Raw genomic sequence first — 41,259 nt, 5'->3', positions numbered from 1 at the left:
CAGCGAACGGCCCGGACGCCGAAGATGGGTCATCGAACGCACCATGTCGTGGCTGACCGGCTACCGCCGACTCAACCACCGCTACGAACGCCACCCCCGCAACTACCCGGCCTTCCTCGGACTCGCCGCCGCCCTCTGCTGCTACAAGCGACTCCTTCGACTCACCACATAGGACACGGTCTTATCGAGCGTATGGCCGCGTGCGATGACTGCCGGAATTTCGCCGTCGACTACGGCATGACCCTGATCGGCCCGCTTCGAGACCGACGTGCCGTCAGGGTTCGTCCGCGCATGGGTAACTGCACCCCGACCAGGAACAGGCGCTGAACACCGCTGTCGCCGGGCATCAGGAGCACGGCCACCGGCCAGCGCGACGTTCGGCCGCCGAGGCGCCGGGCTGTCGCCCGGACGGCCGGGCCGCACCGCTAGGAATCGGTCCGCCCCCTTCCGTGATCGTGAAGGGGGCGGAGAAGTTACCGGAGTCGCCGAAGAGGACGATCCTGTAGTCGTTCCCGGGAGGAACGTCCGGCACGACCACTTCCTGTCTCCCCTTCAGGATGTCGAAGCCCTCGTCAAGCATGGGGCCGGTCATGTCGCCTTTCCTCAAGTAGATCGCGCCCTTGGGGTTGGTGATGTGCTGTGGCGGGTCGGTAGTGTCCCAGGTGACCTCAACCGTCTGGCCGGCCGTCCAGACCGACTCCGCGGTGGGAGAGGTCAAAGGCGGTACGAACACGTCCAGCAGAGAGGTTCGAGAGGCGGTGTGAGCCGCGGCCGGATTCGTCGCCTGCACCTGCGTCGAAGCGAGCAGGCTCGGCGCAGCCACGAGGGACCATGCCGCCATGCCCACGGCTGCCCTCTTCCAGATCTTCATGATCGCAAGTCTGTCGGCATCATCCAGGACGTGCGGACAGAGTGGTGGTCTTCCCCTCGAAAGAGGGTGCCGGACCGCACTGGGGACGGGACCGATCCTGCCGGACGCCGAATCGGTCGAAGGCCGGATCTGACGCCGGCAGGTCTCCGGAACCACGATCTACGAGTATCACCGAGCCGGGTGATCCAGCCACTTGAAGCCCCGGTCGACAACGGGGGGCTCGCCATCGAGCGCTACGCCGTCCCACGCTGCGACGACAGAGAGTCCGGCCGGCCACCTCAGGCACGTTGACAGACCACTGATGCGGTTCGAGGCAGCTTTGATGCCGTCCTGACCATCGCCGTCAAGAACTCGGGAAGAGACCGGCATGTGATGCCAAGAATGCGCCAGCACCCGACCCGGCCAGCCGAGAGCAGGCGCATTCCGAGTAAACCCTTGTAGGAGGAGCGCTCCAACCGGCTTTGTCACGTTGTTGGGTGCGTGGGTGTCTGACGGTGCGTCGAGGTGTGGCGGGGCCGGGTGCCGACCTGGGATCAGGCCGCGGTAGGTCGGCCGGTGACGCCGGTGATCTGCTCCCAGCGGACTGTACGCATGGCCGGCCGCCAACGCCGCCCGGGAGGGCCTCGGATACGTTCCGGGGCCGGGCGGAGAGTTCATCGCTATGGCCTCCTTGTACAACCCGGGCGCCTGAGACCAGTCCGGAATCTCCCAATCCCTTTCTGACGCCTGCTGCCGTCCGCCTCGTCGTGGAGCGATCGACGATGAAGGGGATGGCAGCAGGTATGCCGGGTGAAGCCCTCTCCAGCCCCGATCCCGTTTCCCGCGCAGAGGAGCCCAGCCGCAACCCATCACAAATCTGAACGGGTGAGGGCGCCCAGTCGCACGTATCACCGCCGGCCATACGTGGTCCGGGAACGCCCGCGGAGCGGGCCATCGGGGCCATGCTGATCACGAACGACGGCACGTACGGGGCCGGCGGCCGCTCTCGCCCTTCGCTCCCATTGACGTATCCCTCACCTGCGGGTTCATAAGTGATCGCGCGGATAGGTGCTCTGCGACGACGAGATCCCCGTGCCCAGGAAGCTCTGGCGAACGGGCCTACAAGTGGGGGCATGAGGCATCAGGCGGATGCCTGACCCGGGTGCCTCCTCCCTGGTAGCGTTCACGGCATGTCTGCTGCTTCGTGCGCGGCCGCTTGTGCCGCAGTGACCAGGACGTCCCGCTAGCGGCGGGGCGTTCGACTCACACACTCTTCCTGGACGTCCAGCCGCTTCGTGATCAGACCGGAGCGGCACGTTCGTGCTGCTCAGAACTTCTTCTGAGCGACGGAGCACCTGATGCTCTCAGGCATCCTTTCTTCACGCGGGCACAGCCCGTCCCCCGCACGCGCATGGCTGATGCTGTGCGCGGTGTCCATGCTGCAGTTCTTCATTGCGGTCGACGTGACCGTGGTCAACATCGCCCTGCCCTCGATCGGCGCCGACTTCGACGTTGACGGGCACGTTCTGACCTGGGTCGTGGTCGGGTACACGGTCGCCGGTGGTGGGCTGCTGATGCTCGGTGGCCGGCTGGGCGACCTGCTCGGGCGGCGGCGCGTGCTGCTGCTCGGCACCGGGCTGTTCGGCGCCGCGTCGCTGCTGGCAGGCCTGACCCCGACCTTCTCCCTGCTGGTGGTCGCGCGCCTGCTGCAAGGCGCCGGTGAGGCTATCGCGCTGCCTGCCGCGATGGCCACCATCGTCCTGATGTTCCCCGAAGGTCCGCGCCGGTCGCGGGCCCTGAGCGTGTGGGCGGCGGTGGCCAGCTGCGGTCTCGTGCTCGGATTCGTCCTGTCCGGAATCATCACCGCCCACCTGGGGTGGCGGTGGGTCTTCCTGGTCTCGGTCCCGTTCATCCTGGTCGTGCTGTCGGCAGCCGTCTTCCTGGTCGAGGGGGACCGGCCCGTGGCCAAGGACGCCGCGCCGTTGGACCTTCCCGGCGCGCTGCTGCTGACCGCCTGCCCGCTGCTGTTCATCTTCGGTGTGGTCAAGGCCGGTGAACCCGGAACGCCCGCATGGGTGGTGCCGGGGACGCTGACCGGGGCGGTGGCCGCCGGGGCCGGGTACGTGCGGGTCGAGGCACGCTCGCGCAACCCGCTGCTACCGGTGCGCTTCTTCGCCAACCGCACGCGGGTGGCGGCCAACCTGGCCACGATGTTGCTGAGCGGGGCGTTGTCGACCTCGTTCCTGCTGTTCACCTTCTATCTGCAGAACCGGTTGGGTATCGGCCCGCTGGGTGCGGGCCTGACGATGCTGCCTCTGGCGGTCTCGCTGATCGTGTTCTCCATGCTCGTGCCCCGTCTGCTGGGCCGCTGGGGAGCACGCGCGTGTGTACTTGCCGGCATCGGGTTCACCGCGGCCGCGATGGCCTCGATCGCAGCCATCGCGGCCCTGCGGGCAGGCGGCATGACGATGATCCCGCCCATGCTCCTGATCGCGGCCGGGATGGGGTTCGGCATCGTGGGGCTCCAGTACCTCGCGGTCAGCGGCGTCACCGAGGACGACGCCGGGACCGCCTCGGGCGTCCAGCGCGCGGCTGACCAACTGGGCGGTGCGACCGGGGTGGCGGTCTGTGTTGGGATCGGGTTCGCCCCGTCCTTGCACTCCTTCGATCCGTTCCTGGTGGCCATCCTGCCGGCCGTCATGGGGCTCGCGATCGGCGCGGTTGTGGCTTGGCGCATGCCCGCACCCGTTTCCGCAGCGGACCTGCAGGAACAGGCCGGGTGACCTTCGCCCCGCCGGGGTGTGCCGCCCCGATTGCCAGGGCGGCGCACCCCGGCGGGACTTCCTGGTCAACGCGCTCTAGGGCCGAGCGAAGGTCACGTGCCCATCCTGCCCTCATCCATAACCGAGCCGTTGTGGGACCAGTTCCAAGCCCTCCTGCCCGGACGGGAGGCGGCCGCCCATCCGTTGGGCTGCCGCCGTCCCCGCATCCCCGAACGGGTCGTGTTCGAAAAGCTCCTGGCCCGCCTCGTGCTCGGAGGCACCTACCAGCAGCATGCCGACCACACTTGCTCGGCAACCACGATGAGAGCCCGGCGGGATGAGTGAATCGCCGCCGGCCTCTTCGAGCGGCTGCACCGGCTGGCGCTGGAGGCCTACGACGAGGCCATTGGCCTCGACCTTGAGAACCTCGTGGTGGACGGTTGCATCGTGAAAGCCCCTGGCGGCGGCCAGAACACCGGGCGCAGCCCGGTGGACCGAGGCAAGAGCGGTCTGAAACGCTCGGTACTGGTCGACGGTGGGGGCTTGCCGCTGGGGTGGGTCCTGGCCGGCGCGAACCGCAACGACTCGCCGCTGCTGCGTCCCACCCTGGAGGCCCTGCGACTGTTCGGGTTCCGTCTGCCACCGGCGATCACGGTGCACCTGGACGCCGGCTACGACGCACAGTCAAACCGGGCGTTGCTGGAAGAGCTGGGCTGCGCTGGGCGGATCACCCCGAAGGCGCAGTTCGTGCCGGTCAACCACACCCACCGGTGGGTGATCGAGCGGACCAACTCCTGGCACAACCGGGGGTTCAAGGCGTTAGCGATCATGACCGACCGGCGCGTGGTGGTGCAGGACGCGTGGGTGGCGCCGGCCAGCGCGGTCATCGTGATCCGCAGGCTGCTACGCCGGGCCTGGACGGCCTACCGGTGGGATGCCCGCCCAGGCCGACGGCCCTGGCCTACCCGCGCGACCTCTTAAGACCGCCTTTTCTGGCGCCTCACACTAGGTGGGTAGGGCGGGGCGCGGGCAGAGAGGAGCTGACTGGGCGGCGGGGAGCAAGCCGGTCAGGGAGTTCGTCCATCAGGGGTGCGAAGGGAGCGCGGTGTCACCGCGTCCTGTTCCGTGAGGTGGCTGTCCATGGTGGTGTTCAGGTCGGCCATGAACGCTTCGACCTGTTCCAGGAACTGGGGCGGGTAGTGCGACATCGCGGCGTCGAGGCGGTGGGCGAGCGGGCCGAAGAACTCGTCCGCCCGTTCCTGGATGTGTGCTCCGCTGCGCAGCGTGACGATGCGCCGGTCGGAGTGCTCGCGGGCCCGCGTGATGTGCCCCGCTGCTTCGAGACGGTTCAGGAGCGCGGTGGTGGCGCCGGTGGAGAGGGAGATCCGCTCGCTCAGCCGCGCCGGTGACAGGGGGGTGCCGCGCTCCTCGGCGGCTGCGATCTCCAGGACCGCGGTCGCATCCGTGGAGTGCAGGCCCAGCCAGGCGGCGAAGCGCCGGCTGAGCTCGGCGTAGTGGCCGCCGTAGATCCTCAGCGACTCCATCAGCCGCTCACGCTGCTCAGCGACACCGTCGCGCACTGCTTCCTCCATGCCTGCGCCCTTCGCTCCTGTCACGCGGTCCGCACGGTCATCCCACTTTGACAACCTACCGCCACCACCTTACCTTCACGATGGAATTACTTCACCATGGAGGTATCTAACGTGCGCGACCCGTCCCCCACCCCTGGCGAGACGACCGAGCCCTACCGATGGCGGTGGCTGATCCTGGCGGTGATGATCGTCGCGGAGATCATGGATCTCCTGGACGCCTCGATCGTCAACGTCGCCGGACCGGACCTGGAGAGATCCCTCGGTGCCGGTTCCGTCGGACTGCAATGGGTGATCGGCGGCTACGCCCTCACCCTGGGCGCCGGGCTCGTGCTCGGCGGCCGGCTCGGCGACCGCTACGGACGGCGCCGGATGTTCCTGATCGGCCTGGCGGCCTTCACCGCGAGCTCGCTGCTGTGCGCGGTCGCGCCGAACATCGAGTCGCTGATCGCCTTCCGTCTGCTGCAGGGCACCGCCGGAGCGATGCTGCTGCCCCAGGGCCTGGGCCTGCTGCGGGAGAACTTCTCCGGTCCCGAGCTCACCAAGGTCTTCGCGATCTTCGGTCCCGTCCTGGGCCTGGGCGGCATCATCGGCCCAGTCCTGGGCGGCTTCCTCATCGAGGGCGACTTCTTCGGCCTGGGCTGGCGGTCGGTGTTCCTGATCAACCTGCCCGTCGGAATCGCGGCCCTGATCGTCGCCGCGAAGTTCGTGCCCAAGAAGGCGGGAGACCGCACGGTGCGGGTCGACATGACCGGCGCCGCCCTGGTCGTGATCTCCTGCGCCCTGCTGGTGCTGCCGCTCAACCAGGGGCAGGAGAACGGCTGGCCGCTGTGGACGTGGCTGTCCATGGCCGCCTCGGTGATCGGTTTCGCCTTCTTCGCCCTTCAGCAGCGCCGCACGGCAGCCGCGGGCCGCGAGCCGCTGGTGACCCCGGGCCTGCTGCGCAAGCCGGCCTTCACCGTCGGCCTCGGCGGCATCGCCCTGTTCTTCGGCGGACTGATCGGCACCCAGCTCGTGCTGACCCTGTTCCTCCAGATCGGCCAGCACTTCACCGCCGGTGAGGCGGGACTGGGCAATCTGCCCCTCGCGGTGGGAACCGCGATAGGCGGCGCCATCAGCGGCGCCTTCCTCGCGGACAGGATCGGCCGCAAGGTGCTGCAGATCGGACCGCTGGCCCAGCTGGCCGGCGCGGCCGTGCTGTGGTTCGAGCTCGACGGCCTCGATGCCGCCTCGTTCTCGATCTGGGACATCGCTCCCGGCGTGGCGGTGGCGGGCATCGGCGCCGGCATGGTGATCGCCGCCCTGTTCAGCTTCATCCTGGCCGCGGTCGACGACGACGAGATCGGATCCGCCTCCGGTGTCCTGTCGGCGGTCCAGGCGATCGGCGGCTCCATCGGCGTCGCGGTCTTCGGCTCGGTGTTCTTCGCCCAGGCCAAGGCCGGTGACTTCACGGGCGGCTTCCACCGCGCGCTGATCGTCCAGGCATGTCTGCTGGTGGTCTTCTTCGCGATCACCTTCCTACTGCCCAAGAAGGGTCGCCCCGAAGAAGAGCAGCACGGCATCACCCCCGACACGGCTGCCGACGGCTCCGGCACCAAGCAGCACCTCACCGTCTGAGACCCGGCCAGGGCCCGTGCGCCGCCAGCGGTCCCGGCAGGCCCGGACGAGTCCCGCGCCGGTCTGTCGCCCGGTACGAGAGAAGACGAGGAAGCCGAAAGGGAGCGTCATGACACACCGGAACGTGCTGATCGCGGGAGCCGGCCCCCACCAGTTGTCTGCCGCCGGTAGTCGAGCTACGCCACGAGTGGCAGGCCAGGGCACTCTCTGACCTGCCAATTGCCCTACGAAGCCGTCGGCGCCTGTTCGTGGCTGTCATAGGGCCGCGTGATGATCTCCATGCCGTGGCCGGCCGGATCAATGAAGTACAGGCCGCGCCCGCCATAGTGGTGGTTGATCTCTCCAGGCCGCTTCAGCCGCGGATCAGCGTAGTACGTGACCCCGGCCTGCTGGATTCGCGCGAAGGCCGCGTGGAACTCCTCGTCGGAAACGAGGAACGCGTAGTGCTGCGTGACGTTCGACTCCGCCGGGATGGCGGCGAAGTCCCGGGTGATCCCGTTGTTGGTGTCGACCGGAATGAACGGCCCCACTCGGTCCCGACCTCGAGCCCCAGGATGTGTGCCAGGAACTCGGCCGACTCCCGGTTGGCCCGGGCATGAATGATCGTGTGATTCAACTCGGCTGACATGTGTGGAATGCCTCCGCAAGGCAATCTCACGGGCACCTCCATGCCTCACCCAACCGGTGACCGACACGCGATGCCGTGCCCGTGGTCTTAAGCAACACCGCTCAGGGTGTCGAGGGCCACACGCAATAACCGCCGATGACGACTACACGCCGTCACCAACACTCAGGACGGAACCGAGAACTGGCGACAGTTGATTACGCGAGCCCACCAGTACCAAGCCCGAAAACTGCCTGTTCCAGGCAACTATGACGCAAAAGGCGCCATCTGACTGTGCCGCCGGACGGCCGTCGAACCCGCCGATGAGGCGGAGCGGCCGGTGAAACGGTCACAGGACGACATGTGGGCCCTCAACTCGAACGCGCCGGAAAGCTCACTGGGCGGTGTGGTCCGGGAGGGTGGTGAGGAGATCGTGCGCGCCGACGAGAGGCTCCCCCGCTGTCGCCGCCTGGCTCGGGTGCCTCACCCCGCCAGCGCTGACCCGCCTTTTCCTGTAAGTGCCTGACTGCAAGCCCGTGACTACGCGGATGGAGAGCGCCATTCGCCGACGGTGAAGTCTGGGAGTGTCCAGGGAACTCCATCCCGTTGTACGGTCGGGCGGGTACTGCAGCCATCGACACGGGAGCCGAAATGGGACCGGATCATGTTCCTGATTGGTTCTGGGAAGTCCTGGAAGCGACACGACCGCGCCTGTCTGCCCTTGAATTGTGGTTGGAGTCCCAGCCGCGGGAAGTCCTCGAAGCCTTCGCGCTCGCGTACGAGTCCGCGGCTGATTCGCTGGCCGACTTCTCGGAAGGCGTGAGCGTGGAGGGGGACGTCTGGTCCGAAGACAGCACCGAAGATCTGTGCATGTGGGTGGTCGGGCAGGGCTGCGGGCTATGGAGCTCGGTGATCGCAGGAGAAGTGCGGTTGGAAGAGGCCGCGCAGATGTATCTGGGTCGTGCGCGGCTGCTTCCGGACTGCGTAGCGCCGTGGGACGAGGATGTCTTGGACCCGGAGCACAGGGGCTACCAGTCTCCCTGGGCCATCGTCCAGGGCATCTACCGGACGCGTTTTGCCGAAGAACTCCATGAACGGATTGGGGTACCTGAGGAGGTTGCCCGGCCGGGCGGATAACGCGGCGGGGCTCGCGGCATAGACGTCGCTCGTCTCCCGCCCGCCCGCTGTCAGCATGCTCGAAGCCAAGGTGGGCCGGACGAGATGCGTCTGCCCCGGCCGCCCCGGGACGGCGAGATCTGGACACCGGCGTGGGCCGTCGTTCCGGTCCGCCGCGATAGCCGATTGGTGAATTCCCTCGCTGTCAGTACCGGGGCCGCTGTGCGGTAGGCGGTTCGGCCAGAGCCACGAGGGCTGCTCCCAGCACCGCGCCGAGCACCGGAGCGAGCAGGTAGATCCACAGGTGGGTGGTGTCCTGGGCCAGGAGCGCCGGACCGAACTGTCGTGCCGGGTTGGCCGATCCGCCGCTGAGGGGACCGAACGTCGCGATGATGACCGCGGTGACGAGCCCCACCGTGCAGGGGAGCAGTCTGCGGCCGGCCGGGTGTGCCAGGAGCACGGAGAGCATCATGGTCAGCAGGACGAGGACTCCGGTCTCCGCCGTGAGGATCGCGGTGGCGTCCCATGCCGGGCCGGCGTGGACAGCCGCGTAGTCGACGGGGACGCGGGAGACTGCCGGTCCCCAGACGAGTCGGCCGAGCGCCGTTCCCGCGACGGAACCGGCCAGTTGGGCCGTGACGTACGGGACGACGAAGCGGGCGGGGAAGGCGCCGAGCCGCCACAGCGCGATGGTGACGGCGGGGTTGAGGTGTCCGCCGGACCGCCGGCCGGGTGGAGACGTCATGAACACCATGAGAAGCACCCCGATGGTGATGCCAAGGATGGCGAGAGCGTAGTGGATGTCATGGACGGAGATCGGTGAGTCGGGTGCGACAAGCCAGCGCACGCCGGTGACGACGAAGAACAGCAGAAGGCCGGTGAGGCCGAATTCGCAGGCTGCGTGACGCAGGATGCCGGATTCTGCGGTGATGGGCGGGTCGGCCTGCGCCGGCGCGGCCGGAGTTGCGGTTGTCATGAACATGGTCCTCAAGATCGCTGTTCGCCGCGCCGAGGAGAGCCCGGGGCGCGGGATCCCTCCTGGCAGGCGGGGATCCCCTGATCGCCAGGGGATCCCCGCCTGCTTGCGGGAGGAGCTCACGCCTGGTCGTGCGCGCCTTCCAGCCAGTTGGTGAACTCGCAGGCGAAGTGCCACTGATGTCCGACGAAGACGTGCTCAGGGGCGTTGGCCGGGAACTGGATGGTCAGACGGATGCGCAAGCCGTCGGGGCCGTCGCCGAACTCATGCATGACGCGGGCGATCTCCGTGCCGTCACCGAGGCGTCCGGTGGCGCCGATGCGTACGGGGTATTCCTCGTGGCCTTCGTCCGCGATTTCGACGCCGTCGTGGAAGGTGAGGAAGAACCGGAGGGGGCCGGATCCTATGGTCTCGATGATCTCGACCACTCCGCCGCTGGAGCCGGCGAGGTAGTGCTCGGGGTTGGCGGAGAGCAGCGCGGACCGGTCACCGCCCGCGAGCCGGCCCTGCCACCAGGTGAGGAACCGGTCCACGTCGATCCCGGCGACTGTCATTTCGGTGACGGCCGACCGCCAGGCTCCCCCGGACCCGTTCGGAAGCGGTGCCATCGCCGCGTCTGACGCGGCGAGATCGGGGGCGAGGAGTTCCCGCATCCGCTCGTCCCCGATCCGCTGCTTCAGCAGGGTGAGCGCCGCACGTGAACGGTCCAGCTCCCACTGCCGAACGGCCTCGTCCCCGTACTCGACACCGTCGATGACAGTGCGGACATCCAGCGCGCCAGTGTTCATGGCGAAGCCCCTTTCAGGCGAAGCGGAGAATTTTTCTCCGCCTACGGCACGCTAGCATAGACGGAGAGAAGTTCTCCGTTTCATTGATGGAAGGTGGGTCTCATGCGGGCGGACGCCGAACGCAGCAGACGACGGATCCTGGATGCCGCCCGCGATGTGTTCCTGGAGCGGGGCCTGGACGCCCCGCTGGACCTGATCGTGCGCCGGGCGGGTGTGGGGCCGGCCACGCTCTACCGGCGCTACGCCGACCGCGAGGCACTTGTGCGTGACCTCACCGGTGACCTGCTCTCACGCCTTGAGGCCGCGGCCCACCAGGCGGCGCGGGAGGAGGGTGACGCGTACGACGCGGTGCGGCGCTTCGTCCACGCGGCAGCCGACCTCCGGATGGGCGCGGTGATCCCGGTGCTGCTCGAACGGCTCGTTGTCGACCAGGAGTTGATCGAAAGCCGGACCCGCACATCGGGGGCGCTCGACGACCTGATCCACGCGGCGCACGAATCCGGCAGGCTGCGCCCCGAGGTGGGGGCGGGGGACCTGATCCTCCTGTCGATCCGGCTGTCCCGCCCCCTGCCCGGTGGTCTTTCCCGGCTCGACGCGGACGGCACTCTGCTGCACCGTCATCTCGACCTTGCCCTCGACGGCCTGACCACGCAGGCCGCACCGGCTCCCGCTCCTACCCCTGCCCCCGCCCCGGGCGAACCGCTCACCTTCGCCGACCTCGTCACCGCCGCCGACCGCCCGAACACGACCGACTGAGCCCGCCGGCACGGCCCGGAGCACGAGAGCCTCCCCCACCAGGCGGCCCCTTTCGTCGCGGTGCACCGGGACAGTGCCGAGTCCGCCGGCGGGCGGGCACACCCGACCACCGCACCGGGCACCACCCGGAACGACCTGGACGCGGTCGATCCGGGTGGTGCCCGGATGGGACACCGGGTGGCAGCGCTGCTACCGCCTCGTCCAGGCCGGCCGCACGCTCCCGGAAGCTGCGGGTGACGTCGTCGTCCAGGGCCAGGACCTCGGACGCTGGGTGAACGCGCAGTGGTTCGGGTAGGACCAGCTCCTGTCCGTACAGCAGAGGATCCTGTAGAACACTCTCAAGATCACACCGGCCCAGGACAACGAACGGCCGGCGAAGCAGACGCAGGACATCAATTGGCCGGTAGACCTGGCGGCGGCACGGCAGTTCCATGCCCGCGAGGGGCACGCGAGTACCCCGCAAACACGTCGAGCTGCCGGAGACGGAAGACGGCCCGACAGGCCGTCGGGGCGGCGCTGACGGGGGCGTGGCGGTCAAGCTCGGCACGTGGCTCGACGACGTCCGCAAACGCGCCGCGAAACTCCCCGAACAACGCCGGACAGACCTCGATGAACTCGGCATGCGCTGGTGGTCGGGCGCGGCAGACGAACGCGCAAGGGGCGGGCATGTGGTGCCCGCCCCTGTCGGAGAGCGGGCTGTGGAGGGCTCGGCTGTCCGGGCTGAGGGCGTAGCAGCGGGTGGCGAGGCCGCACTGTGAGTTTCGCCCCGGCGCCCACGGCCCGCCGGCGAGGCCGCGAGATGGGCCCTGTCTGATGCCGCTCATGCCGCAATGGGCCTACATCGGCAACGAGTTCAGCGAACACTTCGGGCGCCGGCCCGGTGATCCGCCGGCTACGGATGATTGCTGCACGAGCCCGGTTCCCCACCAACCAACCATGATCAACAACGTCGGCGTCGATCCAGTGGAGGGGACCATCCTGTTCCGGGTGAACGGGGTGGGCAATGAGTTCCGCCGCATCCTCGGCCGCGAGATGGACGTGTTCTCTGCCGCGCTGCTCACGCGAGCCGCTGATCGCGAGCCCCAGCCCAGCAGGCCATGCTCCTCGGAAAGAAGCACGGCTGGATCCAGTTCTTGCTCCCACAGAATCGTGGCCGAACGACCCCACACGGCCTGTTTCCCTGCGCCTTCCGATAGCCTTGAGGGACATGACTTCGAACGGTTCCTCCCACCGGATGCCGCTGGACGCTCTGGAATCACTGTGCGAATCTGCCATCCGGTCCGCAGGCGGATCCCCAGAGACGGCTGCAGTTCTCGCGTCAGCGACCGTTGCCGCCGAGCGACGAGGCAGGCGTGAAGTGGGAGCGGCGCATCTGCTCGACTACCTAGCCGCTCTGCGATACGGACGTCTGAACGGTGTGGCCCGACCCCGCGTTTCCTCGGCTCGGGCCGCCGTCGTCACCGTCGACGCCGACTGCGGCACCGCGCAGCTCGCGTTCGACCACGCCCTCGGAGCCCTTGTCGAGCGGGCTCGCACCAGCGGTGTGGCCGTTCTCGCCATGTATAACTCCTTCAGCGCCGGAGAGCTCGGTCACTACACATCGCGCGTCGCCGAAGAAGGGTTGATCGCCCTGGCATGCGCCAACTCGTCGGCGCTCATGGCCGTGTACGGCGCGCGCGTGGCAATCACGGGCACCAATCCGCTCTCCTGCGCGCTGCCTCACCCGTCGGGTCCGCGGATGTTCGACCAGGCGACGAGCGCGACCGCCTGGGTGACCGTCCGCGACGCGGCGATGCGAGGCGAGACCATTCCGGACGGCTGGGCGCTCGACGCCGACGGCAACCCGACCTCCGGCGCACGCGCCGCCCTGAGCGGCGCGCTCCTGCCGTTCGGAGGCGTCAAGGGTGCCAACATCGCACTCATGGTCGAGATGCTGGCCGCCGTGGCCGGCGGATCGTTCTCACAGGATGCGGCGCCCTTCGACTCCGGAACCCGGTCCCCACGCCTAGGCCTGTTCGTCGCGGCGATCGACCCGACCGCATTCGACACATCGTACGCACAGCGAGCGGAGGATCATCTGAGTCGACTCGCCTCCGAGCACGGCGCGGACTTCGGCCGGCGGAAGACGCCCATCACCGAGGTCGAAATCCCCGACGACGTCTACCGAGCGCTCATGACGCCCTGACCGAGGATCGCGAAGATGCCCGCTCCCACCCGACCGAATCACTGCCGGCTCACCGGCGACGAACTCGCCGTTCTGATCGGCCTACAGAACTCGTCCCCAGCCGGATAGCCAAATCTGGTGCGGCAACCGGACTGTTCGCTCGTCGACGGTCCGATCAAGTCGATATGACGGAAGCCCATCGGCTTTCAAGATCACTTGGTAAACGGTCGAGATCACCTGTCGGAGGACACCCGGGTGGCTGCCGCATCGGACGGCGGTGACAGGGCCGGAGGCGCGCAGACCCTTCTGCAGGTCAGTAGTCGGCGCGCGGCCCGCTCGTGGCGGACCCTGCGACCTGTGGTTCTCCCCCGATCACGACGGATCCCGGCGCGGCGGGCGGTGCCGTTGCGCAGCCAGGCGTGGATGAGCGGGACAGACACGAGGGGAACACGCCCGTCGGCGAGGACCCTGCCCGCGGGGTATGGCCGGTGACCACCCGACAGGGATGGCAGCACTTCGCCACCACGCCTCCCCCGGTACCGCCCGGATCCGGTGCCCCGGCGCGCAGCAACGAGGAGCGCCTCGCCTGCCACTCCGCGTTCATCACCGTAAGCACCCTGGCCATCGACACCCTCACCACCAGCGTGTGGACCCTGATGGTCCTGGGGCGCTACCAGGAGGCCACGACCCGCCGCTCGGGGGCGAGTGCGGTCATGTGACGAACCGCCCTCTGAGAGTCCCCCGCAAGGAAATCGAGCACCTGGAAGACGGAGGACGCACTGTCAGGCCGACAGGGCGGCGCTGACAGGGGTGTGGTGGTCAAGCTCGGCATGTGGCTCGACAACATCCGCAAACGCGCCGCGAAACTCCCCGGACAACGCCGCGCGGACCTCGATCAACTCGGCATGCGCTGGTGGACGGGCGAGGCAAGGCCGTGGGCCGGGCCTTCGAGAATTCGAAAGTGACAGGGTGCAGGTGACTCGTATGATTGCGAGCGGGGTGGGGCTTGTAGCGCAGTGGTCGTCGCGCCTTCGCCGCGTGTGGGAGGACACCGGTTCGAATCCGGTCAGCCCCATCCCGTCTCCCGTGGTGGATGCGTCGCACCGAGAGGAAGGGTGCCGGTACGTCGACGGGGTGTGCGGCAGCACGCTCTCGGAGACGAGCCGGTACATGACCTGGCGCAGCGTGACGGCGCCCTCGTAGCCCTCCACGATCTGGTGGGTCCGGTCCACGACGGTCGGCCACCGAATCCGTTCACGTGCCATACGGGTACATGTACCCGTTGCCGTGCCGCTGGCCGCGAAAGACGGGCCGGCCCGGCCGGCCCGGTGGCCGGCGCCTGCTCCGGGCGGCGGTCCGGGGCGCCCCGCCCGCCGGATCGGGATCGCGCCTCCGGGCGGCCGGACGTCATCACGTTTCCGCCGGCCGGGGAGGGTGCGCTGGCTGATCTCGTTCAGTCCAGGTCGGCACTGGCCAGGGTGGCCGCGAGCGCGATGTGAGGGACGGCGCTCGGGCAGAGGGGCCGCTGAGCCGTTTCATCGATGAGCCCCGGCCCTTGCGGTCCGGGGCTTTGTTGCGCCTGGAGTCAGAGTTCGATGACGGCCCAGACGCGGCGCCCGTCGGGCCCGGCATCGGTCCCGCACCCGGTGACGGCCCGGTGTGCGGTGATCTGGCGCAGGACTTCCCCGCCCACGTCGTCGGCCCGGGTGGTGAGGTCGGTGTGGTGCGAGAGGGCGAGAATGCACACCTGCCCGTCCTGATCCGACAGGTGCACCGACACCGTCGTCCCGCCGTCAGCAACCGCGGCCTCGACGAGGAGGGTCGTCACCGCCTCGACCACCGTGACCGTGTCCTGGGCCGGCCGGTACTTCCACTTCCCCAGCTGACACACCACCGCGCCCCGGGCCTTCCCGGCCGCCCACGGGGCCGACTCCAGGACCCGGTTCATGCCGCGCCGGTTCACCATGCCAACCTCGCGCCGCGCAGTCGGCATCAGGCTGGTAGGCGGCTTCGGGGCTGGCGGGTCCTGCGGGTTCGGCCGGGGAGGGTTCGGCGGCTTCTTCGGCGGAGGCGGGGTCTTCGGCGGGTACGACGGCGGCGTCGGGCCGGCTTCCAGTGGCTGTCCCACGCGGTCTCCCAGGGTGTGCGGGGCAGTGGGGTGTGCCCGTGCTCAGCGTAGAGGTGCCGCGGCTGGCGGGGACCGGTTCGGGCCGGCGAACTTCTCGGACCCGGCCTTCTGGTAAGCGGCGGCAGAACGCGCGACCGGGACGAAACTGACGGCTGCCGACGGCGAGGTCGTCGACGACGCGGCGCAGCGCGGGGAGCGTGGGCTCCACCGGCGAATCGACTGGCGGCGGGGCGGGGCACGTATGCCACGCGTGGCTTGCGCAGCATGTTCACCGCGAGCTGAGCTTGTCATTTATGGTCCGGCGTCGAACGCGGCTCGAACCTGATCGGCGTTTTCGCAGTTCAGCGGACATGAAGGCGGCCTTCGTCCGATCCTGTGCTCCGCCACAGCGGGATGGGAACGGCGCGAAGGCGGTGGTCGTGAGTTTGGTGCATCAGGGCGTCCTGAGGGATGCGTTCGCGGAAGTGTCACTCTTCCGGTCGGAGTTGTACGCCTGCATGACCGCGCGGGGCGACGCGTTGTTCGAGTTGTGCGACGCGCTGTTGTGTACGGACGGGCCGGTTCGGACGCTGGTCGATCTCGCGCTCGCGCCCGAGCACGTTCGCGGTCACGGAGCTCTGTGTGGCGGGCTCAACCTGGGCAGATCGACATCGGCCGACTGCGTCGAACTCTGGCCGGGGTGGCGCTTCCGAGGGCGGCGAACGGTCGGCTGGTGCTGGCGGTGGACGTCTCGCCGTGGCTGCGGCCGGACGCCAACACGTGTGCTGACCGGTCCCCTTGCCACACGTTCGGCCGGGGTGAGGGCAAGCATCAGATGGTGCCCGGCTGGCCGTACTCGGTCGTGGCCGCGCCGGAGACCGGCCGCACGTCATGGACGGCGGTGCTGGACGCGGTCCGCCTGGAGCCGGGCGCCGACATCGCCGCAGTGACCGCGGTGCAGATCCGCGAGGTCGTCGAGCGGCTCGTCACCGCCCATCAGTGGCAGCCGGGTGACCCGGAGGTCCTGGTCGTGCTGGACGCCGGATACGACGCGCCCCGCATCGCCCATCTGCCGGCGGGGCTGCCCGTGGAAATCCTCGGCCGGCTCCGTTTCGACCGCGTGATGCGACGACCCGCACCCTCGCGCGAAGAGTTCTTCCTGGCCAACCCCAAGGGCGGGCGGCTGCCCAAGCACGGAGGCGAGTTCGTCTTCGGCGACCCCAGCACCTGGGGCACCGAGCAGGCCATGACGATCACGGACACCCGGCTCTATGGGAAGGCGACCGCGCAGGCATGGGACCGGCTGCACCCACGGCGGGAGGAGTTCCTCTGCCGCTTCGAGCGCCGCCGGGTCGCCTTGGGCAACTGCGGCCGAGCCTACGGGACCGGTTGCGTCCATGAACACAGCTGCCTTCGATGCAGTCTCCTGCGGCCTGGCCCCGCCCAGCGCGACCGCATCGTGCAGATCCGCGACAACCTGCTCGACCGCATCTCTGAAGCCGAACGCGAGGGCTGGCACGGCGAGGTCGAGTGCCTCAAGGACAGCCTCGCCGGCGCCGAGCGAAAGCTCGCCCAGCTCGACGAGCGGGCCCGCCGGACCACCACCGTCAACCTCGGTATCCCCGCCTTCCGCGACATCGCCAGACGCACCGATACCGCCACCCGTGACCGCTCATGACCTTCCACAATGGACAGCTTCCTGACGAAGAGGTCCGAGCAGATCCGCCGTTGAAGGCCAGGGCCACGTGCAATGCTGACGGGTATGGATATCTGGCTACCTGCCGTCTTCGGTCTTGTCGGAACACTTCTCGGGGCCTTCGTTTCAGGAGCCGCTGCCTACTTTGTTCAGAGGCATCAGGCGCAGGCCGCACTAGACCTGCGCCGCACCGAGACCGAAGCGACAGCCATCGAACGCCTTGAGAAAGGCCTGTGGGAGATCCGTCAGTACGCGCAGAAAGCCCCTGACGCGAATGTCAAGCACTGGAGCGAGGACCAGCGCGCCAAGTGGGGCCGCCCGATCGACGAACTGACCGGCCCCTTGTCCATTGCCGCGCGCGGCATTCGGGACAGCGCCGTTCGTGCTCGGCTCGTGGACGTCTTGGCCATGGTCGATGACTGGAGCACCATGACCCGTCACGCCCACCCCGTCCGCTACATTCGCCCGCTCGTGGAGCACGCGTTGGACTGTCTGGGTGCGCTCCGACGAGGCGAGGGCGCTCCACCTCCTGATGAAGCCTTCGCCCAACTCAAGGAGCTACGTGAAGCGCAGTACGTTTCAAGCATCGCTTGAGGCTTCATTCACGACTGGTCACCTACTGCGGCAGTGGACCGCGCGGGACTCCCTCAACGAGAAAGTCGGGAGAACACATAGACCAGGGCGGACTGGAGGATGTGCAGGCACAGGACGAACATCTCCTGCTCGTCGCGCCGATTCGAGGCGATCTCCCCGCCCTTGCCGTAGCCGTCCTCAACGGCGGCCGGGTCGCCGGAACCGCGATGGCCGTCCGAGATCGACATGACGCCTGCAAAGGACTTCACCGAGCAACGGCGGACCCGCTTGGCGGCTGTGGCCTGTCAGGCGACGCGGTCGGCGAGGGCCTGGCGCAGCGCAGCAAGCCGCGCCACCCCCGTGGCTGGTATCCAAGCGGGTCCAGACTTGGCCGAGCACCCGCGGCAGGTGACGGACAACCACGTGCGCACACCGGGCAGATCAGGAACAGCGCACGGTCACATGCAACCGCGCCTGCGGTCCAGCTTCGTCACCACCGGGCATCAGACCGTCCCCTGCCGGGGACCAACCTCAACGCCCGGTGCTGGACCGCGGGGCCTACTCCGACACAGCCATCACAGCGTTGACCAAGTCCCCACCGTTGTCCCGCAGGGCCTTCACCGCCCTCCCCTGGAACAGCCGGTCTGAGCCATGACCAGATCGATGCCCTCGGGGTCGGGACCGGTCTCGTCGAGCAGGCCTTCTTCGTCGTACGCGTCATTGTCTTCCGGCACGGGATTCTTCCTTGCGAAGCGGGACAAATCCCTGGCACTCTTCGACGCCAACGGCCTGGCCCAGTAGCGGGGTTGAAGTACAGGAGCGCCTCCGGACGGCCCGCACCAGGCGGGCCGCACACCATGCCAGATGCCGTATCAGGCAACGTTCGCCCCGTTGTGAGGCCCTGCCTGTCGACGGATTCGGCCGCTGGTGATAATCGACCGATGGCCATCATCGAACGACCTATGCCGCCCCTGAACGCCGACGAGCGCATCACGCTCGAAAGCTGGCTCGACTTTCATCGCACCACCCTCGCCATGAAGTGCGAGGGCCTGGACGATGAGAAGTCCGCCGTCGCATCCGTGCCGCCATCCGCCTTCACACTGACCGGCCTCGTCCAGCACATGGCGGAGGTGGAGCGGAACTGGTTCCGCCGAGTGTTCGCCGGAGAACAGGCCCCGCCCATCTACGACCCGCAGGCCAACCCCGATGGCCCCGACGGCGGCTTCGAGCTGGCCGAGGGAGCCACCCTGCGCGACGCTCTGGCCACCTGGCACGCGGAGATCGCCCGCGCCCGCGAGCACTGCGCCGACCGCGCTCTGACCGACACCGGCCGCTTCATGGAGCAGGACGTCAGCCTCCGCTGGATCTACGTCCACATGATCGAGGAGTACGCCCGCCACAACGGCCACGCCGACCTGCTCCGGGAGCGCATCGACGGCACCACCGGCGTATAGCGCATTCCGGATCAGGCAGTGTTGGCCCGGCCGACGACGGCGCGTAGGCGCCGGTCGTCGGCGTGGCGGTTTCGCCGGACGACGCAGCGGCGGATCGTTTCCAACGAAAAGAAGCGAAAGCAGCGGCCTCCGGGGCGAGCGGAGGCCGATCACGACGAGATACTGAAGTACCTGGGCCTGCCGGAGCGGGTCTCGATACAGCAGCCCCTCCGGGGAGGGGGAACCGGACTGGTGAACGACGGCCGGGGCGCCATGGGGTGCAATGCCGGAAAGTCCACTGGGGAATCTTCGCCGACAACGCCAGGTGCAACTTCTAGCAGTCCACCCCGCGCGGACCACGGAACCGGGCAGCACCGGCACACCCGGCCTGCGGTCCGCGCACAACCAGCCCCTCCGGCACGCCGGTAGGCGTACCCCGGCCGGCGACGGCATCCGAACCGGTCTGTTCGGCCGGCCTGCCCGATGCCCGGTACCGGGCCGCGGTCGATGCCATCAACAACCTCGCCACGGCCCTCCCCCAGCCCCCGGTCCCCCTGCCGCCGACCTCGGAGTCACTTCCGACGCAGTGTTCCACCGGGCGGTGCCCGCATGGGAGACCGAGGCCCTGTGGCAGGTCCACATCGCCCTGCAGCAGGCACAGGACGGGAAACCGGATGCCTCCGGGCTCGGCGGTCTGCTTCAGGAAGTGGGCGAGGACTGCCACCCGCCCCAGGCCGCCGCCGACATCGTCGGCCGGCTCAACCGCGTGCTCGCCGTGCTGCTGCTCGACATTCCCGCTGTCCGCACGCTCGCCACCGCCCTCGCTCTCAGCACGCCGCAGGACACCCATGTCCAGACCGCCTACGAACAGATCCACACAGCCTGGGCCACGGCCGGCATCCACTGACCGTCACTTGTGCCCCGCCGACCGTTCCCGACGCTGCCCCAAGGGGCGGGTGTCGGTGCTGGGCAGGTGTGACAGCCGGGCCGGGCCGCAGGTGGCCCCGCCGACAGGGGACGCGGCGGGGCCAAGGCCGAAAAACGGCGCACTGGTACGAGGCAGCGTGACGAATTCCGTCAGTCCGCAACGCCCGTCCACGACCGGTGGCCGGGAAGTCCTCGCCGGGCGGGCGGTGGCCGACGGGTCCGGAATACGAAGATCGCGGCCCGAATTGGTGCGCCTATCGGAATTGCACGCCGATTTCCCGTCTGATGCCGCCGAAACCGTCCGATCGGACCAGGCCTCTAAAGGGAATGGGAGCACTTGCCCGAATGGCATTGGGCAAGCCGGGGCCGTCGTGGGCGCCGGAGCAGCCGTGGGCGCCGGAGCAGCCGTAGGCGCCGGAGCAGCCGTAGGCGCTGGAGGCGTCCGCATGGCGGCGGTGCGCGCGGCCTTCCCCGGCCGGGGCGGCGGCGGTGAATGGCTGCCGGCGCTCAGTCGGTGTCGATGCCGGAGGTGGCGAAGACCTCCGCCGCATCCGGAACCGCCAGGACGCCGTCCTCCACGAAGGTGACCTCCCGCAGGTTGGGCAGCAGCGCAAGGTCGTCGAGCGAGCGGACGTCGAACAGGTCGTCCTCGCCGTCCCAGGCGGGGGCGCAGTGCCGGAAGACGTCCGCCCCGGCGTCGAAGCACAGCTCCTCAACGCGGGCGAGCAACTCGGCCGGGATCTCCAGGGCCTCGAAATGGGCCCGGGACTCCGGCAGCACCTCCGCGTGGAGGCCGTTCTCCAGGACGTAGGACGCGGGGTCGCCGATCCCCCGCCCGGCCAGCCGCGCGGGCAGGTCGTAGACCGGGAGGAGCGGCTCGGGGCCGTACATGAGCTCCTCGATGACGAGCAGCTTGAGGTTGAAGTCGCGGAACTGGCTCATGGGACATGAGTACCACGGAGGTACGACACGGGTCCTCCGCCCGGCCCCCGGCCGGGCCCGGCCCCGCTCAGGCCGCCGTGGCGGTCAGCCCGCGGAAGCGCATGCCGTGGCAGACGTGGAGAACGACAAGCTCAGCGCTCCGGTGAAGGCCGCGAACAGACAGACGGGCGACGGCCGTGTCAGGCGGGCGGGAGCATGAACTCGTACAGGGACCGCCGCACCTTGTCCAGGGACTCCTCGAGTTCCTCGGGGTCGTCGTGGCGTAAGGACCAGGTGACGCCCCGCAGTTCACGTCGGACTCCGGCGAGCCTGGTCTCTTGGTGCAAGACTTCGTAGTCACAGGAGTTCCGGGCCGCATAGGCACTCATCATCTCCTCGGCGAAGTCGCGGCCCAGGCACCGGACGCCGCACAGATCGACGGCCCGGGGGCCGATCCTCGCCTCGTCCCAGTCCAGGACGCCGGACAGCCTCCCGGAGGTGTGCAGGAGGTTGCCGGGCCAGACATCGCCGTGGATCGGCACGACCTCGGCACCGGCGAGCCACCACCGATAGGCTGTGGCCCACCGTTCGAACACCTGCCGCTCGCGACCGGCCAGCCGGTCCGCGGTGGCTGCGGCCGTCTCGGCATCGAGGGCGTCGATCGCCCGTCCGGCCCCGTCCGCCCCGAGGATGCCCAGCAGCGGTTCGTCGCCGCAGTTGTGCAGCACCGAGACGTAAGCGGTCAGGTCGCCGGTGAACGCTTCACGATCCGCGCGAGCGACGTCGTCGTCCACGACAACGCCTGGCAGCCTCCTGAGAAGCACGGCGCCGAAGGGCAGCCGCGGCCCGGCCGGAAGCATTCCGAGCACCTCGGGAACGGCCAGCGACAGGGGCGGCAGTCGCCGCAGGACCTCGGCGGTGTGCTTGCTTCCGTCCTTGGCCTCGGGAGTGCGCGGCACCCTGACGAGGACGTCGGTGCCGACCCGGAGCACGACGTTCGAGAAGCCCCAGCCGACGATCTCGACGGGATCCCCGCTCCACGGGAACGGCAGGTCCTGCAGGCTTGATGTGACGGCTTCGAGCATCGCGTCGGGGTCGAGGATCATGAGCAGTCCTTGGCTGTTCAATGGTCTCGGCGTAGGGGGCATCTTACGCACCGGAACCGATGGAGGTCGCAGTTCAGGATGTGTCGGGCCTGTGGGTCGGTCAGTTGATGGACTGGCGGCTTTCTACCGGGCAGCGCATGAGCCTACGAGGGGACTGCGGCGGATATGTGCGCGGCCCGGATCGGGGAGTCCATGTCCGTATTCAAGCCGCCCCGACTTTGCGCCCCCGATCCGGGTCGCCGTTGCCGAGAATGAATCCCGCTCGTGCCGGGCCCGATGCCGGTAGAGTCCGCGGGTGATCATTCCCCCTGTCCACCCCCGACCGGCCCTCCGGGCAACTACGAGCCATCCGGGCCGCTGACATGGCGCCCTTTGTGTACCGCATCACTCCGTACGACCCTGCTGACGTCGATGCGGCGGCCGGAGGAGACAGCACCTTCATCGCGTATGACTCGAGGGAACGCGTCGCTGCTGCCTGTGTGGCGGCCGTGGCCGGGTTCGCGCTCGATGCCGCCGTCGAGCAGGTGACGATCGACAATCCCATGGCCGAGGGGTTCTTCTCCTTCTCCGTCCTCGCGGGAAGAGGGGGACATGGACTGAGCGGGCTCTTCCCCTATGACAGCGACGGGTTCCACGACGGCGCGCGCGTCCCGCTCGCCACAGGTCTCGGGTTGCTGCGGGCGATGGTGCTGCGCGAGGGCGCCTGGTGCCGGCTGCAGGCGGACAATGGATTCTTCGTCCATGTCGGCGACCGGGACGACATATACATCGGCGGCGGCCGGGACCAAGAGAACGCCGTGTCCCGCACCCGCATTCTTGGGCTGTTCACGGACCGGGTCGCAAGCTCACCCTACGACCCGGCCCTCGACGAGACCGATGCCTCGCGGGCCGCCGACGAGGATTTCTGGTCTGAGGTCGGCGCACTGGTCGCGGACCACGGCGGGGTCCTGCTGGAGGAGCGTCCGGCCGGCAACGCCTACCGCTGGCACCGCCTGACGACCGCTCACGAGGTCGAGGCTGTGCATGAGCGTCTGACCCCACGGGCGCGGCTGGCGGTATGGCCTGACCTCACCGACGACGTCGAGGTGATCCGCGCCGCCGTCGTGCACGGGGAACGCCTTCAACTGCTCGTACGGCAGTATCCGGGCGGGGGGTTCCACAGGGCGTGTGTCGCCGAACCGGGCATGGGACGTGCAGACGTGCCGAATCCCCAGATCACGGTGGGCCCGGGCCACCGCGTTGCGTTGGTTCCGCTGGAACGAGCTGATCGCCATCCCCTACTCGCGGCAGTGCTGCCCGACGGGGATGGTGTCCTCCGGGCACGCTGGCGCACCAATCGCAGCCGGGCCGAGGAGCGGCGGACGTTCCTTGGCTCGCTGCGAGTGGGCGAGGCTGTCACCGGTGTTGTCGCGACGAGTCTCAATGACATCGGGGTGTACGTGCACCTCGATGACGATCTGGGCCGTTTCCTCGGCTTCCTCCGTGTTCCCGAGATGTCCTGGACCCGTTTCGACTCGGTGGACGACATTGCCCCGATCGGTCGGGAAGTCCGCGCCGAGATCATCGGCATCGACTTCGCACGGGAGCAGGTGAGCCTGTCCATGAAGGCGCTGCAGCCCGATCCCTGGCAGCACTATGCCGATACCCACAAGGGCGGGGACACGGTCTCGGGGACGGTGACCAAGCTGGTGCCGTTCGGCGCGTTTGTCCAGGTGGAAGAAGGCGTCGAGGGCCTCGTCCACCTTGCCGAGTTGGCCGATCACAACGTCGAGTACCCGCAGGAGGTGCTCGCGGTCGGCGACCAGGTCCGTGTGGCCATCCTTGACGTGGACCGCCGGCGTCGCCGCATCAGCCTTGCGCTCAAACGCGCCCAATCGGAATGAGGGCAGCGGTGCTGCATGAGCCCTCAACGGACACGCCCAGGTGTGGTGCTGGGTGATGTTGCGCTGAGCCGCCAGGTCCGCTTCGCAACGTCGCACCGCGGCCAGGGCCAGTCCTTCGGGCAGGCGGTCGTTCAGGACGAAGGAGGGCATGGCCTCATTGGCCGGCGTTGGTGAGGAGCTCGCGAGGTCGCGATCTCACCTTCCACCCCTCCTGCTCGGCAGGTTCCCGTCGGCCAAGAAGGTCCTGCTCGATCTCTTCAAGTCGAATGATCATTTCGGGGTTCACCTGCAGTACAGGGCATCGGATGCATGCTTCTCTGAACGAGGCGTGCTTCCTTCGCGCCGTGACCGCGTACCGTCACGTCCATGAGTACAGAGTTGGTTGTCGCCTCGATCTCGGGGGCTGTGGCTCTGGTGAGCGTGGTCATTAGCGCCCGTGCCAGTCGGCGGCAGGCACTCCTGGCTGCGGAGTTGGAGCGCCAGACTGCGGCGCTCGCCCGGAATGTGGCCCGCCAAGACGTCATGAGTCGTGTCCGCGACCCGCTCCTGTGGGCTGCCCACGATCTCCAGTCGCGAATCTACAACATTACTCGAAGCCAGTTTGGGTTCCTCACACTCTATTACAAGGAAGGCACCCCACAAGAAAGGGAGTACGCACGCGGCAACACGTTGTACGTGATCGCGGAGTATTTCTGCTGGGTGGAGATTATTAGGCGACGGGTTCAGTTTTTGGACTTGGGTAATCGAGAGGACAATCGGAGGGTGGTGGACCTCCTCCACGAGGTCTCCAATCGATTCAGCTCGGACCGGAACCAAGGAACGGGTTTTCGCCTCTTTCGGGGCGAACAGAGGGCCATCGGCGAGTTGATGATCAGTGATGATGGGGATGGGCAGGGATGCATCGGCTATGCAGAATTTTGCCGACGCCTTGCCACGGATCAGGATTTCTGTGCGTGGTTTGCGTCTCTGGACGAGTCCATCCAAGTATTGGGATACGAGTTCTACGTCGAGCAACGGTTGATCGAGATCCAGCACACGCTCATCAAACTGATCAAGTTCCTTGACGAGGGTGGCGAGAGATTCCCTTTCGCTCGTGAGCTGCCCCAGCAGCGCACTGATAGACCTCGATGGCTCAGCCATCTTCAAGCGGACGTGGCTGAGCCTGGGACCGGATGAGGCCTCACCGACACGAGCCGCGAGAACGGGCTCCAGGCGTGCGGACACCCGGGCCGGCCCGCCCTCGTCCCCCGCCGCCAGAACCAGACGGAGTGGTCTGAGCCGGGGGCCGGTGAACCCCAGCAACAGGGCGTCCACGGTGTCCGTATGCCACTGGTGGAGTGTCGGTATTCGAGACTTGCAGTATTCGCCCGCAGGGCGGCTGGGACATCGCCAAGCCGGCTCCCGCGAGGCGGCCCCGCTTGCAACAGGACCGGGACAGACGCCTCGGCCGAGGCTCCATGACGCTGACGCTCGAACAGGCGAGGGCCTCGACGGGGCGCCGGGTTCCGTACGGTGAGGGCGCGTGGTGCCGTTCCTCGTACGAGGCAGCTGCCCACGTGCCGCAGGCACGACCAGCCAGGGGTGACAGTCGGCATGTCCCAACCGGACCATGGCCCCCGCGCGGTTCCGCACCTGGCCGGCGCCCCGGGGTGGCCGGCCGATCCACCGCCGGTCCGCCAGCTGGGATCCGGCGATCCGGTCACCGCGGGCCCGTACCGGCTGGAGGGCCTGCTCGGTGCGGGCGGCATGGGCCGGGTCTACCTGGCGCGTACCAAGGCCGACAGCACGGTCGCGGTCAAGGTCGTGCACCGCGAGTACGCGGCCGACGCGTCGTTCCCTAAGCGGCTTGAGCAGGAGGTGTCCGCGGCTCGGCGGGTGCAGGGCCTCTACAGTGCCGGTCGTCGACGCTGATCTGGGCGCCGCCGAACTGTGGCTGGCCACGGCGTACGTCCCCGGGCCGGCTCTGCGCGACGCGGTGGCCGCGCGGAGGCCGCTGGCGGTGGAGGGGGTGCTGGCACTGACGGCGCAGGTGGCCGAGGCACTCCAGTCCATCCACGCGGCCGGGGTGATCCACCGCGATCTGAAGCCCTCCGACATCCTCCTCAGTGCCGACGGCCCCAAGGCCATCGACTTCGGGATCGCCCGGACCGCGGACGTCACGTCGGTGACGAGTACGGGCATGCAGCCGGGACGCCCGGCTGCATGGCTCCCGAGTACATCAGGGGTGAGAGCCTCACCGAGGCCGTCGACGTCTTCGCGCTCGGCGCCATCGCCGCGTTCGCCGCCACGGCACGGCCGGCGTTCGGCGGCACGGGGCACAGCGTGCTGTACCGCATCCTGGATGCAGACCCCGGACCTCGACGGCTGCCCCGAACCGGTGCGGACCATAGCCGCCCGCTGTCTGGAGAAGGACCAGCGGAACCGGCCGGTCTGACCGAGGTCATCCGGCTGTGCCGTACCACCGACACCGGTTCCCCGGCACCTGCCGTGCCCTCGCAGCGGACCGTCCTTGACCCCGCAGCCGCGTTCCACGATGCCGCGACCGCGCCCGCCGCGCCGCAGGGTCAGAGCCCGGTGCCGGGCACGGTGACCGTACCCGAGCCCGCGCAGCCCGTTCCCCTCACGGACACGCCGCCGATGTCCGTTCCCGCACTGGTGGGCGGGGTCGGGGTGCTGGCCAGGATCGCCGTACTGGTCGCCGTACTGCTGCCCGGCAACTCCTCCGGCAACGGCACACCCACCGAGATGGCACCGACGGCAACGCTCGGCGGCTACCCGCGGGGCAAGGCACCGGAGGGTGTGGCGTTCAGCCCCGACTGCGAGACCCTCGCAACGGGCAGCAAGGACGGCAGGGTGCGGCTGTGGGATGTGGTCCGCCGCAAGATCCGCGCGCCCCTGGCCCTGCGTCCCGCGCCCGGCAACACCACGGTGTCGGTGACCGAGGTCGCCTTCAGTCCGGACGGGCGTCTGCTCGCCACCAGAACGGACAGCAGTGTCGTGGCGCTGTGGGACGTGGCCCAGCGGCGGCAGCTCGCCTCCATCACCACGACCGACGACGATTCGGATTCCCTCGACAGCGTGGCGTTCAGTCCCGACGGCACGCTCGTCGCGACGGCGAGCCAGGATGAGCGACACGTGGTCCATCCGGACACTGGCGAGTCCAGGCCGGGTAGTCCTGGCCACAGGCCGGGGTGGCAGGATCTTGCCGACAGTTCTGCACGAGGAGGCAACGTGGACGACCACTCGAAGCATGACCGCTCCGGCTGGGAGGCGGTCGTGCTCGCGGCTCGGGAGCGTGCCCGCTCGCGACAGGCACTCATGATCGAGCGCTACGGCCTGTCCGGAGACGTGCAATACAACTGGTCGATGGACGACGCGCAGATCACGTGGTCGCGCGACGGCAAGGCTTTCCTCACAGGCCGACTCACAGTGATCGGCAGTGTCAGCGTTGCCCAGCAGACCTGGCTGTGGTCCTGGGCGAACGAGTCACTCCCGCACGCCGCCCTGGGCGACATGGAGAGGGTGCGGCAGTTCGGCGAGAAGAACGACTACCCCGTCCTTCCTTGGCCAGGCTTCAAGTACGACCCCGAACTCGTCGCTGAGGCTCGGATGGTCGCGGCCTCCGTGCTAGACGCCGAGGGGCTGTGGGCGGAGTCGATGGACGACGTGCAACTCCACTTCATGATCCATGACCTGGCGCTCGCCAGCGAGTGCCAGTGACGGTCGCACGGTTTCCCAGGCTGTTGGTGCTGGCCGCCGGACGTTGAACGCAAGCCAATCGTGACCCGCACGGACCGGCGCTGCCGTCCTAGTTGTCGTACTCGGAGTCCTCATAACCGGCTGACCGTGGTGCGAGCGGCGCCGCTGTCGGAGCAGCTGGGCGAGCCGGAGCCGTCGGGAGCGTCGGAGCAGCCGTAGGCGCTGGAGGCGCCCGCGTGACGGCGGTGCGCGGCCTTCCCCGGCGGGCGACGAACGGGTACCGGGGCTCAGTCGGTGTCGATGCCGGATGCGGCGAAGTGCCCACCATCACCCGCAACAACGCCATCGTCCACCAGGGCCGCCACGCCCTGGCCCGCCCCGACACCGAGCTCGGTGGTCGGATGTCGAGGTCGACTCACTGGATGTGACGCAGGTCTTGGCGTCCTGGAGGGCATCGAGCGAGCCGTCTTTGACACGGGGATGCCCCTGACGCGATAGCTGGTGCGCGCGTCACCCAGAGCCCACTGGCCGGCGGACCGGCACCGTTGTCACGGATTCAGTTATCCAACAGTGGTAGACCGGGCAGCACCTTCTCGATGGTGATGGGGAAGTCGCGCACGCGCACGCCGGTGGCGTTGAACACCGCGTTCGCGACCGACGCACCGGCCCCGCAAATGCCCAGCTCGCCGACGCCCTTCGCGCCCAGGACGTTGGCCTTGTCGTCGTACCCGTCAAGGACGACCGCGTCGACGTCGGGGACGTCCGCGTGGACCGGCACCAGGTATTGCGCGAAGTCCCGGTTGACGAAGGCGCCGGACCGCAGGTCGACTACAGCCTCTTCTTCGAGGGCCGCGCCGGCTCCCCAGATCATCCCGCCGATCAGCTGCGAGCGAGCTGTCTTCGCGTTGAGCACGCGGCCCACCGAGAACACGCCGAGCATCCGCCGCAGACGGATCTCGGCGGTGTCCGCGTCGACCCCCACTTCAGCGAAATGGGCCCCGTAGGTGTTGATCGAGTAGTCCGTGTAGTTCGGATCATCGCCCATGAAGCGGGTACCGCCCTCCGCCTCGAAGCCTTCCGGATGGTTGCGTGCGACGATCTCGCTCAGCGCCTCGGATGCTCTGCCGACAACCACGTTGCCATCCGAGAACACGGCGTCTGCCGGGTCCAGGCCATGCAGCGGAGAGCGCGTGTCGCCGCGCGCCACGGCCAGGAGCTTCTCGCGCAGGGCCATACACGCACCATGCACCGCATTGCTCGAGCTGGCGGCGCCCCACGAGCCGCCGGACCCCCAGCTGGCAGGAAACTCGGAACGCCCGAGCTCGATCCGCACCCGACCGGGCGGCAGTCCGAGCCCGTCGGACGCGACCTGAGTCAGGACGGTGTACGTGCCCGTGCCGAGATCGGTCATGTCCGTCTGGACGACGGCGCTGCCGTCAGCCTCCAACCTCACCCGCGCTGCTGCCGGCCCTTGGAAGTGCCCACGGATGGCGGCCGACATGCCGTAGCCGACCAACCACCGCCCATCGCGCACACTCGCCGGGGTGGCGGGGCGGTGCTGCCAGCCGAACCGGCGCGCGCCTTCGCGCAGGCACTCGACCAGGTGCCGGTCGCTGTACGGCACGTCTCGCTCGGGATCGACGGTGGGCTCGTTGAGGATCCGCAGCTCGACCGGGTCCATTCCCAGCGCATGGGCCAGCTCGTCCATCGCCGACTCGACCGCCAGCATGCCCGGCGCTTCGCCCGGCGCGCGTACGTCCGTCCCAGGCGGCAGATCGAGCGGCGCAAGCCGGTGGCTGGTCAACCGGTGGGGTGCGGCGTAGAGACTCCGGGTCGTGGCGGCGGTCTGCTCGGCGTACTCCAGGTCGGGGTTGGTGTGCATGGTGACGTCATGGGCGATCGCGGTCAGCCGTCCGTCCTGCTCCGCGCCCAGTCGAACCCGCTGGCTGGATGTGGGGCGGTTGCCGACAAGCTGGAACATCTGCTGCCTGGTCATCGCGACCTTGACCGGTTGGCGCAATTGGCGAGCGGCGAGCGCCGCCAGGACGGTCTCGGAATGGATGCCCAGCTTGGAGCCGAATCCCCCGCCGACGAAGGGGGTGACGATGTGGACCAGCTCCGGGTCGATCCGAAGCGTGCTGGCGACCGAGGCCCGCGCCGCGTCGACGATCTGGCAGCTGACGTAGACGACCAGGTCCTCGTCGCGCGGTTCCACCAGACACGCGTGCGGTTCCATCGGCATCGAGAACTCGTACGGCGTCGTGTACTGCTGGTCGACCTTCACCACCGCGCTGTCGAACCCGGCATCGAATTCGCCGACCGCAGTGTCGGTGGGAATGCCGGCGTTGACCACTTTCGGGATGTACACCTCGTCTTCCTGCTCGGCAAAGTTGAAACGTCCGCGCACGCCGGTGTACCTGACTTCGACCAGATCGGCCGCCGCTCGGGCCTGTTCGAAGGCCGCGGCGACGACGAGTGCCACCGGCTCGCCGTAATAGTGGATGTCGGGGCCGGTCAGCACCGGCTGGGCGCGCCAGTATTCGGACGGAACGGACTCATCACGGACACCCTGGGCGGGGGCATTGTGATAGGTCATCACCATCTTTACGCCAGGTGCGCGTTCGGCGCTCTCGGTGTCGATCCGGGTGATGCGGCCTTTGCCGATCGTCGCGCCCACGATGAACCCGTAGAGAGGTTGGCCGGCCCCCCACTGCTCGTAGGCGTATGTGGCCCGGCCGGAGACCTTCAACGGACCGTCGACGCGGTTCAGAGCTTGTCCGATCATCTCGTCTCCTCAGCTCGCCCGAGCCGCTTGCGCCAACGTGCGGCACAGCGTGCGCCTGGCCAGCTCGATCTTGAAGTCGTTGTACCCCTGCCCCACGGCGTCGCGCATCGCGGCCTCGGCGGCGGCGCGATAGGTGACCATCGTGGCGGGACGGCCGGTCAACGCGGCCTCGGCCTCGACGGACCGCCAGGGCCTGTGCGCGACACCGCCGAAAGCCACCCGTGCCTCACTGATCGCTCCCTGATCGGTCGAGACGACAGCCGCCACGGAGACCAGCGCGAACTCGTACGACGCCCGGTCCCGCACCTTGCGGTAGATCTGCCGGCCCGACGGGGGCGGGGGCAGCAGCACGCTCGTGATCATCTCGCGAGGACGCAGGACGGTCTCGATGTGTGGCGTATCGCCCGGCAGCCTGTAGAAGTCTGCGATGGCGACGCGGCGGGCCGACCCGTCGGCATCGAGCAGCTCGATCTCCGCCTCCAGCACGGTCATCGCGACGGCCATGTCCGAAGGGTGGGTGGCGATGCAGGAGTCGCTGACGCCGAGGACGGCGTGAATCCTGTTGAACCCGCCGATCGCCGAGCATCCCGAACCGGGATCCCGTTTGTTGCAGCCCGCAGCTGTGTCGTAGAAGTAGGGGCAGCGAGTGCGCTGCAACAGATTTCCCCCGGTGGACGCCTTGTTGCGTAGCTGGCCCGAGGCTCCGGCCACCAGTGCCTCCGACAGCACCGAGTAGCGGGTACGCACTCGGGCATCGGCGGCCACATCGGAATTCGCCGCCTGGGCCCCGATACGCAGTCCGCCGTCCGGGAGCTCCTCGATGTCCCGCAACGGAAGCCGACTGATGTCGACCAGATGGCTGGGCCTCTCGATGCCGAGCTTCATCAGGTCGAGCAGGTTGGTGCCGCCGCTGATGAACTTCGCGCCGGTTCTGGACACCGCAGCGACGGCGGCCTGCGCGTCGATCGCCCGCTCGTACGTGAAGGACCTCATTCCGGGCCTCCCACCGCGATGCCACGGATGGCCGCGACGATGTTCGGATAGGCGGCGCACCGACAGATGTTGCCGCTCATCCGCTCGCGGATCTCCTCATCGGTCAACGCGATCCGCGGCGAGGTCACGTCAGCGGTGGCGTGGCTGGGCCAGCCCGCCTCCACCTCGGCGAGCATGCCGACAGCCGAACAGATCTGGCCGGGAGTGCAGTAGCCGCATTGGAAGCCGTCACGCTCGACGAAGGCACGTTGCATGGGGTGCAGACCACCGGGATCGCCCAGGCCTTCGATCGTCACGATCTCGTCTTCCTCATGCATCACGGCGAGAGTCAAACAAGAGTTGACTCGTCGGCCGTTGATCAGCACCGTGCAGGCGCCGCACTGCCCGTGATCACACCCCTTCTTGGTCCCGCTCAGGCGCAGGTGCTCGCGCAGCGCATCGAGCAGCGAGGTCCGTGGATCCACCTCAAGCCGTCGCACCTGATCGTTGACGTTCAACTCGATCGCCGAGAGTTGGGCCATCTCGCCCTGGCTCCGCCCCGCGGTGCCCGAATCCGAATCACTCATCACAGCCCGCCTTCCTCGCCGGGTGCGGGTCTCACCCTGGATATGTGTCGCCGCTGTGGGGCGCGAAGCATGGCCCAGCCGGGGCCATGCCCGCCCATCATCCAGCCGATGGACGGGCCAGGACGGACGACACCGTCGCGGGTTCACTCGGACGGTGCTGTACCTCAGGCCCGGAAGGGGCATGTGAGCGGGAGGACGCGTCCGGTCAGCCGCCCGGTGAGCTGGGCATCGGTAAGGGCGGCTGCGGTGAGCCGGCCCGCCACGGTCAGCTGGCCGACCAGGTGCTGCAGCTCGCCGGGACCTGCGAGAGCGTGGAGGGCAATGCCCTTGCCGCCGTGACCGAGACGTCCTGACGCGTCGGTATGGGTGGCCGGCGTCAGGGCGAGCAGCCGGGTGCCCGCGGTGGCCCTGGCTTTGCGGAACTTCTTGTCCGGGACGACTTTCCGGGCCCAGCCGGAGAGCTTGGGCCGCATCTTCTTGCCGAACGTGAACGGGCCCGTCCCGTGTGGTGTGTTGCTGCGGCCCATATGGACCGTTCTCGGCTTTACGGGTGTTGCAGGCGGGACGGGCTCGGCGCTCAACGGCGATGAACGCTCCGAGCAGCACGATGCCCATGGTGAGCGGGACGAGCACGGTGGCCGATGTCCAGGGGTGATCGGCGCTGACGATCAGGCCGTGGCTGCCGGCGGAGATGCCCAGGGTAGCGAACACGGCCCCTGCGGGGTCGAGACCGGGGCGGGGCAGGGACGTCCCTGCGGAACGGTACGGCAGCAGCCGCCGCGCGCCGGCCAGGGCAAGAACAGCGACGACGACGGGGACGGCGAACATCCACCGCCGCGACACCCAGGTGGTGATCGCGCCGGAGGTGACGGTACCGATCGCCGCACCGAGCACGGACACGCCTCCCCATGTGGCCATCGCCCTGCCGAACGCGGCCGGCTCGGGGTACAGGGCACGCAGCGTGGCGATGGCTGCCGGGGCGGCCATCGCCGCGCCGACGCCCCGTGTGAAGCGCACCGCCACCAGGGCTGGTTCGGCAGCACCGGCGACGGCCCTGTCGAGATCCTCGCCCCTTCGGCCGCCAAGGCAAACGCGTACATGTACGCGCCAAATCCCGGCCCCCTGGACAGACCCGGACCCGACCGCTGACCGCCGCCCGCTCCCACTATCTTCCCGGCCTTGGGCTGAAGAGGCGTCGTTGATCACCAACTGTGGGGTGGTCGAGGCGGTTTTGTGTTGCCTGGGGCATGGCTGGCTCCGTTCACTTCAAGGGGGTTCTGGCACACATTCCGTGAGAGTGGTGGACGAGTCTCTTGTGATCGGCAGACTGGAGCGATGCGGATAGAGAGCGTCGTCAGGATTCAGGCAGTCCGGCTCGCCGTGTCGGTTGGTGCAGTCGTCGTCGCTCCGGTTCTGCTTGTGGCTGGGGCTCCGTTGCGTCACCGCATGTTGCGTAGCTACCACCGCGAGGACGGTCCGGGCCTCGTGAGCAAGAAGGACGGTTGGGTGAGCCCGGGGTACTTCGTAGTCACCAACATGGTTGTTCGGGCCCTCTGCTGGCCGTCCGAGTACGTACTCCAACGTTGTTTTCCTGCCTGAGCAGGCCATCACCGGGCAGCGGTGAGAAGTACCCGTCTACGCAGGAGCGGAAGCTTGGCGCGGCCGAACATCTGGCGTCTGACCATTTTGATGTGGTTGACACGGCCTTCGACGGGACCGGAGTTCCAGTGACTTGTCAGGCCCTGGACGACAGCGTCCCAGTCCTTCTCCAGGCCGGCGGCAAAGGAATGGACGCCGGGAAGCTCCTCAGCTCGCGCTCTGACGGCCCAGGCCTTCAAATGCCGGCCAGTGCGGGTGGAGAGAATCTCAGCGAAGCTGCGGACGAGACGGTGGGCCGCCGCGAGTTCCGGGCAACGGGTGAGGACTTCGGCCAGCCGTTGCCCTTCGCTCTCCGAGAGGCGGTCGGGGTGACGCATGATCCACCCGGTGACTTGTCGTAATCCCGGTGGCGCGGGCCCGATGACACGGATACGGCGTCGGCGTCGTGGCCGCAGGTAGTTGCTGATGGTCTGGTAGTTGCCTCGGTAGCCGGGCTCTTTGAGCTCGGCGTGAAGGTGAACGGCATTGGTGTGGCCCTCGGCCCAGCGTTTGTCCAGGTACGGCTTGCAAGGGTCCAGCTGGCTGGGCCGTGGTTGCCGTCGGCCCCCGAGCAACTCCTCAGGGATTGCCGCGCGGGCGGATCGACGGACCGTGTTCCCACCTATGTGTAACTCGCGGGCGATCTCCCGGATGCCCCTGGGAGGCTCCCGTCCCCAGGAGCGCGCGCCATCGTCCGGGGAGACAGGGCGGGGGTGCGTACGCAGGGCATGGCTAGGTAGCCGTCACCGACGCGAGGCAGCGCTCCACGATGGGAAGTTCGGTTCGGCGAGGGCCGATCGGCCTCTCGGGGAACCAGCGAGACCGGAGATTCATACATGGCAGCCAACGGCGTTACCTACACCGGCCTGGACGCACTGCTCGTGCCCGAGAGGTCGGTCCTCCTGCTGATCGACCACCAGGGCGCACAGTTCGCCGGGATGCACAGCATGGACCCCAACCTCGTGGTCAACAACGTGACCGCGCTGGCCAAGGGCGCCAAGCTGTTCGAGGTACCGACGATCCTCAGCACCGTGGTCGAGGACCGGGGCGGGCGGATCATCAGGCAGATCCAGGATGTTTTTCCGGACCAGAAGCCGATCGACCGCACCACGATCAATACCTGGGAGGACCAGCGGGTCGTCGATGCCGTCGCCTCCACCGGCCGCAAGGACCTCGTCATAGCCGGCCTGTGGACGGACATCTGCCTCGCCTTCCCGGCGATCCACGCGCTGGCCGACGGCTACCGGGTCTACGCGGTGACGGACGCGTCCGGCGCGACGACGGCCGAGGCGCACGAGCGCGGGGTCCAGCGCATGGTCCAGGCGGGTGTCATCCCGATGACCGCCGGCACCGTCATCTCGGAATGGCAGCGCGACTGGGCGCGCGAGGCGACCGTCCCCGGCATCAGCCAGATCATGTTCGACCACGGTGGAAGCTTCGGCACCAGCCTGGCCTGGGAGCTTCAGCTCCTCGGCCAGGGCTGACGAGCCCGGGCCCCGCCCTCAGGTCGTCAGTGGCAGGTCCCGTAGTTGGCGACGAGAGGTGACACCGAGTTTGCGGAAGATGTTCCGCAGGTGGGCGTCGATGGTGCGTGGGCTCAGGAAGAGCTGCGTGCCCACCTCCTTGGACGTCGCGCCCGTGGCGACCAGTCGGGCGATCCGGAACTCCTGCGCGGTGAGGCGGGTGGGCACCTCGCCGACCCGCTTCCGCGCGCGGGCGCCGGTCGCGGCGAGCTCTCGGGCGGCCCGCGCGGCGAACGCCGCAGCCCCGAGCGCGGACAGCTGCTCGTATGCCGTCTGCAGCTCCACCCGCGCCTCGGTGCGCCTGCCCTCACGACGCAACCACTCCCCGTACAGCAGCCGGGCACGTGCCACGTGCGGGGCGCCCTCGCTGCCCGTGAGCCGCTCGATCGCCTCCCGGTACAGCTTCTCGGCCGCCGGCCCCTCGGTGAGCAGAGCGCGCGAGCGCAACTCCGTGCCGAGTGCCCACTCGGATCCGCTGGCGGCGGTGCGCTCGGACAGGCGCCTCATCACGGGCTCCGCGAGATCGGAACGTCCCGCGTGGGTCGCCGCCTCGATGAACTCCACGGGTACCCAGGAGTAGAAGCTGATCTCGTCGAGGTCGCCTGCGCTGAGGCAGGTCGCGAGGGCGTCGTCGTACCGGCCCAGACCGTTGAGCAGTACAGTCCGGGCGTACTCCGTGGCGCTGAGGAGCCGCCCCTCACCGCGCGCCGCCGCATCGTGGGTGGCGATGTCGGCGAGCCGGGTGGTGCGTTCCTGGTCGCCGCGCCACGCGGCGACGGTGACGTCGACGTGGAGCATGGCCGGGGTGCCCACTTCGGCCGCGATCGCGTGCGCTTCGTCGACCAGCGCGGCGGCATCGGCGAACTCGCCGGCGTGGACGTGGGCGAGGGCCCGGTAGCTGAGGGCCACGGGGAGTTCGGCGAGCATGCCCGCGCCGCGCACCAGCTCAAGCTGACGGGCGGCCAGCTCCCGCCAGGCCGCGTCGTCCCACAGGTCCATCGCGGGACCGCAGGCCGCCCATAGCTGGCCCACGTCACAGGCGTCGCGTCCCGCACCGCCCCGGTAGATGTCCACGGCCCGCCGCAGTTCCGGCACGGCCGCCGCGTATCCGTGCCTGACCTGGGCGGTCAATCCGTCGAGCAGCACGTCGAGCGGGCGTGGCCCCAACGGGGTGGGGCTCAGAGCACGGACGGTCTCGGCGGTCTCGCGCATGCGGTCGACGGGGGTGAACCGGCCGACGAACACCGCCGCGGCGAAGGCTTCGAGGAACGTCTCGCGGGCCGTGCAGGTGTCGAGCGGCGCCATCAGCCGGGCCGCTCCGAGCAGCTTCTCGACAGCTGCGTCGTCCCGGTTCCTGTCGAACGCCATCCGAGCGCGCAGTGTGGCCACTGTGGCCCTCTGGCGGTCGTCGAGCGGTCCGGCTTCCGCCATGGACAGCAGGGACAGCGCCGCTTCGGCATCGCCGCTGTCACGCTTGGCGCGCGCGGCGGCGACAGCTCGTACGCCGCGACGAGCGAGATCCGGCGTCAGATTCGCCGCCTTCTCCAGGAATGCCGCCGCCGCGGCGACGCCACCGCGGGCCCGGGCCCGTTCCGCCGAACGCTCCAGCGCCGCGGCGACGTCCTCGTCCGGCTTGCACGCGGCCTGCGCGGAGTGCCACGCCTTGCGGTCTGGCTCTGTGTCCGAGACGACCTCGGCGAGGGCGCGGTGGACCGCGCGGCGGTCATCGAGGCCGGCGGACCGGTAGACGGTCGACCGCACCAGCGGATGGCGGAACCGCGACCGTCCGCCGATAGCCAGCAGCCCGGACTCCTCGGCGAGCGTCACTGCCTCGGCGGGGATGCCGAGTCGCTCCGCCGCCGCGCTCAGGAGGATCGGACAGCCGGTCGGCTCGGCCGCCGCGATCAGCAGCAGGGTTCGTACCTCGGCGGGGAGTTCGGCCAGTCTGGCCCGGTAGCTCGCTGCTACCTTTCCCGACGCGGGGGAGGCAGCCGGCTGCGCGAACCCGCCCGCGAGGTCCGCGCCGTGGGGAAGTTCGAGGAGGGCCAGTGGATTGCCGCGTGCCTCGGCCAGGATGCGGTCGTGCACGGCAGCGTCGAGAGGCACGTGGATCTGCGAGGCGAGAAGACGGCGGGCGTCGTCGTCCGCCAGGCCGCGCAGCCTCACCTCGGGGAGGCAGGCCAGTTCGGGGAGGCCCGCTGGTTCGTGGCGTTCGCTCGCATCACGCTCGGCGAAGATCAGCGCCAGGGGTTCGGCCTGGAGCCGGCGCGCGACGAAGGCCAGTGCCTGGGCCGACGCCTGGTCGAGCCAGTGCGCGTCGTCGACGACGCAGAGGACGGGCTGCTCGGCCGCGGCCTCGGAGAGGAGGTTGAGCACCGCCAGGCCCACGTGGAAGCGGTTGGGCGTCCCGTCCCCGGTGCGTCCGAACGCCGCGTCGAGAGCCTCGCGTTGGGGTACTGGTAAGCATTCCTGCCAGCGCAGGACCGGCCCGCAGAGCTGGTGGAGGGCGGCGAAGACGAGTTCCGATTCGAATTCGGCGCCCACGGCACGCAGCACCTTCAGGCCCGGTGCCGCCAAGGCATGTTCGATCAGTGCGGTCTTGCCGATGCCCGGTTCTCCCCGCACGACCAGCGCTCCGCCGTGCCGGGACCGGATGCCGTCGATCAGCCGGTCCACGGTGTCCCGCTCGCTCCGTCGGCCGAGGAGTGCGTGCCGTACCCCTCCCGGACCCGATCCCCGCATCAGAGGACCCGTCCCGCGCACGCGCCGATGGCGGCCGGTGGTGTGGCAGGGGATGCGACCGGCAATGACATGCAGGTGCTCTCGACCCGGACGTCGAATCTTGCGGGTGTGATGCTGGGCCGGCCGTCTAGGTGGGTTCTGCCGACGCGAACGGGCACTTCGCCTGCGAGTTTGGCCATGGGACTCCCTCTCGTTTCCCGGATGCGACGCGAGCCGGCGCACGGTGAGAGTCCCACCCGGCTTGTTGACGTGTCAACAAGTCACGGATGGCCTTGTCCACGTGTCGTCGTCGGCACACCGAGCGCCCTCGGAGACACCACTCAGGAGGACTGATGGCTCCCCCTTCGCCTCACGAACCCCGCGCAACCGGGAACTCGGCCCCCGGCCCGCCGCCGCCTTTCGACCCCGAACTCGCCCCGGCTCTCGCGCCACTGGCTGAAGTCCTGCCGCCCGCGATCCTGCCCTCGATGATCCCGGCCGTGCGCCGGACCGTCGCCGCCCTACGGCCGTCGGACGAAGACCTGACGCGCGGCGGGGCAATCGAGGTTCGGGAACGCCGGATACCGGGCCCTCCCGACGTCCCCCTGCTGATCTGCCGCCCGCACGGCGTCGCCGCCCCCCGACCGGCCGTGTACTTCACCCATGGCGGCGGCATGATCCTCGGCGACAACCGCAACCTCATCGGGGAGATGCTCGACTGGGTGGAGGAGCTCGAAGTCGTCCTCGTGTCGGTCGATTACCGGCTCGCCCCGGAGCACCCCTACCCTGCGGCGATCGAGGACGTGTACGCGGGACTGGTCTGGGTCGCGGAGCACTCGGCTGCCATCGGGGTCGATCCCGGCCGGCTCGTTGTCGCCGGGGCCAGTGCGGGCGGTGGCCTGACCGCGGCGGCCACTCTCCTGGCCCGGGACCGCGGTGGCCCGCGCCTCGCCGGACAGCTTCTCGCCTGCCCGATGCTCGACGACCGCAACGACTCGTTGTCCGGCCTCCAGATGGCTGGACGCGGCATCTGGGACCGCACGTCGAACAAGACCGGCTGGACGTCGCTGCTCGGGGAGGCGCGGGGTGCTGCCGACGTCTCCCCGTACGCGGCCCCGGCCCGTGCGGCCAATCTGGCGGGATTGCCACCGCTCTTCGTCGACGTCGGCTCCGCCGAGACCTTCCGGGACGAGGTCGTCGCGTACGCGTCCCGCTTCTGGCTCGCCGGCGGCGATGCGGAGCTGCACGTCTGGCCCGGCGGATTCCACGGCTTCGACGCGATGGTGCCGGACGCGGCACTGTCCCGAGCCGCCCGCGCGGCCAGACTGCGCTGGCTGCGCCGGGTGCTGTAGACGTGCGCACGTCCGGCACGCTCCTGTTCGGCACGCCCTGGCCCCACCCCCTGCAACCGGACACCGCGCGAAGCCTCGGACGGCGCTCCGGCTACGATCTCCGCACCATCGGACCGCACCCGGAAGATTGGCCCCATGAACGAACCACGCTGGCTCGACGAGCGTGAGGCGGCTGTCTGGAAGCAGTACCGGGACCTGCAGCGCCGACTGCAAAGCGCCTTGGACAGGCAGCTCGCCCGCGACTCCACACTGTCCGGGGCCGAGTACGCGGTCCTCGTCCCCCTGTCCGAGTCGCCGGGCGACGTCCTGCGAGCCAGGGAACTCCAGGCGGAGCTGGGCTGGGAACGCAGCCGACTGTCGCATCAGATCAGCCGGATGGAGTCACGCGGCCTGGTCGCCCGCGAGCCGTGCACGGACGACGCGCGCGGCTCGATGGTGCGCATGACCCCCCAGGGCCGGGACGCGATCGAGGCCGCCGCACCGCAGCACGTCGAGACGGTCCGCCACTCCTTCTTCGACCCGCTCTCCCCCGACGAGGTCGACACGCTGGGCGTGCTCCTCGGCCGGCTCCTCGCCTCGCTCCCGCGCGACACGGACTGACCGCTCCCCCGTCCGCCCGCTCCCATGGCCGATCATGGCGCGGTGCCCGCACGCGGTGCGGCGCCGTACTCGATCACGCCGTCGGCAGACCGACCCTGCGTAGGCCCGTCGCTTAGGCGACCGTCACCGACGCGAGTCGGTCCGACGGGCTGCAACTGTCTTGTCGTGGCAGACCTACGCGAGGAGTTGGAATGAAGATCACCGTTGTCGGACGAGGGCACGTCGGGGGCGGACTGGCGGGCCTGTGGGAGAAGGCCGGCCACGAGGTGACCGGCCTCGGCCGTGACGGCGGAGACGCGGCCGGCGCCGATATCCTGGTGGTCGCGGTGCCGGGTCCGGCGATCGCCGACGCGCTGGCCCGTGTGTCGGGGCTGGCCGGACAGGTGACCGTCGACGCCTGCAACCTCTACGGGCCGCGGGACGACTCCTTCACCTCGCTGTCCCACCAGGTGAAGTCGATCGTCGGCGGACCGACCGCGAAATCGTTCTCGACGAACTTCGCCGCGATGTACGACCGGATCGCGGCGCAACGCGTGCGCCCGAGTAACCTCTTCGCCGCCGAACCGGCCGCGCGGGAGACGACCGAACAGCTCATCAGGGACGCCGGCTTCGACCCCGTCTTCGTCGGCGACCTGGACCCTGGCGCCCGCCTGCTCGAAGACAGCTCGGCGCTGACCCGCGCGGTGGCCGGACAGCTCGGCCCCTTCTTCTACCGTTACGGGCCCCCCGGCGAGCTCTGAACCACCACTGCCCCTCCCCCACGAAGGAAACCCATGCACGAGAGCGATCCGAGCGAGGCCGCCAAGGCGGTCGTCCGCCGCAACACCGAAGAGGTACAGGGCGGCGGTGACTTCGCCCTCTTCGACAAGCTCTTCGCCGACGACTTCCTCGACCACACCCCGCAGCCCGGCCGCACCGCCGACAAGGCGGGGGCGCGCGAGCTGTACCAGGCGCTCCGCGAGGCCTTCCCCGACTTCCGTCCCGTCATCCACTGGCAGTCGGCCGACGGCGACCTCGTCACCACGTACAAGACCTATCACGGCACCCACAAAGGCGAGTTCTTCGGCATCGCACCCACCGGCAGGCAGATCAGCTTCGACACCGTGGACGCCATGAGGGTGCGCAACGGGAAGATCACCGAGCACTGGGGCGTCGCGAACCTGTTCTCGCTCATGCAGCAGCTCGGCGGCCTGCCTGCCATCGTGTAGGGCGCCCCGACGCCGACTCGGACGGCCCTCGGACCGCGTCTGATCAGTCGGTGACCGTCGGCGTGTCGGTGAACAGGCGGAGGAGTTGGGTGACCGGCTCGTCACCGAAGCACATCTCCAGACCGGCGGCGGATTCGGCGGCCTTCTCCGCGCCGCGCGGGAAGAGTGCCTCCTCGTAGACGGTCAGGGCCCTTTCGGGGTCGTTCGGGTGGGCCGCGAAGGGCTGGCCGAGTTCGGCGCCGTCGAGCATGGCGAGGTCGGCGCCCTCGCCCGCGAACGGCGACATCAGATGGGCGGCGTCGCCGA

The 41,259-nt window shown here is 69.0% G+C and carries 35 protein-coding genes, 1 tRNA gene and 5 pseudogenes (1 of these 41 cut by a window edge); 24 read left to right on the top strand and 17 right to left on the bottom strand.

The features are described 5' to 3' along the window. Positions 1-172: transposase (locus ACFVH0_RS21610; RefSeq protein ID WP_385822394.1), on the top strand; the 172-nt coding region annotated here is incomplete at its 5' end. A gap of 174 nt (positions 173-346) precedes the next feature. On the opposite strand, the gene ACFVH0_RS21605 is transcribed toward ACFVH0_RS21610, so the two are convergent. Next, on the bottom strand, positions 347-871 hold the full coding sequence (locus tag ACFVH0_RS21605; protein WP_385822373.1) for a GPI anchored serine-threonine rich family protein: 525 nt from the start codon (positions 869-871) through the stop codon (positions 347-349). 1,409 nt (positions 872-2,280) lie between these two features. Here ACFVH0_RS21605 and ACFVH0_RS21600 point away from each other — a divergent pair. Next, a complete protein-coding gene (locus ACFVH0_RS21600; protein WP_385822392.1) occupies positions 2,281-3,633 on the top strand; it encodes an MFS transporter in 1,353 nt (450 codons plus the stop codon). Between the two features lie 96 nt (positions 3,634-3,729). Next, a pseudogene (locus ACFVH0_RS21595) lies at positions 3,730-4,593 on the top strand (IS5 family transposase). 86 nt (positions 4,594-4,679) lie between these two features. On the opposite strand, the gene ACFVH0_RS21590 reads toward ACFVH0_RS21595, so the two are convergent. Further along, positions 4,680-5,204: a MarR family winged helix-turn-helix transcriptional regulator gene (locus ACFVH0_RS21590; protein ID WP_385822371.1), complete on the bottom strand. Its 525-nt coding sequence runs from the start codon at positions 5,202-5,204 to the stop codon at positions 4,680-4,682. Positions 5,205-5,300: 96 nt separating this feature from the next. Between ACFVH0_RS21590 and ACFVH0_RS21585 the strand changes: the two genes are divergently transcribed. Then, a complete protein-coding gene (locus ACFVH0_RS21585; protein WP_385822369.1) occupies positions 5,301-6,818 on the top strand; it encodes an MFS transporter in 1,518 nt (505 codons plus the stop codon). Between the two features lie 224 nt (positions 6,819-7,042). On the opposite strand, the pseudogene ACFVH0_RS21580 reads toward ACFVH0_RS21585, so the two are convergent. After that, positions 7,043-7,446: pseudogene (locus ACFVH0_RS21580) on the bottom strand (VOC family protein). 627 nt (positions 7,447-8,073) lie between these two features. On the opposite strand from ACFVH0_RS21580, the gene ACFVH0_RS21575 reads away from it, so the two are divergent. Then, on the top strand, positions 8,074-8,559 hold the full coding sequence (locus ACFVH0_RS21575; RefSeq protein ID WP_385822367.1) for a hypothetical protein: 486 nt from the start codon (positions 8,074-8,076) through the stop codon (positions 8,557-8,559). A gap of 184 nt (positions 8,560-8,743) precedes the next feature. On the opposite strand, the gene ACFVH0_RS21570 is transcribed toward ACFVH0_RS21575, so the two are convergent. Together ACFVH0_RS21570 and ACFVH0_RS21565 are read right to left on the bottom strand one after the other, a co-directional pair. Next, positions 8,744-9,514, bottom strand: coding sequence for an MIP/aquaporin family protein (locus ACFVH0_RS21570; RefSeq protein ID WP_385822366.1), 771 nt, complete (start codon positions 9,512-9,514; stop codon positions 8,744-8,746). Positions 9,515-9,633: 119 nt separating this feature from the next. Next, the gene (locus ACFVH0_RS21565; protein ID WP_385822364.1) at positions 9,634-10,302 is read right to left on the bottom strand and encodes a hypothetical protein; all 669 of its coding nucleotides are present in this window, start codon (positions 10,300-10,302) and stop codon (positions 9,634-9,636) included. Between the two features lie 102 nt (positions 10,303-10,404). On the opposite strand from ACFVH0_RS21565, the gene ACFVH0_RS21560 reads away from it, so the two are divergent. From ACFVH0_RS21560 to ACFVH0_RS21540, 5 genes are all read left to right on the top strand, one after another. Then, positions 10,405-11,058 carry a TetR/AcrR family transcriptional regulator gene (locus ACFVH0_RS21560; RefSeq protein WP_385822362.1) on the top strand — a complete coding sequence of 218 codons (654 nt, stop codon included), beginning with the start codon at positions 10,405-10,407 and terminating at the stop codon, positions 11,056-11,058. Between the two features lie 157 nt (positions 11,059-11,215). Beyond that, on the top strand, positions 11,216-11,353 hold the full coding sequence (locus tag ACFVH0_RS21555) for a hypothetical protein (RefSeq protein WP_385822360.1): 138 nt from the start codon (positions 11,216-11,218) through the stop codon (positions 11,351-11,353). 912 nt (positions 11,354-12,265) lie between these two features. Next, positions 12,266-13,243, top strand: a complete 978-nt coding sequence (locus ACFVH0_RS21550; protein ID WP_385822359.1) for an Ldh family oxidoreductase — start codon at positions 12,266-12,268, stop codon at positions 13,241-13,243. A 467-nt stretch (positions 13,244-13,710) separates the two neighbouring features. After that, positions 13,711-13,941 carry a hypothetical protein gene (locus tag ACFVH0_RS21545; RefSeq protein ID WP_385822357.1) on the top strand — a complete coding sequence of 77 codons (231 nt, stop codon included), beginning with the start codon at positions 13,711-13,713 and terminating at the stop codon, positions 13,939-13,941. A 282-nt stretch (positions 13,942-14,223) separates the two neighbouring features. Beyond that, positions 14,224-14,297, top strand: a tRNA-Thr gene (locus ACFVH0_RS21540). Between the two features lie 510 nt (positions 14,298-14,807). Here ACFVH0_RS21540 and ACFVH0_RS21535 read toward each other — a convergent pair. After that, positions 14,808-15,188: a hypothetical protein gene (locus ACFVH0_RS21535; RefSeq protein WP_385822355.1), complete on the bottom strand. Its 381-nt coding sequence runs from the start codon at positions 15,186-15,188 to the stop codon at positions 14,808-14,810. Positions 15,189-15,769: 581 nt separating this feature from the next. Between ACFVH0_RS21535 and ACFVH0_RS21530 the strand changes: the two are divergent. Both ACFVH0_RS21530 and ACFVH0_RS21525 read left to right on the top strand, forming a co-directional pair. Further along, a pseudogene (locus tag ACFVH0_RS21530) lies at positions 15,770-16,644 on the top strand (transposase); the annotation flags it as partial. Positions 16,645-17,091: 447 nt separating this feature from the next. Beyond that, positions 17,092-17,619: a hypothetical protein gene (locus tag ACFVH0_RS21525; protein WP_385822353.1), complete on the top strand. Its 528-nt coding sequence runs from the start codon at positions 17,092-17,094 to the stop codon at positions 17,617-17,619. Positions 17,620-17,672: 53 nt separating this feature from the next. Here the strand turns inward: ACFVH0_RS21525 and ACFVH0_RS21520 are convergent, their stop codons facing one another. Beyond that, positions 17,673-17,867 (bottom strand): hypothetical protein, encoded by a 195-nt coding sequence (locus tag ACFVH0_RS21520; RefSeq protein WP_385822399.1) that lies wholly within the window; start codon positions 17,865-17,867, stop codon positions 17,673-17,675. Positions 17,868-18,539: 672 nt separating this feature from the next. Between ACFVH0_RS21520 and ACFVH0_RS21515 the strand changes: the two genes are divergently transcribed. Both ACFVH0_RS21515 and ACFVH0_RS21510 read left to right on the top strand, forming a co-directional pair. Beyond that, entirely contained in the window at positions 18,540-19,052 is a 513-nt protein-coding gene (locus ACFVH0_RS21515; protein ID WP_385822350.1) for a DinB family protein, read from the top strand. Positions 19,053-19,632: 580 nt separating this feature from the next. After that, complete coding sequence (locus tag ACFVH0_RS21510) at positions 19,633-19,938, top strand: hypothetical protein (RefSeq protein ID WP_385822348.1); 306 nt, start codon at positions 19,633-19,635, stop codon at positions 19,936-19,938. Between the two features lie 527 nt (positions 19,939-20,465). On the opposite strand, the gene ACFVH0_RS21505 is transcribed toward ACFVH0_RS21510, so the two are convergent. Both ACFVH0_RS21505 and ACFVH0_RS21500 read right to left on the bottom strand, forming a co-directional pair. Then, positions 20,466-20,900 (bottom strand): DUF6892 domain-containing protein, encoded by a 435-nt coding sequence (locus tag ACFVH0_RS21505; protein WP_385822346.1) that lies wholly within the window; start codon positions 20,898-20,900, stop codon positions 20,466-20,468. A 179-nt stretch (positions 20,901-21,079) separates the two neighbouring features. Beyond that, entirely contained in the window at positions 21,080-21,985 is a 906-nt protein-coding gene (locus ACFVH0_RS21500) for a phosphotransferase family protein (protein WP_385822345.1), read from the bottom strand. Between the two features lie 374 nt (positions 21,986-22,359). On the opposite strand from ACFVH0_RS21500, the gene ACFVH0_RS21495 reads away from it, so the two are divergent. The 5 genes and pseudogenes from ACFVH0_RS21495 to ACFVH0_RS21475 all read left to right on the top strand — a co-directional run bounded on the left by ACFVH0_RS21495 (position 22,360) and on the right by ACFVH0_RS21475 (position 27,588). Continuing rightward, positions 22,360-23,868, top strand: a complete 1,509-nt coding sequence (locus tag ACFVH0_RS21495) for a S1 RNA-binding domain-containing protein (protein ID WP_385822343.1) — start codon at positions 22,360-22,362, stop codon at positions 23,866-23,868. Positions 23,869-24,234: 366 nt separating this feature from the next. Then, positions 24,235-25,044, top strand: a complete 810-nt coding sequence (locus ACFVH0_RS21490; RefSeq protein WP_385822342.1) for a hypothetical protein — start codon at positions 24,235-24,237, stop codon at positions 25,042-25,044. Between the two features lie 417 nt (positions 25,045-25,461). Continuing rightward, the gene (locus ACFVH0_RS21485; RefSeq protein ID WP_385822340.1) at positions 25,462-25,779 is read left to right on the top strand and encodes a hypothetical protein; all 318 of its coding nucleotides are present in this window, start codon (positions 25,462-25,464) and stop codon (positions 25,777-25,779) included. Next, positions 25,760-26,020, top strand: a pseudogene (locus ACFVH0_RS21480) (protein kinase); the annotation flags it as partial. The gene ACFVH0_RS21485 and the pseudogene ACFVH0_RS21480, both read left to right, overlap by 20 nt. A gap of 50 nt (positions 26,021-26,070) precedes the next feature. Further along, positions 26,071-27,588, top strand: a complete 1,518-nt coding sequence (locus ACFVH0_RS21475; RefSeq protein ID WP_385822338.1) for a WD40 repeat domain-containing protein — start codon at positions 26,071-26,073, stop codon at positions 27,586-27,588. 535 nt (positions 27,589-28,123) lie between these two features. On the opposite strand, the gene ACFVH0_RS21470 is transcribed toward ACFVH0_RS21475, so the two are convergent. From ACFVH0_RS21470 to ACFVH0_RS21445, 6 genes and pseudogenes are all read right to left on the bottom strand, one after another. Further along, positions 28,124-30,352 (bottom strand): molybdopterin cofactor-binding domain-containing protein, encoded by a 2,229-nt coding sequence (locus ACFVH0_RS21470; RefSeq protein ID WP_385822336.1) that lies wholly within the window; start codon positions 30,350-30,352, stop codon positions 28,124-28,126. A gap of 9 nt (positions 30,353-30,361) precedes the next feature. Beyond that, positions 30,362-31,345, bottom strand: a complete 984-nt coding sequence (locus ACFVH0_RS21465) for an FAD binding domain-containing protein (RefSeq protein WP_385822334.1) — start codon at positions 31,343-31,345, stop codon at positions 30,362-30,364. Next, positions 31,342-31,911, bottom strand: coding sequence for a 2Fe-2S iron-sulfur cluster-binding protein (locus ACFVH0_RS21460; RefSeq protein ID WP_385822390.1), 570 nt, complete (start codon positions 31,909-31,911; stop codon positions 31,342-31,344). Before ACFVH0_RS21460 ends, ACFVH0_RS21465 begins: the two co-directional genes overlap by 4 nt. A 164-nt stretch (positions 31,912-32,075) precedes the next feature. Further along, positions 32,076-32,438 (bottom strand): hypothetical protein, encoded by a 363-nt coding sequence (locus ACFVH0_RS21455; RefSeq protein WP_385822397.1) that lies wholly within the window; start codon positions 32,436-32,438, stop codon positions 32,076-32,078. A 112-nt stretch (positions 32,439-32,550) separates the two neighbouring features. Then, positions 32,551-32,934 (bottom strand): annotated as a pseudogene (locus tag ACFVH0_RS21450) (MFS transporter); the annotation flags it as partial. A gap of 584 nt (positions 32,935-33,518) precedes the next feature. Beyond that, on the bottom strand, positions 33,519-34,124 hold the full coding sequence (locus ACFVH0_RS21445; RefSeq protein ID WP_385822332.1) for a transposase: 606 nt from the start codon (positions 34,122-34,124) through the stop codon (positions 33,519-33,521). A 261-nt stretch (positions 34,125-34,385) separates the two neighbouring features. Between ACFVH0_RS21445 and ACFVH0_RS21440 the strand changes: the two genes are divergently transcribed. After that, positions 34,386-35,033 carry a hydrolase gene (locus ACFVH0_RS21440; RefSeq protein ID WP_385822330.1) on the top strand — a complete coding sequence of 216 codons (648 nt, stop codon included), beginning with the start codon at positions 34,386-34,388 and terminating at the stop codon, positions 35,031-35,033. Between the two features lie 18 nt (positions 35,034-35,051). On the opposite strand, the gene ACFVH0_RS21435 is transcribed toward ACFVH0_RS21440, so the two are convergent. Then, positions 35,052-37,814: an AAA family ATPase gene (locus ACFVH0_RS21435; protein ID WP_385822328.1), complete on the bottom strand. Its 2,763-nt coding sequence runs from the start codon at positions 37,812-37,814 to the stop codon at positions 35,052-35,054. 332 nt (positions 37,815-38,146) lie between these two features. Here ACFVH0_RS21435 and ACFVH0_RS21430 point away from each other — a divergent pair, with 332 nt between their 5' ends. The 4 genes from ACFVH0_RS21430 to ACFVH0_RS21415 all read left to right on the top strand — a co-directional run bounded on the left by ACFVH0_RS21430 (position 38,147) and on the right by ACFVH0_RS21415 (position 40,953). Next, complete coding sequence (locus tag ACFVH0_RS21430; protein WP_385822326.1) at positions 38,147-39,145, top strand: alpha/beta hydrolase; 999 nt, start codon at positions 38,147-38,149, stop codon at positions 39,143-39,145. Between the two features lie 135 nt (positions 39,146-39,280). Continuing rightward, positions 39,281-39,745 (top strand): MarR family winged helix-turn-helix transcriptional regulator, encoded by a 465-nt coding sequence (locus ACFVH0_RS21425; protein ID WP_266795070.1) that lies wholly within the window; start codon positions 39,281-39,283, stop codon positions 39,743-39,745. 191 nt (positions 39,746-39,936) lie between these two features. Further along, positions 39,937-40,485, top strand: a complete 549-nt coding sequence (locus ACFVH0_RS21420) for a dinucleotide-binding protein (protein ID WP_385822324.1) — start codon at positions 39,937-39,939, stop codon at positions 40,483-40,485. Positions 40,486-40,518: 33 nt separating this feature from the next. Beyond that, positions 40,519-40,953 carry an ester cyclase gene (locus ACFVH0_RS21415; RefSeq protein WP_385822322.1) on the top strand — a complete coding sequence of 145 codons (435 nt, stop codon included), beginning with the start codon at positions 40,519-40,521 and terminating at the stop codon, positions 40,951-40,953. A 43-nt stretch (positions 40,954-40,996) separates the two neighbouring features. Here ACFVH0_RS21415 and ACFVH0_RS21410 read toward each other — a convergent pair whose 3' ends face one another. Further along, positions 40,997-41,259, bottom strand: the end of a protein-coding gene (locus ACFVH0_RS21410) for an FAD-dependent oxidoreductase (protein ID WP_385822320.1). It continues 280 nt past the right edge of the window; 263 of the gene's 543 nt are visible here — the last part of the coding sequence; the start codon falls outside the window, past its right edge; the stop codon is at positions 40,997-40,999.

The organism is Streptomyces sp. NPDC127117, from assembly GCF_042677325.1.
Taxonomy (GTDB): domain Bacteria; phylum Actinomycetota; class Actinomycetes; order Streptomycetales; family Streptomycetaceae; genus Streptomyces.
Note: the sequence above shows the minus strand (reverse complement) of the source record. Positions and strands in the feature narration are given on the sequence as shown.

Bases quoted from the DNA above. Each gene is read 5' to 3' on its own strand.
- ACFVH0_RS21560 (WP_385822362.1), top strand. From the start codon at position 10,405: ATGCGGGCGGACGCCGAACGCAGCAGACGACGGATCCTGGATGCCGCC.
- ACFVH0_RS21455 (WP_385822397.1), bottom strand. From the start codon at position 32,438: ATGGGCCGCAGCAACACACCACACGGGACGGGCCCGTTCACGTTCGGC.
- ACFVH0_RS21430 (WP_385822326.1), top strand. From the start codon at position 38,147: ATGGCTCCCCCTTCGCCTCACGAACCCCGCGCAACCGGGAACTCGGCC.
- ACFVH0_RS21420 (WP_385822324.1), top strand. From the start codon at position 39,937: ATGAAGATCACCGTTGTCGGACGAGGGCACGTCGGGGGCGGACTGGCG.
- ACFVH0_RS21590 (WP_385822371.1), bottom strand. From the start codon at position 5,204: ATGGAGGAAGCAGTGCGCGACGGTGTCGCTGAGCAGCGTGAGCGGCTG.
- ACFVH0_RS21550 (WP_385822359.1), top strand. From the start codon at position 12,266: ATGACTTCGAACGGTTCCTCCCACCGGATGCCGCTGGACGCTCTGGAA.
- ACFVH0_RS21465 (WP_385822334.1), bottom strand. From the start codon at position 31,345: ATGAGGTCCTTCACGTACGAGCGGGCGATCGACGCGCAGGCCGCCGTC.
- ACFVH0_RS21565 (WP_385822364.1), bottom strand. From the start codon at position 10,302: ATGAACACTGGCGCGCTGGATGTCCGCACTGTCATCGACGGTGTCGAG.
- ACFVH0_RS21500 (WP_385822345.1), bottom strand. From the start codon at position 21,985: ATGATCCTCGACCCCGACGCGATGCTCGAAGCCGTCACATCAAGCCTG.
- ACFVH0_RS21425 (WP_266795070.1), top strand. From the start codon at position 39,281: ATGAACGAACCACGCTGGCTCGACGAGCGTGAGGCGGCTGTCTGGAAG.
- ACFVH0_RS21470 (WP_385822336.1), bottom strand. From the start codon at position 30,352: ATGATCGGACAAGCTCTGAACCGCGTCGACGGTCCGTTGAAGGTCTCC.
- ACFVH0_RS21525 (WP_385822353.1), top strand. From the start codon at position 17,092: ATGGATATCTGGCTACCTGCCGTCTTCGGTCTTGTCGGAACACTTCTC.
- ACFVH0_RS21485 (WP_385822340.1), top strand. From the start codon at position 25,462: ATGTCCCAACCGGACCATGGCCCCCGCGCGGTTCCGCACCTGGCCGGC.
- ACFVH0_RS21515 (WP_385822350.1), top strand. From the start codon at position 18,540: ATGGCCATCATCGAACGACCTATGCCGCCCCTGAACGCCGACGAGCGC.
- ACFVH0_RS21575 (WP_385822367.1), top strand. From the start codon at position 8,074: ATGGGACCGGATCATGTTCCTGATTGGTTCTGGGAAGTCCTGGAAGCG.
- ACFVH0_RS21435 (WP_385822328.1), bottom strand. From the start codon at position 37,814: ATGCGGGGATCGGGTCCGGGAGGGGTACGGCACGCACTCCTCGGCCGA.
- ACFVH0_RS21460 (WP_385822390.1), bottom strand. From the start codon at position 31,911: ATGAGTGATTCGGATTCGGGCACCGCGGGGCGGAGCCAGGGCGAGATG.
- ACFVH0_RS21585 (WP_385822369.1), top strand. From the start codon at position 5,301: ATGGAGGTATCTAACGTGCGCGACCCGTCCCCCACCCCTGGCGAGACG.
- ACFVH0_RS21415 (WP_385822322.1), top strand. From the start codon at position 40,519: ATGCACGAGAGCGATCCGAGCGAGGCCGCCAAGGCGGTCGTCCGCCGC.
- ACFVH0_RS21535 (WP_385822355.1), bottom strand. From the start codon at position 15,188: ATGGTGAACCGGCGCGGCATGAACCGGGTCCTGGAGTCGGCCCCGTGG.
- ACFVH0_RS21475 (WP_385822338.1), top strand. From the start codon at position 26,071: ATGGCTCCCGAGTACATCAGGGGTGAGAGCCTCACCGAGGCCGTCGAC.
- ACFVH0_RS21440 (WP_385822330.1), top strand. From the start codon at position 34,386: ATGGCAGCCAACGGCGTTACCTACACCGGCCTGGACGCACTGCTCGTG.
- ACFVH0_RS21570 (WP_385822366.1), bottom strand. From the start codon at position 9,514: ATGACAACCGCAACTCCGGCCGCGCCGGCGCAGGCCGACCCGCCCATC.
- ACFVH0_RS21490 (WP_385822342.1), top strand. From the start codon at position 24,235: ATGAGTACAGAGTTGGTTGTCGCCTCGATCTCGGGGGCTGTGGCTCTG.
- ACFVH0_RS21605 (WP_385822373.1), bottom strand. From the start codon at position 871: ATGAAGATCTGGAAGAGGGCAGCCGTGGGCATGGCGGCATGGTCCCTC.
- ACFVH0_RS21505 (WP_385822346.1), bottom strand. From the start codon at position 20,900: ATGAGCCAGTTCCGCGACTTCAACCTCAAGCTGCTCGTCATCGAGGAG.